General features: G+C 52.2%; 55 protein-coding genes and 2 pseudogenes (2 of these 57 running past the window's edge). 22 read left to right on the forward strand and 35 right to left on the reverse strand.

Annotated features, from left to right (window positions below):
- Positions 1–954, forward strand: partial view of a class I fumarate hydratase gene (gene fumB / locus J4728_RS03160; protein ID WP_208211132.1) — the 3' portion only. 693 nt of this gene lie to the left of the window's left edge; 954 of the gene's 1647 nt are visible here — the last part of the coding sequence; its start codon lies beyond the left edge, outside the window; the stop codon is at positions 952–954.
- A 167-nt stretch (positions 955–1121) separates the two neighbouring features.
- Entirely contained in the window at positions 1122–2525 is a 1404-nt protein-coding gene (gene fumC, locus J4728_RS03165) for a class II fumarate hydratase (RefSeq protein WP_000259117.1), read from the forward strand.
- Here the strand turns inward: fumC and tus are convergent.
- From tus to rstA, 5 genes are all read right to left on the reverse strand, one after another.
- Positions 2522–3451, reverse strand: a complete 930-nt coding sequence (gene tus / locus J4728_RS03170; protein ID WP_208211135.1) for a DNA replication terminus site-binding protein — start codon at positions 3449–3451, stop codon at positions 2522–2524. The two genes, fumC and tus, sit on opposite strands and share 4 nt — an antisense overlap.
- Positions 3452–3526: 75 nt before the next feature.
- The gene (gene rstB, locus J4728_RS03175) at positions 3527–4828 is read right to left on the reverse strand and encodes a two-component system sensor histidine kinase RstB (RefSeq protein WP_079977147.1); all 1302 of its coding nucleotides are present in this window, start codon (positions 4826–4828) and stop codon (positions 3527–3529) included.
- 111 nt (positions 4829–4939) lie between these two features.
- Positions 4940–6646: an amidohydrolase gene (locus tag J4728_RS03180; RefSeq protein WP_208211137.1), complete on the reverse strand. Its 1707-nt coding sequence runs from the start codon at positions 6644–6646 to the stop codon at positions 4940–4942.
- A gap of 152 nt (positions 6647–6798) precedes the next feature.
- Positions 6799–7929, reverse strand: coding sequence for a porin OmpC (ompC, locus tag J4728_RS03185; protein ID WP_208211140.1), 1131 nt, complete (start codon positions 7927–7929; stop codon positions 6799–6801).
- A gap of 479 nt (positions 7930–8408) precedes the next feature.
- The gene (rstA, locus tag J4728_RS03190; protein ID WP_001080048.1) at positions 8409–9140 is read right to left on the reverse strand and encodes a two-component system response regulator RstA; all 732 of its coding nucleotides are present in this window, start codon (positions 9138–9140) and stop codon (positions 8409–8411) included.
- Between the two features lie 126 nt (positions 9141–9266).
- Between rstA and J4728_RS03195 the strand changes: the two genes are divergently transcribed.
- Positions 9267–9602 carry a GlpM family protein gene (locus J4728_RS03195; protein WP_000524877.1) on the forward strand — a complete coding sequence of 112 codons (336 nt, stop codon included), beginning with the start codon at positions 9267–9269 and terminating at the stop codon, positions 9600–9602.
- Positions 9603–9663: 61 nt separating this feature from the next.
- On the opposite strand, the gene J4728_RS03200 is transcribed toward J4728_RS03195, so the two are convergent.
- The gene (locus tag J4728_RS03200; protein WP_208211144.1) at positions 9664–11046 is read right to left on the reverse strand and encodes an amino acid permease; all 1383 of its coding nucleotides are present in this window, start codon (positions 11044–11046) and stop codon (positions 9664–9666) included.
- A gap of 298 nt (positions 11047–11344) precedes the next feature.
- A complete protein-coding gene (ydgH, locus tag J4728_RS03205; RefSeq protein ID WP_000769294.1) occupies positions 11345–12289 on the reverse strand; it encodes a DUF1471 family protein YdgH in 945 nt (314 codons plus the stop codon).
- A 526-nt stretch (positions 12290–12815) separates the two neighbouring features.
- Between ydgH and pntA the strand changes: the two genes are divergently transcribed.
- On the forward strand, positions 12816–14345 hold the full coding sequence (gene pntA / locus J4728_RS03210) for a Re/Si-specific NAD(P)(+) transhydrogenase subunit alpha (RefSeq protein WP_001219360.1): 1530 nt from the start codon (positions 12816–12818) through the stop codon (positions 14343–14345).
- Between the two features lie 10 nt (positions 14346–14355).
- The gene (gene pntB / locus J4728_RS03215) at positions 14356–15744 is read left to right on the forward strand and encodes a Re/Si-specific NAD(P)(+) transhydrogenase subunit beta (protein WP_000014056.1); all 1389 of its coding nucleotides are present in this window, start codon (positions 14356–14358) and stop codon (positions 15742–15744) included.
- A gap of 174 nt (positions 15745–15918) precedes the next feature.
- Here pntB and J4728_RS03220 read toward each other — a convergent pair.
- Positions 15919–16953 (reverse strand): annotated as a pseudogene (locus J4728_RS03220) (AI-2E family transporter).
- A 417-nt stretch (positions 16954–17370) separates the two neighbouring features.
- Between J4728_RS03220 and mdtJ the strand changes: the two are divergent.
- Positions 17371–17733, forward strand: coding sequence for a multidrug/spermidine efflux SMR transporter subunit MdtJ (gene mdtJ, locus J4728_RS03225; protein ID WP_000500278.1), 363 nt, complete (start codon positions 17371–17373; stop codon positions 17731–17733).
- Positions 17720–18049, forward strand: coding sequence for a multidrug/spermidine efflux SMR transporter subunit MdtI (mdtI, locus tag J4728_RS03230; protein ID WP_208211147.1), 330 nt, complete (start codon positions 17720–17722; stop codon positions 18047–18049). Before mdtJ ends, mdtI begins: the two co-directional genes overlap by 14 nt.
- Before the next feature lie 39 nt (positions 18050–18088).
- On the opposite strand, the gene J4728_RS03235 is transcribed toward mdtI, so the two are convergent.
- Both J4728_RS03235 and asr read right to left on the reverse strand, forming a co-directional pair.
- The gene (locus J4728_RS03235; protein WP_000549649.1) at positions 18089–18910 is read right to left on the reverse strand and encodes a trypsin-like serine peptidase; all 822 of its coding nucleotides are present in this window, start codon (positions 18908–18910) and stop codon (positions 18089–18091) included.
- A gap of 268 nt (positions 18911–19178) precedes the next feature.
- The gene (gene asr, locus J4728_RS03240; RefSeq protein WP_000756314.1) at positions 19179–19427 is read right to left on the reverse strand and encodes an acid resistance repetitive basic protein Asr; all 249 of its coding nucleotides are present in this window, start codon (positions 19425–19427) and stop codon (positions 19179–19181) included.
- 235 nt (positions 19428–19662) lie between these two features.
- On the opposite strand from asr, the gene J4728_RS23800 reads away from it, so the two are divergent.
- On the forward strand, positions 19663–19755 hold the full coding sequence (locus J4728_RS23800) for a KPN_01571 family protein (RefSeq protein WP_001068154.1): 93 nt from the start codon (positions 19663–19665) through the stop codon (positions 19753–19755).
- 66 nt (positions 19756–19821) lie between these two features.
- Here J4728_RS23800 and J4728_RS03245 read toward each other — a convergent pair whose 3' ends face one another.
- Positions 19822–21075 carry an MFS transporter gene (locus J4728_RS03245; protein WP_000091796.1) on the reverse strand — a complete coding sequence of 418 codons (1254 nt, stop codon included), beginning with the start codon at positions 21073–21075 and terminating at the stop codon, positions 19822–19824.
- Between the two features lie 119 nt (positions 21076–21194).
- Between J4728_RS03245 and J4728_RS03250 the strand changes: the two genes are divergently transcribed.
- The 3 genes from J4728_RS03250 to bioD all read left to right on the forward strand — a co-directional run bounded on the left by J4728_RS03250 (position 21195) and on the right by bioD (position 24263).
- Positions 21195–22094, forward strand: a complete 900-nt coding sequence (locus J4728_RS03250; RefSeq protein ID WP_001624166.1) for a LysR family transcriptional regulator — start codon at positions 21195–21197, stop codon at positions 22092–22094.
- A gap of 127 nt (positions 22095–22221) precedes the next feature.
- Positions 22222–23442 carry a sugar metabolism global transcriptional regulator Mlc gene (gene mlc / locus J4728_RS03255; protein WP_000225087.1) on the forward strand — a complete coding sequence of 407 codons (1221 nt, stop codon included), beginning with the start codon at positions 22222–22224 and terminating at the stop codon, positions 23440–23442.
- A gap of 125 nt (positions 23443–23567) precedes the next feature.
- Positions 23568–24263, forward strand: coding sequence for a dethiobiotin synthase (gene bioD / locus J4728_RS03260; protein WP_000919233.1), 696 nt, complete (start codon positions 23568–23570; stop codon positions 24261–24263).
- Here the strand turns inward: bioD and clcB are convergent.
- The 11 genes from clcB to J4728_RS03315 form a co-directional block, all read right to left on the reverse strand.
- The gene (gene clcB, locus J4728_RS03265) at positions 24219–25508 is read right to left on the reverse strand and encodes a voltage-gated ClC-type chloride channel ClcB (RefSeq protein ID WP_208211150.1); all 1290 of its coding nucleotides are present in this window, start codon (positions 25506–25508) and stop codon (positions 24219–24221) included. The two genes, bioD and clcB, sit on opposite strands and share 45 nt — an antisense overlap.
- A 135-nt stretch (positions 25509–25643) precedes the next feature.
- Positions 25644–26792, reverse strand: coding sequence for an osmoprotectant ABC transporter ATP-binding protein OsmV (gene osmV / locus J4728_RS03270; protein WP_000593089.1), 1149 nt, complete (start codon positions 26790–26792; stop codon positions 25644–25646).
- Entirely contained in the window at positions 26792–27439 is a 648-nt protein-coding gene (gene osmW, locus J4728_RS03275; RefSeq protein ID WP_000379677.1) for an osmoprotectant ABC transporter permease OsmW, read from the reverse strand. Before osmW ends, osmV begins: the two co-directional genes overlap by 1 nt.
- Before the next feature lie 9 nt (positions 27440–27448).
- Complete coding sequence (osmX, locus tag J4728_RS03280; RefSeq protein WP_208211153.1) at positions 27449–28351, reverse strand: osmoprotectant ABC transporter substrate-binding protein OsmX; 903 nt, start codon at positions 28349–28351, stop codon at positions 27449–27451.
- 28 nt (positions 28352–28379) lie between these two features.
- Entirely contained in the window at positions 28380–29090 is a 711-nt protein-coding gene (osmY, locus tag J4728_RS03285; RefSeq protein WP_208211156.1) for an osmoprotectant ABC transporter permease OsmY, read from the reverse strand.
- Positions 29091–29394: 304 nt separating this feature from the next.
- Positions 29395–30009, reverse strand: a complete 615-nt coding sequence (dmsD, locus tag J4728_RS03290) for a Tat proofreading chaperone DmsD (protein WP_000206565.1) — start codon at positions 30007–30009, stop codon at positions 29395–29397.
- A gap of 42 nt (positions 30010–30051) precedes the next feature.
- Positions 30052–30909 carry a dimethyl sulfoxide reductase anchor subunit family protein gene (locus tag J4728_RS03295; RefSeq protein WP_048348847.1) on the reverse strand — a complete coding sequence of 286 codons (858 nt, stop codon included), beginning with the start codon at positions 30907–30909 and terminating at the stop codon, positions 30052–30054.
- 1 nt (position 30910) lies between these two features.
- Positions 30911–31528: a dimethylsulfoxide reductase iron-sulfur subunit DmsB gene (gene dmsB, locus J4728_RS03300; protein ID WP_000213064.1), complete on the reverse strand. Its 618-nt coding sequence runs from the start codon at positions 31526–31528 to the stop codon at positions 30911–30913.
- Positions 31529–31538: 10 nt separating this feature from the next.
- Positions 31539–33974, reverse strand: coding sequence for a selenate/tellurate reductase subunit YnfF (ynfF, locus tag J4728_RS03305; protein WP_000705276.1), 2436 nt, complete (start codon positions 33972–33974; stop codon positions 31539–31541).
- Between the two features lie 98 nt (positions 33975–34072).
- On the reverse strand, positions 34073–36511 hold the full coding sequence (ynfE, locus tag J4728_RS03310) for a selenate/tellurate reductase subunit YnfE (protein WP_001117604.1): 2439 nt from the start codon (positions 36509–36511) through the stop codon (positions 34073–34075).
- A 156-nt stretch (positions 36512–36667) separates the two neighbouring features.
- Positions 36668–36976 (reverse strand): DUF1161 domain-containing protein, encoded by a 309-nt coding sequence (locus tag J4728_RS03315; RefSeq protein ID WP_000975516.1) that lies wholly within the window; start codon positions 36974–36976, stop codon positions 36668–36670.
- A gap of 103 nt (positions 36977–37079) precedes the next feature.
- Here J4728_RS03315 and J4728_RS03320 point away from each other — a divergent pair, with 103 nt between their 5' ends.
- Complete coding sequence (locus tag J4728_RS03320) at positions 37080–37790, forward strand: YnfC family lipoprotein (RefSeq protein WP_011264284.1); 711 nt, start codon at positions 37080–37082, stop codon at positions 37788–37790.
- Between the two features lie 40 nt (positions 37791–37830).
- Here J4728_RS03320 and speG read toward each other — a convergent pair whose 3' ends face one another.
- On the reverse strand, positions 37831–38391 hold the full coding sequence (gene speG, locus J4728_RS03325) for a spermidine N1-acetyltransferase (RefSeq protein ID WP_000199997.1): 561 nt from the start codon (positions 38389–38391) through the stop codon (positions 37831–37833).
- A 35-nt stretch (positions 38392–38426) separates the two neighbouring features.
- On the reverse strand, positions 38427–38768 hold the full coding sequence (locus J4728_RS03330; protein WP_001066440.1) for a DUF1283 family protein: 342 nt from the start codon (positions 38766–38768) through the stop codon (positions 38427–38429).
- Between the two features lie 151 nt (positions 38769–38919).
- Between J4728_RS03330 and J4728_RS03335 the strand changes: the two genes are divergently transcribed.
- The 5 genes and pseudogenes from J4728_RS03335 to J4728_RS03355 all read left to right on the forward strand — a co-directional run bounded on the left by J4728_RS03335 (position 38920) and on the right by J4728_RS03355 (position 44642).
- Complete coding sequence (locus tag J4728_RS03335) at positions 38920–39246, forward strand: YnfA family protein (RefSeq protein ID WP_000921389.1); 327 nt, start codon at positions 38920–38922, stop codon at positions 39244–39246.
- 121 nt (positions 39247–39367) lie between these two features.
- Positions 39368–40582, forward strand: coding sequence for a starvation-sensing protein RspA (gene rspA, locus J4728_RS03340; protein WP_000706269.1), 1215 nt, complete (start codon positions 39368–39370; stop codon positions 40580–40582).
- Between the two features lie 10 nt (positions 40583–40592).
- Positions 40593–41612 (forward strand): Zn-dependent oxidoreductase, encoded by a 1020-nt coding sequence (locus J4728_RS03345; protein ID WP_208211159.1) that lies wholly within the window; start codon positions 40593–40595, stop codon positions 41610–41612.
- 53 nt (positions 41613–41665) lie between these two features.
- Positions 41666–43032, forward strand: a pseudogene (locus J4728_RS03350) (MFS transporter).
- A 143-nt stretch (positions 43033–43175) separates the two neighbouring features.
- Positions 43176–44642: a mannitol dehydrogenase family protein gene (locus tag J4728_RS03355; protein WP_080217746.1), complete on the forward strand. Its 1467-nt coding sequence runs from the start codon at positions 43176–43178 to the stop codon at positions 44640–44642.
- Positions 44643–44708: 66 nt separating this feature from the next.
- On the opposite strand, the gene ydfZ is transcribed toward J4728_RS03355, so the two are convergent.
- From ydfZ to ydfG, 3 genes are all read right to left on the reverse strand, one after another.
- The gene (gene ydfZ, locus J4728_RS03360) at positions 44709–44912 is read right to left on the reverse strand and encodes a putative selenium delivery protein YdfZ (protein WP_000989267.1); all 204 of its coding nucleotides are present in this window, start codon (positions 44910–44912) and stop codon (positions 44709–44711) included.
- Positions 44913–45092: 180 nt separating this feature from the next.
- A complete protein-coding gene (locus J4728_RS03365; RefSeq protein ID WP_000215563.1) occupies positions 45093–45779 on the reverse strand; it encodes a GntR family transcriptional regulator in 687 nt (228 codons plus the stop codon).
- Between the two features lie 129 nt (positions 45780–45908).
- On the reverse strand, positions 45909–46655 hold the full coding sequence (gene ydfG / locus J4728_RS03370; RefSeq protein WP_000636564.1) for a bifunctional NADP-dependent 3-hydroxy acid dehydrogenase/3-hydroxypropionate dehydrogenase YdfG: 747 nt from the start codon (positions 46653–46655) through the stop codon (positions 45909–45911).
- 138 nt (positions 46656–46793) lie between these two features.
- Here ydfG and dcp point away from each other — a divergent pair, with 138 nt between their 5' ends.
- Both dcp and J4728_RS03380 read left to right on the forward strand, forming a co-directional pair.
- Positions 46794–48836: a peptidyl-dipeptidase Dcp gene (gene dcp, locus J4728_RS03375; RefSeq protein WP_208211162.1), complete on the forward strand. Its 2043-nt coding sequence runs from the start codon at positions 46794–46796 to the stop codon at positions 48834–48836.
- A gap of 344 nt (positions 48837–49180) precedes the next feature.
- Positions 49181–49363, forward strand: coding sequence for a general stress protein (locus tag J4728_RS03380; RefSeq protein ID WP_000807642.1), 183 nt, complete (start codon positions 49181–49183; stop codon positions 49361–49363).
- Between the two features lie 149 nt (positions 49364–49512).
- Here the strand turns inward: J4728_RS03380 and J4728_RS03385 are convergent, their stop codons facing one another.
- Positions 49513–50010 carry a 2-oxo-tetronate isomerase gene (locus J4728_RS03385; protein ID WP_208211164.1) on the reverse strand — a complete coding sequence of 166 codons (498 nt, stop codon included), beginning with the start codon at positions 50008–50010 and terminating at the stop codon, positions 49513–49515.
- Positions 50011–50436: 426 nt separating this feature from the next.
- Here J4728_RS03385 and J4728_RS03390 point away from each other — a divergent pair, with 426 nt between their 5' ends.
- Complete coding sequence (locus J4728_RS03390) at positions 50437–50829, forward strand: YdeI family stress tolerance OB fold protein (RefSeq protein WP_000776348.1); 393 nt, start codon at positions 50437–50439, stop codon at positions 50827–50829.
- 346 nt (positions 50830–51175) lie between these two features.
- Here J4728_RS03390 and mgtS read toward each other — a convergent pair whose 3' ends face one another.
- Entirely contained in the window at positions 51176–51271 is a 96-nt protein-coding gene (gene mgtS / locus J4728_RS03395) for a protein MgtS (protein ID WP_000901531.1), read from the reverse strand.
- Positions 51272–51519: 248 nt separating this feature from the next.
- Positions 51520–52707, reverse strand: a complete 1188-nt coding sequence (gene ydeE, locus J4728_RS03400) for an efflux MFS transporter YdeE (RefSeq protein ID WP_001068056.1) — start codon at positions 52705–52707, stop codon at positions 51520–51522.
- 227 nt (positions 52708–52934) lie between these two features.
- Here ydeE and eamA point away from each other — a divergent pair, with 227 nt between their 5' ends.
- Positions 52935–53837: an O-acetylserine/cysteine exporter gene (eamA, locus tag J4728_RS03405; RefSeq protein ID WP_000987750.1), complete on the forward strand. Its 903-nt coding sequence runs from the start codon at positions 52935–52937 to the stop codon at positions 53835–53837.
- A 118-nt stretch (positions 53838–53955) separates the two neighbouring features.
- On the opposite strand, the gene marB is transcribed toward eamA, so the two are convergent.
- The 3 genes from marB to marR are packed head-to-tail and all read right to left on the reverse strand — an operon-like array spanning position 53956 to position 55037.
- A complete protein-coding gene (gene marB / locus J4728_RS03410) occupies positions 53956–54171 on the reverse strand; it encodes a multiple antibiotic resistance protein MarB (protein ID WP_000783049.1) in 216 nt (71 codons plus the stop codon).
- A gap of 28 nt (positions 54172–54199) precedes the next feature.
- On the reverse strand, positions 54200–54583 hold the full coding sequence (marA, locus tag J4728_RS03415; protein WP_000091194.1) for an MDR efflux pump AcrAB transcriptional activator MarA: 384 nt from the start codon (positions 54581–54583) through the stop codon (positions 54200–54202).
- 19 nt (positions 54584–54602) lie between these two features.
- Entirely contained in the window at positions 54603–55037 is a 435-nt protein-coding gene (marR, locus tag J4728_RS03420; RefSeq protein WP_000843434.1) for a multiple antibiotic resistance transcriptional regulator MarR, read from the reverse strand.
- Positions 55038–55295: 258 nt separating this feature from the next.
- Here marR and J4728_RS03425 point away from each other — a divergent pair, with 258 nt between their 5' ends.
- On the forward strand, positions 55296–55961 hold the full coding sequence (locus J4728_RS03425) for a MarC family NAAT transporter (RefSeq protein WP_000968968.1): 666 nt from the start codon (positions 55296–55298) through the stop codon (positions 55959–55961).
- Between the two features lie 46 nt (positions 55962–56007).
- On the opposite strand, the gene J4728_RS03430 is transcribed toward J4728_RS03425, so the two are convergent.
- Together J4728_RS03430 and ptrR are read right to left on the reverse strand one after the other, a co-directional pair.
- Positions 56008–57198 (reverse strand): sugar transporter, encoded by a 1191-nt coding sequence (locus J4728_RS03430; RefSeq protein WP_000154617.1) that lies wholly within the window; start codon positions 57196–57198, stop codon positions 56008–56010.
- 115 nt (positions 57199–57313) lie between these two features.
- Positions 57314–57671, reverse strand: partial view of a putrescine utilization regulator PtrR gene (ptrR, locus tag J4728_RS03435; RefSeq protein WP_048590662.1) — the 3' portion only. Its footprint extends 515 nt past the window's final position; the window shows 358 of its 873 coding nt (coding positions 516–873); its start codon lies off the right edge, out of view; the stop codon is at positions 57314–57316.

A 57671-nucleotide genomic window follows, 5' to 3' on the forward strand; every position in this document is an offset into this window, starting at 1 on the left:
GTCATTGGCGGCACCTCGGCGGAAGCGAACCTGAAGACCGTTAAGCTGGCCTCGGCAAAATACTATGATGCGCTACCAACCGAAGGCAATGAACACGGGCAGGCCTTCCGCGATATTGAGCTGGAAAAAGAATTGTTGCTTGAGGCGCAAAATCTTGGCTTAGGCGCGCAGTTCGGCGGCAAGTATTTCGCTCACGATATTCGTGTCATCCGATTGCCGCGCCACGGGGCATCATGTCCGGTAGGTATGGGCGTGTCCTGCTCCGCGGATCGAAACATTAAAGCGAAGATCAACCGGGAAGGGATCTGGATCGAGAAGCTGGAGCGCAATCCCGGTAAATATATTCCAGAGGCGCTGCGCCAGGCGGGAGAGGGCGAGGCGGTGCGCGTTGATCTTAACCGTCCCATGAGCGAGATACTGCAACAACTGTCGCAGTATCCGGTATCAACGCGCCTGTCGCTGAACGGCACGATTATTGTGGGCCGCGACATTGCGCACGCTAAACTGAAAGAACGGATGGACAGAGGAGAAGGTTTGCCGCAGTACATCAAAGATCATCCTATCTATTATGCGGGGCCGGCAAAAACGCCGGAAGGGTACGCCTCCGGGTCGCTTGGGCCGACTACCGCAGGACGAATGGACTCTTATGTTGATCAGCTCCAGTCGCAGGGCGGCAGTATGATCATGCTGGCGAAAGGCAACCGCAGCCAGCAGGTGACCGATGCCTGTAAGAAACATGGCGGCTTCTACCTGGGCAGTATCGGCGGCCCGGCAGCCGTTCTGGCGCAGGGTAGTATCAAGCGCCTGGAGTGCGTGGAATATCCTGAACTGGGTATGGAGGCTATCTGGAAAATTGAAGTGGAGGATTTTCCGGCCTTCATTCTGGTGGATGATAAAGGCAACGATTTCTTCCAGCAGATTCAGTCATCGCAGTGCGCGCGCTGCGTTAAGTAATGTCGCCGCCCTGCGGGGCGGTAACATGATTCGCTATTTTGCCGGAGAACGGCGCAAGCGCCTTATCCGGTCTACACCGTTGTGTTGTTATCGTTAATACTCATAAGACCGCAAACATGTGAGCAATGTCGACACATGATCTCATCAACTTGAGTAAGGAGCAGGTAATGGTAACGGTACGCCGCGAGAAAGATTCAATGGGCGCGATTGAAGTCCCGGCAGATAAACTGTGGGGGGCGCAGACTCAACGTTCGCTGGAGCATTTTCGGATTTCCACGGAGAAAATGCCCGTCTCGCTCATTCACGCTCTGGCGTTGACCAAGCGCGCTGCTGCGAAGGTCAACCAGGACTTAGGGTTGTTGGCGGCGGAAAAAGCCAGCGCGATTATCCAGGCGGCTGATGAAGTGCTGGCGGGAAAACATGCTGATGAGTTTCCGCTGGCGATTTGGCAGACCGGGTCCGGTACGCAAAGCAACATGAATATGAATGAAGTGTTAGCGAACCGCGCCAGTGAAATTTTGGGCGGCGTTCGCGGTATGGAACGCAAGGTGCATCCCAATGATGACGTCAATAAGAGTCAAAGCTCAAACGATGTGTTCCCAACCGCCATGCACGTGGCGGCGTTACTGGCGTTACGCGAACACCTCATCCCGCAATTATCTGCATTAACGGATACGCTTCGCGATAAATCCCACGCTTTCGCCGATATTGTCAAAATTGGCCGTACTCACCTGCAGGACGCGACGCCGCTCACCTTAGGCCAGGAGATTTCCGGTTGGGTAGCCATGCTGGAACATAACCTCAGACACATTGAGCACAGTTTACCGCACGTCGCGGAACTGGCGCTCGGCGGAACCGCAGTAGGGACAGGGCTTAATACCCACCCGGAATATGCCCGGCGCGTGGCCGAGGAACTGGCGACGATTACCGCGGCGCCGTTTGTTACCGCCCCGAATAAATTCGAAGCGCTGGCGACCTGTGACGCGTTGGTACAGGCGCATGGCGCATTAAAAGGACTGGCGGCCTCGCTGATGAAAATCGCCAACGATGTTCGCTGGCTGGCGTCCGGCCCGCGCTGCGGCATTGGCGAGATTGCTATCCCGGAGAATGAGCCAGGCAGTTCCATTATGCCTGGTAAAGTGAATCCGACCCAGTGTGAAGCGGTAACGATGCTATGTTGCCAGGTGATGGGTAACGATGTGGCCATCAATATGGGGGGCGCATCGGGCAACTTTGAGCTCAACGTCTATCGTCCGATGGTTATTCATAATTTTCTGCAAACGGTGCGCCTGCTGGCCGATGGCATGGCGAGCTTCAATCAACACTGTGCGTCAGGAATCGAGCCAAACCGCGAGCGTATTACGCAGTTGCTGAATGAGTCGCTGATGCTGGTCACTGCGCTCAATACGCACATCGGTTACGATAAAGCGGCGGAGATTGCGAAGAAGGCGCATAAAGAAGGGCTGACGCTCAAAGCTTCAGCCGTGGCATTAGGATACCTTAGCGACGAGGAGTTCGACGCCTGGGTACGTCCGGAGTTGATGGTTGGCAGTATGACGCCGGGACGTTAATCCGCCACATACAGGTGCAGTCGCGGAATAATCAGTCGCAGCGGCTGCGCCTGTGGTTTAAAACGGTGCTGAATATTATCGGCGTCATAGTTTTCCAGCCCGCCAATATCCGGCACACCAGCGCCGTTGTCCGTGTTGATTAACGCGATAATCGGCGTGGGACAGGCGTGTTGCACCTGTTTCTGCTGGCCCTTATACCAGATGTGGGCGATCGGCTGTACTTTAACCGGACGCTTAATCTTGAGTCGGGCCTGCTGCGGTAAGGCAGCGATATCCTGATATTCCCGTTCCAGCTTGAATTGCCATTGTTCGCGCGTCCACGGCGGGACGCTGCGCGGCGACGCGAGGCTTTTTTTCAACTGGCTCAGAACCTCATCCCGGCTTAAATTTTTAATAATATGTTTATTTGCCCAGCCGAAACGTATGGTGGCGGGGTTATTGATAAGCGTCAGCGTGCGGTAAGCGTTCAGCGTAATTAAGCCGGGTAGATGCCGATGCACCCACTCAAAACGTGCCGCTGAGGGAAGACCGGACTCTACCGTAACCATCTGCTCGAAGGTGGTTTTCAACTGGTTAATGCGCTGTACCTGATTTTCCAGATCTAGCTGTGTCGCATTATCCACTTGATAGCATAAGACGCCAGGCAGGCGGACGGCGGCTTTACTGCTGCGGTTTTCGGACTGCTGTTGAATAAACAAATGGCGATAGTGACGTAGCGCCAGCGCTTCGGCCTCTTTCCCCAGATGTTGCGTTACCTCGATAGTATCCAGCGGCGCATGTTCCGCCTCTTTGGTCACCTGCGGCAGTGAAAAGACACGGGCGATAAGTAGCGAATGCTGCTGTAGATTATCCGTCAGCGCCGCCAGGTGTTGTTCTATCTGGCGAAAAGTGCCATTCAGGCGTTCAACGAGATCGTAGCGTGACATGGTATCACTCACTTTAGTTACAACATACTATCTGTATAGCACAGTTCCCACCGCTCAACCAGCGTGCAAAATACGTCAGGCAGCGGTCACGTTGGGCATCGCGTGCCAGACCGGCCAGTGAAAGCTAAATTTTGCGCCGCCCAGTTCGCTCTCGTCACAGACGACGCTACCGCCCATCGCCAGGGCGATAGAGTGTACGATGGCGAGTCCAAGCCCGCAGCCGCCTGTCGCCCGGTCTCTACTGGGGTCGAGTCTGACAAAAGGTTCAAATACGCGCTCACGCGCATCCGCTTCAATGCCGGGGCCGTCATCTTCAACTATCAGCGTTGCCTGACTGCCGTCGCGTAACAGGCTGACTTGAACGGTGGTACGACTGTAGCGCAACGCATTATTCAGCAGGTTATCCAGCACTCGCGACATTAACCGCATATCAAGCGCGCCATAATCGCCGATTACACATGTGACAAGGTTTACGGCGCGTTCCGGGGTCACGCTTTGCACGTCCTGCAAATGCGCGAGCAACCAGGCGGGGAGGTCGGGTTCGGTCAACATCAGTTCATTTTGCGGTCGGTCAAGGCGCGCATAGGTGAGCAGTTCTTCAATCAGCGCTTCCAGTTGACCAATATCGCGATTGAGCGCCTGTGATTCCGGCGGAGTCAGATTTTCACTCATTTCAAGCCGATAGCGTAAACGTACCAGCGGCGTGCGAAGCTCATGAGCGATACCGTCAATCAGCTGTTTTTTACTGGCGATCAGGGCATTAATGTTATCCGCCATCTGGTTGAACGCGACGCCCAGACGTTCGAAACTGGAGCCATTATCGAAATGCAGGCGTTCAGTCAAATGACCCTCGCCAAAGCGCTGCGCGGCGGATTCGAGCCTGAGCATTTCTTGCCAGTGCGGGCGCATCCAGATAAACACAGGAAAGGCGAGAGAAAAAGCAATGAGCGCCATTAAAGCGATATCCAGCAGTCGCATTTGATGCAGGAAATAGAGATAGGGAACCGGGCCAACCGCCAGGACGTAATGGCTGCGCGGGATACGCTGAATAAAGGTGTATTGATCGTCAAGCGCGACAATATCGCCTTCACGCAGTCGCTGCGTGGTGGCGGCATCAAGCTTATAGTGATTTAACGGTTCAACGCGTAAATCGAAAGAGAGGTTCAGGTCCATCTCTTTTAACGTTTTCCCCCATTCACGCGGCGGAATTTCCCGCAGTTCGCTGCGCATCAGATAGAGCGAACTTTTCATCAGATCGTCGAGCGATTGCCTGCCCGCGCGTTCGGCAGTGAATTTGTACACCAGTCCGACCAATAAGGTCATGACCAGAAAACAGACGAACAGCAACAGGTAAAACTGCACAAACAGCTTTTTCATCAACGCCCACCGGATATCAATACATTAACTCTATCGCGGCGCTGGGGGAAAAGATTTCCCGTCAGCGCCGCTGGTGGGTTATAAAAGCAGGCTTTGCGTCAACTGACAACCTCATTGTCCGGCGTTAAGGTCCGGACTTTCGTGAACAATGCGTCCATCGACAAGTGTCAAAACAGCGCGAATGGTATCAATTCTGTCTTCCGGCATCGTCATAAATGGCTGATTGAGCACCGCCAGATCGGCCTGTTTTTCGACGCTAAGCTGGCCCCGGTGTTGTTCGGCAAAGGCGAGCCAGGCGGCATGACGTGTATATAACGCTAGCGCTTCCAGACGCGTGAGCCGCTCGCTGGCGGGTTTACGCACGGAACCGCCTGACGCTATACCGGTGATATGATATTCGATAGCGTGCCAGACACCGGCAATGCCAATACGCGTCGAATCGGTATCGCCAGCTACGACAAGCCCTTTATCCAGCGCCAGTCGAACCGGCGGCGAATTGTCCGTCGCACCGGGTGGGTTGGCGTCACGGATGGCAAGCCCCTCAAAGTAAGGCCCCATTTGCACAGTGTATGCCAGACCCAGCTTACGCATTCGCTCAAGCGTCTGTGGCGAACCGGTATTCAGATGCGCAATAGACCAGCGGAGAGGGCGCAGATCGTACTGCTGCGCTACCTGCTCAAAAATCGTCAATATCGCGTCGGCGCTGTCATCGGTATAGGCGTGGATCTCAAGCGGTATTCCCCGTTTTGCCGCAAACGTCGCGACCTGGCGAAGCGCGGTTTTATCCTGCTCTGAGGAAGAAAACCCTGGGGCCATCCGCACGCCGTCATTCATTCCGGCCACCAGGCTTTCCCCCAGGCCAAGAAAAGCCAGTTGCCCGTCATCGGCACGCGCCGGGCGAAAGGCCATCAGGTTGCTGAACCACTGCGCTTCATGACCTTTCGCTTCTGGCTGTACCGGAATGCGATACCCCACGCGCAGCGGTAAATCCCCCTGGTTTCGCATTGCAAATAAAGGCTCATAAGCGGCGGCAGGCCCGGCAGAGGGGTCAATGATGCCGGTCACGCCGCGAGCGTTCATATCAGCGAAAAATTGCCGCAGACCACCCTCACGATCGGCGTTACTACTTATGCTGGCAAAAAGCTGGTTAAACGCGGCGATGTCACCAAATAATTTCCCCGTGGCGCTACCTTTTGCGTCGCGCTCTACGCGGATTCCCGCTAAATCAGGAGGAGGGGTGTCGTTAAGGCCAAGTACGTCTATACCGCGCTGATTCACTAATGCATAGTCGTAAAGATACTGAATATAAGCCGGATGATCGGGAAGGGCGTGGCTCAATTCGGCTACCGTCGGCGCCCGGTTTTCTGCAAATTGCGCCGGTATCCACGATCCCACTACGGCTACCCATTGATCGTGGGGACGACGGTTAGCGTCGGCGCGTAATTTATCCAGCGCGTCTTTAAGCGAAGGGCTGTCGTACCAGTAGGTTTCGAATGTCCAGGTTTGTCCGCCGCGAATGGCGTGGATGTGGGTATCGGTCAGGCCGGGTATCACGGTTTTACCCTGTAAATCGATGGTACGGGTATGGTCGCCGCGCCATTCATCTGTCGCCGTATCATCGCCAATCGCCACAATCCGCGAGCCGGAAATCACCAGCGCGCTGGCCTGCGGCTGGGCATCATTCAGAGTGATGATATTACCGTTATGCAAAATAATATCCGCTGCCGGGCGGGCGGCGGTGGCTGCGCCTGTGGCCGTGAGCAGAAAGAGAAGCGCGGTTCTGGAAAGCAGAGGCGGGACGAGACTGATCATTAGCATGTTCCTTTTGTCGGGCGATAAGCAAACCATAGAGAGCGAACAAGAATTGTTCAATCTGTGCCCAGGGAACAGTGCGTTCTGTTTTTAGAACGGTGGTGATGAAAAAAGAAAAGCCCGCCGAAACGGCGGGCTTGAGAAGAATTAATGAATAATTAGAACTGGTAAACCATACCCAGCGCGACAACGTCATCGGTATTAATGCCGTTATCTGCATAGAAGTTATCGTCGTCATCCAGCAGGTTGATTTTATAATCAACATAGGTGGAGAAGTTTTTGTTGAAATAGTAGGTGGCGCCGACATCAGCATATTTGACCAAATCTTTGTCTTCATTTACGCCTTTATTGACAAGGTCTTTACCTTTAGACATCAGGAAGGAAACTGCCGGACGTAAACCGAAATCAAATTGATATTGGGCTGTAACTTCGAAGTTTTGCGTTTTGTTTGCTACGCATGAGCGGCAATCGTCATTGCCGTAAGGCGTCATATTACGGGTTTCTGAATACATTGTGGCCAGATAGATATTATTAGCATCATATTTAGCGCCAACAGTCCATGCATCCGCTTTATCACCGCCAGCGGTAGAGTAATTAACCTGACCATTAGTACGATCGGAAGTGGTATATGCCGCGCCGAAACTTACGCCCATACCCAGATCATAAGTTGATGAGATACCGAAGCCGTCACCGTTAGCGTTCTTCACGTTACGATCGCCGCCGTTATTAGTGCCTTCCTGCTCATGAGAAACCTGGTTTTCATTGGCACCCTGATATTGCAACGCGAAGTTCAGACCGTCTACCAGACCGAAGAAATCAGTGTTACGGTAGGTGGCCACGCCGTTAGCACGACCGGTCATGAAGTTGTCAGCGTAAGTGTAGGAGTCGCCGCCGAACTCAGGCAGCATATCGGTCCAGCCTTCTACGTCGTACAGGACGCCGTAGTTACGACCATAGTCGAATGAGCCGTAGTCGCCGAATTTCAGGCCGGCGAATGCCAGACGAGTCCAGGAATTAGCGCCTTCGCCTTCGGTAGTGTTAGCCTGAACGTTATATTCCCACTGGCCGTAACCGGTCAGTTGGTCGTTAATCTGCGTTTCGCCTTTAAAGCCGACACGCATATAGGTCTGATCGCCATCTTTAGAAGAGTCATCAGAGAAATAGTGCAGGCCGTCTACTTTCCCGTAAAGGTCCAGTTTGTTGCCGTCTTTGTTATAAATTTCAGCGGCGTGTGCTGCGCCAGCAGCCAGCAGAGCCGGGATGACAAGTGCCAATACTTTTCTTTTCATTTTTTTATCCTTAAAAACTTAACTTATTTGCAAAAGATTGAACTTCTACAGATTCGTTGAATCAAAGGCATCCTAATCTGAATAATATTATTTCAGCAAATGCTAACTTTTCTTATATGTTATTAATTAATACAAAAGTTACTATCGGAAACGCATATATTTATGGTGAATATATTTGTTATTATGTATTCATGGTTGTGATTTGTTTTATTTCACAATTTGCGAAAAAAGATGGCAATATAGCGGCGGGCAGACATTCTGTTATCAATTTTGTGAACTGGCTTCGAGTTTTTTTAATTTAACTTTCTTGAGCGAAAAAGACGTAATCATGAACCACAACGCAGAGAAAACGGTAATAAAGGGGCCGTTTCGACTAATAAAAATAGCATTCATGTATACAATGTCTGTTTTTTGAACAGTGGCGGTGATGAGCATCGCCACTATGACTTGATAAAGGCAGGTAAAATTTGTCGGCTAACTTATCCCGTCGTTTCGTCCCAGGCATGAGGGGCAAAAAGATAGCCTTTATTGCGAATGGTCTTTATACGATAGGGCTCAGCAGCGCTATCCAGCAGTTTCTTACGCAGGCGGGAAATCGCCACATCCACGCTGCGATCCAGACCATCATAATTGACGCCGCGCAGCGTTTTTAGCAACGCGTCGCGATCCATAATTTGTCCGGCGTGTGTCGCCAGTTCCCAGAGCAATTCAAAATCGGCGGTGGAGAGCGATATGAAATCGCCATTGAGCTGGACCGCCCGGTTAAGGGGATCGATGGTTAACGCGCCAAAACGCAGCGCTTTATGCGGCGTAAGCGCGCTCTCCTGAAGACTTTTTGCCTGTTGCGTTTGTTCGCTTTGCCGCAGGTGTAAGCGCAGACGCGCCAGCAAAACGGCCGGAGGCGTGGTTTTGAGGATGTAGTCGCAGGCGCCCATCTCCAGCGCCAGAATATGATTCATATCACTGTCCAGCGAGGTGAGCAGGACAATCGGGCCTTGCCAGCGGTGGCGTAAATCGCGACATATCGTCATGCCATCTTTACCTGGAAGCATAATATCCAGTAAAACCAGATCGGGCTGAGTGGTGAGGATAAGATCCTCCGCCCGGTCACCACGCGGCTCAACAATGACATCAATATCATGTTTCGCCAGATAAGCGGCAATGAGAGAACCCACTTCAGCGTCGTCTTCAACAAATACAATGCGGTTCATATTATAAATGGAGAATAGAAAACGCCAACATACACCGCCTCTGTTTTCCCTTCCATAAATCTTTTCTAAACGAGAGCGGTTCCGTTATGCTACACGCTGTTGTTATTAGCGTGTTAAGGCAAGGTAATGGGACTCGTGATTAAAGCTGCCCTGGGGGCGCTGGTCGTCGTATTGATTGGTCTGCTGTCAAAAACGAAAAATTATTATATCGCCGGATTAATTCCTCTGTTTCCAACGTTTGCGCTTATCGCGCACTATATCGTGGCCAGCGAGCGGGGCATCGACGCGATGCGTACCACCATCGTCTTTAGCATGTGGTCGATCATTCCTTATTTCATTTATCTTGCAACGCTATGGTATTTCAGCGGCGTGATGCGCCTGCCCGTCGCGCTTGGCGGTGCGGTGGTCTGCTGGGGGCTAAGCGCGTGGCTGCTGATTTTTTGCTGGATTAAATGGCATTAATATTGGCAAAGACCGTGGTTTCCCCATCGTAATACAGACGGATATTACGATGGGGAGGTTGTCAACCCACCAGCATCCACGTAGCCGGAACCGCCGCGACCAGCAATAAACCAATCAGCACGACTTCCTGACGATTTAACACGTTGTCATGCTTGTGCGTCCGACGCGCATACAGGAAAACCAGTAATCCAGGCGCGTACAGTACGACGGACAGCAGCAGGTGCATGGGACCCGACGCGTATAACAACCATAAGCCATAAATACAGGCTCCGATACCGACCGCCCGATGGAGGGGACGTGTTGCAATCTTCAGCAGAAATGCGCCGACCAGAAAGTAGGGCACCAGAATCATTTCTGACGCAATCGTCAATAGCCTGTTGTAGTCCGAACCGGTCAGCCAGATCAGCACCAGACAGATTTGCACACAGATATTGGTGAGCCATAACGATGCAGAAGGCGCGCCTTGCGCATTTTGTCGCGCGAAGATGCCCGGGAAGGATTTATAGGCTGCCGCCAGAAATGGCACCTCCGCCGCCATAATAGTCCAGCTTAGATAAGCCCCGCAGACAGACACAATCAGTCCCGCTGCAATAATAATTTCTCCCCACGGCCCCATCATTTTTACCATTAGTCCGGCCATCGACGGGTTACGCATCTCCGCCAGTTCCGGACGCGCCAGAACGCCAAGAGAAAGCAGCGTGACCAGGAGATATATTCCCAGCGCCGCGAGGACCGCCAGTAGCGTGGCGCGGCCTACATCGCGTTTATTTTTCGCTCGGGCCGAGACGACGACGGCGCCTTCAACGCCAATAAACACCCACAGCGTAATAAGCATGGTGTTCTTGACCTGTTCCCATACGGGAATACCGAGTTCAACACCAGTGAAGTCCAGTGTGAAGGTATCCAGTTTGAACATCATGATAGCCAGCACAATAAACGCGCCGAGCGGCAACAGTTTCGCCAGAGTCGCGACCAGATTGATGCTGGCTGCCGTTTGTACGCCGCGCAGGATGAGGAAATGGACAATCCAGAGCAAGACTGAAGCGCCGACAATAGCCTGCCAGGTATTACCGTCACCAAACAGACGCAGGGCAGGCGTATCGGTAAAGAAACTCAGCGCTGAAAAGACGATAACCAAATAGGATACGTTGGCGATGACCGCGCACAGCCAATAGCCCCAGGCAGAACAAAAGCCAATCAGTTCGCCGAAGCCTTCGCGGGCGTAAGTAAAGATACCGCCGTCAAGCTCGGAGCGAATGCGCGTAAGGATTAACATGGCGAATGCCAGTAAGAGTATCCCCACGCCGGTAATGGCCCAGCCAATTAACAACGCAGCCGGACTGGCAACGGCGGCCATATTCTGGGGCAGACTGAAAACACCTGCGCCAAGCATTGAGCTTAAAACCAGCGCGGTCAGCGCGCTCAGTTCCAGTTTTTTTTCCATTGGTATCCAGCTATAAAAATGAAATTGGAAGAATAATTATTATGGCAAAACGCATAAAAATGGTGAAAGCCACTAAGGCGCGGGATTTTACGGAGAGAAGGGACCGCATGCAACGGCCTGGATAAGATTTATCGCCAAAAAAGCGAAAAGTGAGATTCATCGCGATATTTGACGGAACTGGCATCCCGCGAGAAAGTGCCGGATGGTGGCTTATCAGGCCTGCCGTTGAACGATCGTGTAGGCCTGATAAGGCAGGTATGCCGCCATCCGGCGAGAAAGCCTGATGGCGACGCGCGCCTTATTTATAGAGGTCGGCGCTGATGGTGATGTTATTACCGCGCTCCTGCCACTGACGCGTAATATGATAATACTTAGCGCCTTTCTTCGCCGCGCGTTTGGCGACCTGGTAGGAGATTTCTGTCATATTGCCGTAGTTGCCGGTGAACTTAACGCTGTCGAAAGGCACCATCATCGCAGCCGTCGCTTTATTCAGCTCCTCAACTTTTGTGCCATCCGGTAGTGTGACAGTGTAACGCCCGCCTTTGGAGGATTGCGTTTCGAAGAAACGGCCTACTTCGGCGCTCGGCGAGGCTGACGTGGCGACGCCTGGAATTTCGACTTTCTTCGCAGCTTCGCCGCCCTGAGCCAGCGCAGCGCGGCCAGCTTCAGAGTCTGCCGGAATAGCGTCGGGGCTCTGGACGATGCGTTTTTTCGCATCTTGTTTATAGATAAATGCAGTGATGCGCTGGTTTCCGCCCTGATTCGCATCTATCTGACGAACAATATAGAAAGCGTATGCGCCTTTTTGTTTCGCCGCTTTCGTAATGGCATCGTTAACTTCCGGCTGGCTACGGTAGAAGCCCTGAACGGTGACGGTGTCATACGGTTCTAATTGTACGGCCTGGTCTTTCGGTAATTCCACGATGCCATTAATGACACGATTTTTGGGCGCGTCGGCTTTCGGCGCGTCGGCTTTATACACGTCCGCCACAACACGCCAGTTACCACTGTTGCCGAACTCCGAGGTGTCGACAACATAGAAGGAGGCTGCGCCTTCTTTATCTGCGCGGCGGGACACGGCGGAGACCGCATCGCCAATAGCATTAAAACGACCGGTAATAACGATGCGGTCATAAGGTTTTAGTGCAGCCGCTTGCTCCGGCGTCAGTTCTGTTGCTGCATGGACAGAAAAAGCAGCCGCAGAAAGCAGAGCCGACGCCAGGAGAGTGTTCTTAAGCTTCATAAAAATAATCCTTCGCCTTGCGCAAACCAGGTACTGGTATTGTTATTGACTAGAAACGTGGCTGATTATTGCATTTAAACCATATGGATGTCTGCGGGATTTTTCACGCATCGTGTCATGTATCCTATCTTTGATGATAACATTTACCGATATGTCGAAAAAAACGGCGTCCGGGCGGCTAAGCTAATGAAGCGTATAAATTTAATAAGTTAATTTAATGTTAATTTCTTGATCTCACCAGGGGTTTAATGATGTTTTGCTGTCAAATTTGAGCGAATTATCAGCCCTCGCAGGCCATTTTCAAGGCATTATGGCTGCTTAGCGGCTGAATCGTTCATGTTTTGCAAATTTGATAAAAAATTCTGTTTTTTGGCGCTAGATCACAGGCGTTATTTTCAGTAGGTTATAGAGAGTTTGTAACGGTTTTATTCTGCTGGGGTAACATTTACCTCAAACGCGGGCAGGCGTACGCTTCTCGCGCTTACTGACAAACCATCATCAAAAATACCGATGGAAGGGAACATTTATGCGAATTGGCATACCAAAAGAGCGGTTACCCAATGAAACCCGTGTCGCTGCGACGCCGAAAACGGTAGAGCAGCTACTGAAGCTGGGGTTTAGCGTCGCTATCGAAAGCGGGGCGGGTCAACTGGCAAGTTTTGACGACAAAGCGTTTGCGCAGGCTGGCGCGGATATTGTAGACGGCAATGCTATCTGGCAGTCGGAAATTATTCTCAAGGTTAATGCGCCTGAAGAAGAGGAAATCGCTTTACTGAACCCCGGGACTACGCTGGTCAGTTTTATCTGGCCTGCGCAAAATCCTGGGTTAATGGAGAAACTTGCCGAACGTAAGGTTACGGTGATGGCGATGGACTCCGTGCCGCGTATTTCCCGCGCGCAGTCGCTCGACGCGTTAAGCTCAATGGCGAATATCGCGGGTTATCGCGCCATTGTAGAGGCCGCGCATGAATTTGGGCGCTTCTTTACCGGCCAAATCACTGCCGCCGGGAAAGTGCCGCCGGCGAAGGTGATGGTGATTGGCGCGGGCGTTGCCGGTCTTGCGGCTATCGGCGCGGCAAACAGCCTGGGGGCGATTGTCCGCGCGTTTGACACTCGTCCTGAAGTCAAAGAGCAGGTCCAGAGTATGGGGGCTGAGTTCCTCGAACTGGATTTTAAAGAGGAAGCCGGTAGCGGCGATGGTTACGCCAAAGTGATGTCCGAGGCGTTTATCAAAGCGGAAATGGCGCTCTTTGCCGCCCAGGCCAAAGAGGTCGACATCATTGTTACCACTGCGTTGATTCCGGGCAAACCAGCGCCGAAGCTGATTACCCGCGATATGGTCGATTCTATGAAGGCCGGCAGCGTGATTGTCGACCTGGCCGCGCAGAATGGCGGTAACTGCGAATATACCGTCGCCAATCAGGTTGTGACGACGGACAATGGCGTAAAAGTGATTGGCTACACCGATCTACCGGGGCGTTTGCCGACGCAGTCATCCCAGCTTTATGGCACCAACCTGGTTAACCTGCTGAAGCTGCTGTGCAAAGAGAAAGACGGCAATATTGACGTGGATTTTGACGATGTCGTGATCCGTGGCGTGACGGTGATTCGCGACGGCGACATTACCTGGCCTGCGCCGCCAATCCAGGTTTCAGCGCAGCCACAGGCCGCGCCTAAAGCAGCACCTGCGCCAAAAGAGCCGGAAAAGCCCGCTTCACCCTGGCGGAAGTATGCGTTAATGGCGCTGGCGATCATTCTTTTTGGTTGGCTGGCCGATGTCGCGCCAAAAGAGTTCCTCGGCCATTTTACCGTGTTTGCGCTCGCCTGCGTGGTTGGTTATTACGTGGTGTGGAACGTGTCTCATGCGCTTCATACGCCATTAATGTCGGTGACCAACGCAATTTCAGGGATTATTGTTGTCGGGGCATTATTGCAAATTGGTCAGGGCGGCTGGGTCAGCTTCCTGAGCTTTATCGCGGTGCTTATCGCCAGCATTAATATTTTCGGTGGCTTCACCGTGACTCAGCGTATGCTGAAAATGTTCCGGAAAAACTAAGGGGTAACATATGTCTGGAGGATTAGTTACAGCTGCATACATTGTTGCCGCGATCCTGTTTATTTTCAGCCTTGCCGGGCTTTCAAAGCATGAAACGTCCCGCCAGGGGAATAACTTCGGTATTGCCGGGATGGCGATCGCGTTGCTGGCGACCATTTTCGGGCCGGATACCGGCAACGTGGCATGGATTCTGGTCGCCATGATTATTGGCGGCGCGATTGGCATCCGCATGGCGAAAAAAGTTGAGATGACCGAGATGCCGGAGCTGGTCGCGATTCTGCACAGTTTCGTGGGCCTGGCGGCGGTACTGGTTGGCTTTAACAGCTATCTGTACCATGACGCCAGTCTGGCGCCGGTGCTGGTGAATATCCATCTGACCGAAGTCTTCCTCGGTATCTTTATTGGCGCAGTCACTTTCACTGGATCGATCGTAGCGTTTGGTAAACTGCGCGGCAAAATCTCTTCTAAGCCGTTGATGTTGCCTAACCGTCACAAAATGAACCTGGCGGCACTGGTTGTTTCTTTCCTGTTGCTGCTGGTTTTTGTTCGTACCGAAAGCGTGGGTCTACAGGTTCTGGCGCTACTGCTGATGACCATTATCGCGCTGGCGTTTGGTTGGCATCTGGTCGCTTCTATCGGCGGGGCGGACATGCCGGTGGTTGTTTCAATGCTGAACTCCTATTCCGGTTGGGCTGCCGCGGCGGCTGGCTTCATGTTGAGCAACGATTTGCTGATTGTGACCGGCGCGCTGGTCGGTTCGTCAGGCGCGATCCTGTCTTACATTATGTGTAAAGCGATGAACCGCTCTTTCATCAGCGTTATTGCTGGTGGGTTCGGTACTGACGGCTCCTCAACGGGCGACGATCAGGAAGCTGGCGAACATCGCGAAATTACGGCGGAAGAGACCGCTGAGATGCTGAAAAACTCCCACTCCGTCATTATTACGCCGGGGTACGGGATGGCGGTGGCGCAGGCGCAGTATCCGGTGGCGGAAATCACCGAAAAACTGCGTGCGCGCGGTATCAACGTGCGTTTCGGCATTCATCCGGTGGCGGGTCGCCTGCCGGGGCATATGAACGTGCTGTTGGCGGAGGCGAAAGTGCCTTATGACATCGTGCTGGAGATGGACGAGATCAATGATGATTTCGCCGATACCGATACCGTGCTGGTGATTGGCGCGAACGATACGGTGAACCCGGCGGCGCAAGACGATCCCCGCAGCCCGATCGCCGGTATGCCGGTTCTCGAAGTGTGGAAAGCACAGAATGTCGTGGTCTTTAAGCGTTCAATGAATACCGGTTATGCTGGTGTGCAGAACCCGCTGTTCTTTAAAGAGAATACGCAAATGCTGTTTGGCGATGCCAAAGCCAGCGTGGATGCGATTCTGAAAGCGCTTTAATCTTTTAAACGTGCGGCGGCCTCTTCGGAGGCCGTTTTTATACACTTCATCCTTTACGCTGCCTCTTTGTTGGCTGCACTCAGAAACCCCGGTCACATCGTTATCTATGCTCCCGGGGATTTCTTCCCTTGCCGCCGCGATGCATCTTGAATGATTTTGTGTATGTATTGCATTTTATCTTTTGTTTAAATCGCTAAGCAGAACGGCGATACTCTGCCCGCCGGTGGTCTGTTCGAGGGCGATTTTGACAATGATGGTTAACGGAACGGAGAGCTACATGCCCACCGGACCTAATAGCCAGCCCCAGAAAATTAACGACAAAAATACCACTAAGGTTGAAAGGCCTAAACCACGTCCCATAATTCGTGGCTCAAGGATATTGCCGAAGACCAGATTAATCAGCAGATAGCCTGCCAGCACCAGCAGCGCATCATAAAACCCGTTAAATACCAGCACCTGAATAATGGGTGGCAGGGCAGCGAGCACCGATCCAATATTAGGAATATAGTTCAGCGCGAAGGCCAGTAGACCCCAGACAAAGGCGAAGCGGACATCCAGCGCGGCCAGCATGCCCCATGCGACCAGCCCCGTCACGATACTGATCGCTGTTTTTAACACCAGATAATGGGAAACGCTATCAAGCGCGCGTTGAATTGCCGCCATGCCCTCCACCGGACGGCTCATCATCTGCTGCAGTTTTTCAGGCAGCTGTGGAACCTCCAGCAGCATAAATACCACGGTCAATAGCAATAAAAAGATGGATGACATGGCATTGGACAGTTGGGTGAGCAGGTTCGTTACCAGAGTCATGGCGGCGTTTGGATCGATATATTTCGCCAGCTCATCAACCGACACGCCAATGCCAGCTCGCTGCAACCACGGTTCGATACGTTGCAACGGTATCACCAATGAGGAGCGATATTGCGGTAGGGTACGAGCCAGTTCATTTAATGATGTCCCCAAATAGGCCAGTAGCAGTACCATTAACATAACAATAATCACAATGAGCAATGATACGGCGATAACGCGCGGAATTCGGCACCGGGTCATCCGTTGCACAACGGGATTGAGAACGACTGCAATAAATAACGCCAAAATAAAGGGAACAATGATATCTGCGGCGAAGCGGATACCGCTCAGAATAACCACCAGCATTCCCAGCATAATGACGATTTTTAGACCATTGAGCGTGATGATCGGTTTTGCCATATCAGTCCCTGTTTTCTGATGCCGACACGAATAATAATGTGATGTCGGTCGACCTGTTCTGGTTAAAATCAAACACTTCAGGTAAAGAAGTGAAAATATTTTGAGTTAATTCCTGGCTTATGATACAAATCAGGCGTGTTCAACTACCGAGGACAATTATCATCCGCGATGACGAGAAGCAACACTGCGGATAATTGTAATATTATGGACAATATGTTCAGCGCTTTTTTCTCCACGCAAACGCATCTTCACTCTACCTCCTTTTTCCTGCTTATCGGCGAGCAGCACTGGCGTAACGCACTTTAGTCTCTCACTTCTGCCTGAGCTGGCGCAATGCGCTGTGCTAACTGATTTTATTTTTTAGTTTGCTGCGTGCAGCAGACTTGAAAGAGTATATTCTCATGCAGGAGAAGTGTCATGTTTTACTGGATTTTATTAGCTCTGGCTATCGCGACTGAAATTACCGGCACGCTCTCAATGAAATGGGCTAGTGTGGGTAATGGCAATGCGGGTTTTATTTTAATGCTGGTGATGATCACGCTGTCATATATATTTCTTTCTTTTGCGGTAAAAAAGATTGCCCTAGGTGTAGCGTATGCCTTATGGGAAGGGATCGGCATTTTATTTATTACCATTTTTAGCGTGCTGCTATTTGATGAAGCATTATCAACCATGAAGATTGCCGGCTTGCTGACGCTGGTCGCCGGCATCGTATTGATCAAATCAGGGACGCGTAAACCCGGCAAACCGGTGAAGGAGGCGACTCGTGCAACAATTTGAATGGATACACGGCGCCTGGCTTGGGCTGGCAATAATGCTGGAAATCGCGGCTAACGTTCTGTTGAAATTTTCGGACGGCTTTCGCCGTAAATGCTATGGCATCTTATCGCTTGCCGCTGTTCTGGCCGCCTTCAGCGCGCTTTCCCAGGCGGTAAAAGGGATAGACCTGTCGGTGGCGTATGCGTTATGGGGCGGTTTTGGTATTGCCGCCACGCTGGCGGCGGGCTGGGTGCTCTTCGGCCAGCGCTTAAACCCCAAAGGCTGGGGTGGCGTGATATTGCTGCTCGCCGGAATGGTCATGATCAAATTTGCCTGAGACGATCGCTGCCTGTCGGTTCAGGCAGCGATTCCCGCATTAATCCTGCGCCAGAGCTTTCAGCTTATCGCGAAAGCCGGTGACGGATATAGCGCGGTTATCGGCGCGCCAGCGATCTTTAGCCGCAGGGGCGGAGCTTTGTACGCCAATGAGCTGCCATCCGCTATCCGTGTGCAATAAGAGCGGCGAGCCGCTGTCGCCAGGTAACGTGTCGCACTGGTGTGAGAGTACGGCATTCTGCGCCCAGCCGGTCACGACGCAATCCTGATGGGAATAGAGCGCATTCAGATGATCTTCCGGATAACCGGACTGCGTGACTTTTCGGTCTGCGGCTTTCAACGCCGCAGTGAGCGCCGCTTTATCGCCGGTAAATAAAGGCACTGGCGTGATACCGGAAGGTGGGTAGCGCAATATTACCAGACCAAAATCCCAGCTTGCCGCGGCAGGCGGCACAATCCAGCCATCGCCATCCGCTTTCAGGCGTCGGCCCAGCGACGGTTCAACGCGGCCTTCAATGCCGTGGATTTCATAGCGCCATACTCCTTTTCGCGCCACAAAACGCAGCGCAACCGCCTTGTCTGGTTTTCCTTTCGGTGGCGTTAGCAGGCAGTGACCTGCTGTCAGGGCGATATGCGGGGAGATAAGCGTTGCCGTACACAAATTACCGCTGGCGGTCTCTAGTTGCCCGATGGCATCCCACGGCGATTGGGTAGGATCGGCGACGGGCACCCGATCATCATGGTTAAAAAAAAGCGTTTTGACGTCGCTGGCATCCGTGGCGTCTGTTTCAGCCCCCCTGGCTTTCGCCATAACCGGTAAAAAACACACTATGCCCAGTAATACAGCAATGGTTTTATGCATATCACACTCTGGTGGGTAATTATGATTATTAACAACAAACCCTCAGTACTACTATAGACGTGACGGTAAGAAAGTGGGAGTAAAATCAGATAACTACACTCAGGAAAGATAGAAATGCGTGGCAATAACGGCGCATAAAATAAGCACGATAAGAATGAGCTCAAAGCGGTAGCGAGACACTTTTTTGCCCTCCCGGAAGGCGGCGCTAAACCAGAACAATTTAGCGCCGTAAAAACGGGCGCGGGGGCGCGCCGCAGCATGTTACGACTTACGCAGCCGGTTGAGTAGTTGGTTTTGACGTGGTTTTGGCTGGCGCTTTACCACCTTTTTTCTGGTGCTTTTTAGCCGCCTGCGCTTTTTGCTCAACGGTTTTTTTATGCTGTTTTTTGTGGTGCTGGGTGGTCTGGGTTGTTTTGGCAGGCGCTGCGGTTTTCGCAGGCGTTGCAGTCTCAGCCGCGAATGCTGCGGAAGAGAGACCCATTGCAGCGGCAACAACCAGAGCTAATACTTTTTTCATTTTGATACCCTCGATTTGGTTTTCATTCAACCCCACTGCGGGGCCGGTGAAATGACTATATCGCTGTTATCAAAAGGCTTCCGTGAGTGATTGGTTTCGGCATGTAACGTTATGTACAATCCCCCGGTAACGCGATGTAAGCTCCCACCATAATAGGTAGCTTTACGTTACCGGCCGTTATTTTTGGCCGCAGAGTCGGTAATATCCGCCCTCCAGAATAACAAGCACACCGTATATGAATCCGATAATCTGGGTGGTATTTACGCTTCTGGCGCTGGATGCAATTAGAGAAGTTATGGGCGTATCAAGCCTGACAGGTCTATGGTGAACAGTGAGTCGTGGCGTGAAACCAGCCCGGCGATAGCGCACGTTGCTATCGCCGGATTATTTCTTTTCAGGCGTGAAGACGATGATGTAACCGCGTCCCGACCAGGATGGCCAGCACCAGCATTAGCGCGATAAAACCACCTACGCCGTTCCAGCCGTAACTATGCCAGAATACGCCGCCTAGCGTCCCGGCGATACTGGACCCCAGATAATAGCTGAAAAGATAAAGTGACGAGGCCTGTCCCTTCGCCCGGCGCGCACGCGGGCCAATCCAACTACTGGCCACGGAGTGCGCGGCGAAAAAGCCGGCGGAAAAAAGCAGCATCCCGGCAAAAATCAGCCAAAGCGAGGTAAAAAGCGTCAGTAAAAGCCCACCCAGCATTACTGCGGTAGAGAACAGCATCACTGGCCCCCGGCCATAGCGTGAGGTCATTGCGCCAGCTTTCGGCGAACTCCATGTGCCGGTGAGATAGGCTACGGATAACAGTCCGACCACGGCCTGGCTTAATTCCCAGGGGGAGAGCATCAGGCGATAGCCAATGTAGTTAAACAGGGTGACGAACGCGCCCATCAGTAAAAAGCCTTCCGCAAACAGCAGAGGTAACCCTCGATCGCGCCAGTGGAGACGAAAATTAATAAATAGCGTTTTAGGCCGTAGCGACGTGGGACGGAAATGTTGCGAGGCGGGTAAAATCTTCCAGAACATCAGCGCGGACGCCAGCGCAAAGCATCCGATGGCCGCCAGCGCGATGCGCCAGTTAAAAAAGTCGGTCATGACGCCGCTTAATAAACGCCCGCTCATCCCGCCGATGGAATTACCGCTAATATAAAGCCCCATAGAGAAAGCGACAAAGCTGGGATGGATTTCTTCGCTCAGGTAGGTCATTCCCACCGCGGCGACGCCGCTTAACGACAGACCGATCAGCGCGCGCATAATCAGAATACCATGCCAGCTGGTCATCATGGTTGATAACAATGTGCAGCAGGAGGCTAATAACAAGGCGGTGACCATCACCGGTTTACGGCCTATCGCATCAGAAAGCGGGCCGGTAAAAAGTAAGCCGATAGCCAGCATGGCGGTAGAAATAGAAAGTGAAACGCTGCTGCTGGCGGGGGAGACGCCAAACTCCTGGGAAAGTACCGGTAGTATAGGCTGAACGCAATAAAGGAGCGCGAAAGTCGCCAGGCCCGCGGAAAAAAGGGCCAGCGTGACGCGCATGAAAGGCGCTGTACCGCGTTTAATAAATTGAACCGGCTGAGAATGGCGTTGTTCATCGATATCGCTCGCCGTGGCGTCATCGAGAATAGTTGTACGACTCACGTTAAATCCTTGCTTTACATCTCCGTCAACAGGAGACGGGTATAACCGACATGTAAAGCATAGAAAAAGCAAAATATTCTGTCTAATATATTAATTGTCTCAAATAAGACGTTAAAAATATGAATATCGAATTACGTCATTTACGTTACTTTGTGGCGGTAGCAGAAGAGCTGCATTTTGGTCGCGCCGCCGCGCGCCTCAATATCTCGCAGCCGCCGCTGAGTCAGCAGATACAAATTCTGGAGCAGCAGGTCGGCGCGCGATTACTGGCGCGGACTAACCGCAGCGTAGCGTTAACCGCCGCCGGGCGACAGTTCCTGGTGGATAGCCGACACATCCTGAGTCTGGTAAACGACGCCGCCGCTCGCGCCGAGCGGTTGCATCAGGGCGAAGCGGGTGAAATCCGTATTGGCTTTACGTCTTCAGCGCCTTTTATTCGGGCGGTATCGCATACCTTTTCGCTGTTCCGCCAGTCCTATCCGGGGGTGCATATGCAAACGCGTGAAATGAATACGCGTGAGCAAATCGCGCCGCTCAACGAAGGCGTACTGGATATTGGCTTACTGCGGAATACGCCGTTGCCCGACACACTTAATCGCGAGGTGATTTTGCATGAGCCGCTTATGGCCATGATCCCGCGCGAACATCGGCTGGCGCAAAAGCCGGTCGTCAGTCTGACAGAACTGGCGGAAGAACCTTTCGTCTTTTTCGATCCGCATGTCGGGACGGGCCTCTACGACGATATCCTCGGCCTGATGCGGCGCTATAACCTGTCGCCGACCATCACGCAGGAGGTTGGCGAGGCAATGACCATTATCGGTCTGGTAGCGGCGGGACTGGGTGTCTCGATTCTGCCGGCATCCTTTAAGCGTGTACAGATGAGCGAGATGCGCTGGGTTCCCCTGGCAGAAGAGGACGCCGTATCTGAAATGTGGCTGGTATGGCCGAAGCATCATGAACAGAGTCATGCCGTACAGCGGTTTTGCCAACTGCTATTACTGGCTGCCCGACAGGATTAATTACGCTTAAAAAGGGTGAAAATGTGCAGTTAATCACACGGCTAAGCAAAAAGTTGACGGCGAGTATTGAAGTGTTTCACCATAGCACACAGATTATTTCGGAGCGCGAAAATAAAGGGAGTGAGCGGTGGTTGCTGATAGTCAGCCTGGGCATATCGATCAAATTAAGCAGACCAATGCTGGCGCAGTGTATCGCCTGATTGATCAGCTCGGACCGGTATCGCGAATTGACCTGTCTCGTCTGGCGCAGTTAGCGCCTGCCAGTATTACGAAAATTGTTCGCGAAATGCTGGAAGCGCATTTGGTTCAGGAACTTGAAATTAAAGAAGCGGGCAGTCGTGGACGCCCCGCCGTCGGGCTGATGGTGGAAACGGAAGCCTGGCACTATTTATCTATTCGTATTAGCCGTGGCGAAATTTTCCTTGCACTGCGCGATCTTAGCAGCAAACTGGTGGTAGAAGAGTGTCTGGCGCTGCCGTTAAACGAAGCTACGCCGTTGCTTGAGCGAATTATTACGCACGTTGATCGATTTTTTACCCGCCATCAGCAGAAACTGGAGCGTCTGACCTCCATTGCCATTACGTTACCGGGCATTATCGATACCGAAAACGGCGTTGTGCACCGGATGCCGTATTACGAAGATGTCAAAGAGATGCCTTTGGGAGATGCGCTGGAGCGGCACACCGGCGTACCGGTTTACATTCAGCATGATATTAGCGCCTGGACGATGGCAGAGGCGCTTTTTGGCGCCTCACGCGGCGCGCGCGACGTTATCCAGGTGGTGATTGATCATAATGTGGGGGCGGGCGTTATCACCGACGGTCATTTGCTTCATGCGGGCAGTAGCAGTCTGGTAGAGATTGGGCATACCCAGGTCGATCCTTATGGTAAGCGCTGTTATTGCGGTAATCATGGCTGTCTGGAGACCATCGCCAGCGTCGATAGCGTGCTGGAACTTACGCAGCTTCGGCTCAATCAGTCGATGAGTTCAATGTTGCACGGCCAGCCGTTAACGGTAGATTCACTGTGTCAGGCGGCGATGCAGGGAGATCTATTAGCAAAAGATATTATTAGCGGCGTTGGCGCGCATGTCGGACGCATTCTGGCTATCATGGTGAATTTATTTAATCCGCAAAAAATTCTTATTGGTTCGCCGCTAAGTAAAGCGGCTGATATCCTTTTTCCAGCCATTGCTGACAGTATCCGTCAACAGGCGCTGCCCGCCTACAGCAGGAATACGGTTGTGGAAAGCACGCAGTTTACCAACCAGGGCACGATGGCCGGGGCGGCGTTGGTAAAAGACGCGATGTATAACGGCTCTTTGTTGATTCGTCTATTACAGGGTTAACATTTTTTAACTGTTGTACAAAAATTTGCGCTAACTCAAGCTGATTGCCCTTGCCATATCTTAGACTTTCTCCACTGTATTATTTTCTTGGCTTATATTTTCGAAGCATAACGGTGGAGTTAGTGATGCTGAAGCGTTTCTTTATTACAGGTACAGACACTTCTGTTGGGAAGACGGTGGTTTCCCGCGCATTACTACAAGCGTTAGCGTCGAGTGGTAAGAGCGTTGCAGGGTATAAACCTGTCGCTAAAGGGAGCAAAGAGACTGCAGAAGGGATGCGCAACAAAGATGCGCTGGTATTGCAAAGCGTCTCTTCGCTGGAGTTGCCGTATGAGGCGATTAATCCGATCGCGTTAAGCGAAGAAGAAAGCAGCGTCGCGCATAGCTGTCCTATAAATTACACCTTGCTGTCCAACGGTCTGGCGAGCCTGAGCGATAAAGTGGACCACGTGGTTGTGGAGGGTACTGGCGGCTGGCGTAGTTTGATGAATGATTTACGTCCATTGTCTGAATGGGTGGTACAGGAACAGTTACCGGTATTGATGGTGGTAGGGATTCAGGAGGGGTGCATTAATCATGCGCTACTGACTGCGCAAGCTGTCGCTAACGATGGACTGCCATTAATTGGCTGGGTGGCGAATCGTATCAATCCTGGCCTGGCGCATTATGCTGAAATTATTGATGTGCTTGGGAAAAAACTGCCAGCGCCGCTGATTGGCGAGTTACCGTACCTGCCGCGCGCCGAGCAGCGTGAGCTGGGGCAGTATATTCGTTTGTCAATGCTCGGCAGCGTGCTGGCGGTAGATAGAATCATGGCGTAACGTTCGCGAGAGCACTGACGCGACTACACAGGCAATCAGCAGACCGGGGAGTAACTGATACTCGCCGGTCATTTCACAAATCATCAGGGTGGACATTATCGGCGCATGGGTTGTCGCCGCCAGTAGCGTCGCCATACCCACCAGCCCCAATAAAATCGCTATTTCATCCGAGCCTGGCAGCCAGAATCCCCATATCCGACCCAGAAACATTCCAATGGATAATCCGACAAATAATGTTGGCGTAAAGACGCCGCCCGGCGCGCCAGACCCGCTGCTGGCGAGCACCGCCAGGATTTTGCACGCAAAAATTCCGCCAATCAGCGAGAATAGCGGCGGAGAGAGCAAAAATGATTGTACGACGCTATAGCCGTTTCCCCATACCGTGGGCGTGAGTAACGACAGTAATCCGACAATAAGCCCGCCCAACGCCAGTTGCCAGGGCGGGGACAGTTTTAAGCGTAAGAAACTATTATGGCTGGCCGTCATCAGCCACATCAGCAATGGGCCGCACAGACCGGCGACCAGGCCGGTACTGACTATCATGACGTACTCCCGCGCGTGGAGATCAACGGTCAGATGTACGGTATAGAGTAGTGAATCGCTACCGTTTAATACATGGGTGGTTAGCAGGGCGACGACGGCGGAAACGACAACCGGGCCGAGGGAAGCCAGCATTAAGGTACCGAACAGGATCTCCGCGATAAACAGGCTGCCCGCCAGCGGCGAATGGTAAGCGCCCGCCATGCCCGCAGCGGCGCCGCTGGCGATCCATAATTTCCATTCCTCACGCGGCGTGAAGCGTCGGGCAAAGCTGGATGCCGCCAGCGCGGCGAGGAGGATCATTGCGCCTTCGCGACCAATTGCGCTGCCGCTGACCACGACCAGCAGCGAGGCCAGCGATTTCACCAGACTGGCGCCAACGTCAAATTGCCCGTCGGTTTGCAATGCTTCCATATAGTCAGTGGGCGCATGGGGGCGCTGTTGGTTCATTTTTTGCCACCCCCACAGCAACAGACCAGCGGCCAGGCCGCCAAGCGCCGGCGTAATCAGCCGTCGCCAGGGCGAAAGCCCCTCAGCCGCATTCACCAGACTGCCGGTGTCATTACTCAGGAAAATCCACTCCAGCAATTGCATCGCATGACGGAAGGCGGCGACAGCCAGCGCCGCGAGAATACCGATGAGCGTAGCGATCAGCAGGCGACGAAACATCGCGCGCAGATCCGGGTAAGCGTGTAAACGATGCATGAGCGGGTAAACAGGGAGTTTCAGGATAGCCTATTCTGCGGGGAAATGGCGTCAGACGCAAAAGCACTATGTGCGATATAATATTGCGTACAATAATGATACTGCCGGATAGCGAGAGGCCATCCGGCGGCAACGTTAGCTGCTTTCGTGAATATTTAGCGCCCGACGCGTGCGGCCTGAGCTGAGATAATCGGCGATGTAATCCTGAGAGATTTCACCGTTATAGCGTCCGTCTTCATCAACGATCGGCATCCAGCTAGTATTACTTTCGTACAATCTGGACAGCACAATACGCAGATTATCTTCCGCTTTGCCCGTAATACGGAAAGGATGGGTGATATCGGCGCAGATTCCGCTGGCGTTCCGCGCCTCCCGGCGCTTCACAAATCCCAGTGGCTTACCGTCGTTGTCAATGACGGTAATGGCGCGAATATCGTGATCATCCATAATGCCGAATGCCTCGCTTAACGGCATGGAAGGCCGCGCGGTAATGGTTGGCTGTTGGTCGGTAACATCGCCCGCGGAGACCAGTAGCAAACGCTTTAACGTTCTGTCCTGACCGACAAACGACCCGACAAACTCGTTAGCCGGTTTGGCCAGCAATTCATCAGGACTGGCGCACTGTACAATTCGCCCCTGACGGAACACGGCGATACGGTCGCCGAGCTTTAGCGCTTCGTCGATATCATGGCTGACCAGCATCACGGTCTTTTTTAGCTTACGCTGCATATCCAGAAACTGGTTCTGGATCACTTCGCGGTTAATGGGGTCCACCGCGCCGAAGGGCTCATCCATCAGCAGTACCGGCGGATCGGCGGCCAGAGCGCGGATCACGCCAATACGCTGTTGCTGTCCCCCGGACATCTCCTTTGGATAGCGATGCAGAAATTTTCTGGCATCCAGCGCCACCATGTCCATCAACTCTTCGGCGCGTTGCTTGCAGCGCGCTTTGTCCCAACCCAACATGCGCGGCACAACGGTAATATTTTCTTCAATCGTCATATTAGGAAACAGGCCGATCTGCTGGATAACATACCCAATATTGCGGCGTAGCGTTACCGTATCCATATCGTTGGTATTCTCGCCGTTGATAAGAATATTACCGCTGCTGGGCGCGATCAGCCGGTTGATCATCTTTAACGTGGTGGTTTTGCCGCAGCCGGAGGGGCCAAGTAGTACGCACATTTCGCCTTCCGGCACGTTCAGGTTGACGTTGTCGACGGCTTTTAGCGGCTGACCCTTTTTCTGTACAAATTGTTTGGTGAGATTTTCCAGTTTTATCATTATCGTATCCCCTTAGGTGTCAGTACGACTTGCAGACGATGCAACAGCCAGTCAAGTACAATTGCCAGTAGACAGATCATCAGCGCGCCGGCAATTAACATGCGAATATCGCTGCCGCTAATGCCGTTTAACAGTAGCAGTCCCAGACCGCCGGCGCCGATCACCGCGGCAATCGCCATTACGCCGATATTCATCACTACCGCGGTGCGGATACCCCCGAAAATAACCGGTAGGGCCATTGGGATTTCGACCCAGCGCAGCCGTTGCCAGAAAGTCATACCGATGCCGCGTCCCGCTTCACGCAGACCGGGCGGCAAACTATCAAGCGCAGTATGGGTATTACGCACAATCGGCAGTAAAGAGTAGAGAAAAACGGCCGTCACGGCGGGCAGAACGCCAATACCATGTCCGATCAGCGAAAAGAGCGGGATCATTAATCCAAACAGCGCGATAGACGGAATGGTAAGAAGTAGCGTGGCGGCGCCCAGTACCGGCGTTGCCAGCCATTTGTGGCGTACAATCAAAACGCCTAACGGTACGCCGATGATAATCGCCAGACCGACGGCCAGCGCGACCAGCCAGAGATGCTGAAAGGTAAGGCTGGCGAGATAGCCTGCGTTATCCAGCATATAATGTATCGTATCCATAGGCGCTCCTTACAGCAGACCTTTGTCCTGCAAAAATTGATGGGCTACCTGTTGCGGCGTGCGATGCTCGATATCGACCTGGGCGTTTAGGGTCGATATCACATCGTTATTGAGCAGGCCGGAAAGGGTGTTTAAGGCGTCATCAAGGCCAGGATTGGCCTCCAGCACCTCTTTACGCACCACGGGCGTGACAGCGTAACTTGGAAAGAAGCCTTTATCATCTTCCAGCACTTTCAGATCAAACCCTTTCACCCGTCCGTCGGTGGTATAGACCAGCCCGGCGTCAACCAGCCCATCCCGAACGGCGTTATAGACCAGCCCTGGGTCCATCTGTCGTATTTGCGGGCGATCAAGCTGCATTTGGTAGGCTTGCTGAAGGGGCTTCATCCCATCGCTGCGCCCGGCAAATTCCAGATCGAGACCGAGCATCCAGTTGTGGTCAGGATCGTTCTGCCGGACTTGTTCGATTTTTGCCACCATCTGCGAGATGGTGGTGATATTTTCCGACTCGGCGCGTTTGCGCTGCATCGCGAACGCGTAAGTATTGTTCATGTCAGCCGGTTTGAGCCATACCAGGCCCAGCTTCGCATCCAGGCGTTTTACCGTGTCGTAGGTTTCCTGTGGACTCATGCGCTTATCGATACGGTTGAAAATAATCAGCGATGTACCGGTGTATTCCCAGGTAATATCAATTTGTTTATTCACCATCGCATTACGTGAAATCACCGCGGCGATATTGGTTTGCGGCTGAACCTGAAAGCCTTTCTTCTGCAAATACTGAACGGTCATAGCGGAAAGAATATGCTGCTCGGTAAAGCTTTTGGTGGCGAGAACCAGCGGCGCGGCCTGCGTCTGGCTACTGAACAACAGCGTTGCGGCAAGCCATCCCAACAGGTGTTTTTTGAGTCTCATTTAACGCTCCTTATTGTTATTTATGCGTTCAGACGGTATGAGGGCTAAGGCGTCGCCCAAACCAGGCAAGCAGAGTGTCAAGAATCAGCGCGAATAACGCCGTGGCCGTTGCGCCGAGAATCAACGTCGGAAAATCGTTGAGATAAATCCCCGGGAAAATCAGCTCGCCGTAGCTGCTGGCGCCAATCAGAAAGGCCAGGGGCGCGGTGCCGACATTGATGGCGGTCGCGATGCGAATACCGGACAGCATCACTGGCCACGCATTAGGTAGCTCTACCTGACGAAGCCGCTGCCATTTTGTCATCCCAATCCCGTTCGCCGCTTCAATCAGTGAGGCGGGAACGGAACAGAGGCCTGTATAGGTATTGCGGACGATAGGCAGAAGAGAAGCCAGAAATAGCGCGACAATGGCGGGCGTATCGCCGATCCCGATAATCACCATCGCTAAGGCCAGGACGGCCAGCGGCGGCAAGGTATTACCAACATTAAAGATTTGCATGACATATTCAGCAAATCCTTTTGCCGCAGGTCGGCTGAGTAAAATCCCACTCGGGATACCGACCAGTAAAGCAAAAAACATGGACGTAAATACCAGCATCAAATGCCGTTGTCCGAGATACAGCAGATCGACCTGACGCGCTTTCAGCGTCTCCAGACCGATTCCCCAGATAAACAGCGCCAGTAACAGCAGAATGACGATAGTGAACCCAAGTACGCGTTTTAGGGTGTGGGTGTGCATTGCGGTGTGTCTCCCTGTTTGCATGTGTTATGGCGACGTTAAGAGTCGCGTGTTGTTATGCCATGTTCCGGCAGGGTACTTTGAGCTATAGCAACAGGTTGGGAAGGATTCCAGCGGAGCGTGATGTTTAACACTGTTAAACATCTATTAACAATTATGTTTTGCCCTTATGCGGCTTAGCGTGAACATTCACGATAAAGAATTATCTTAAAAATAGAAGCGTGGTGTGACGTTGTCACTTTTTGTAGATAAAAATAGGCCGCAATGAGAGAAAAGGCAGGTAAAATCCTGCCTTTTGTGGGGATTAACGGAATAACGGTTTTACAGCGACGGGAATAATGAGTTGAGCTTGCCATTGCGCCAGCGTCAGACGCGCCAGTTGCCCCAACGCCTGATAAAACGGATGCCCGGCATGATCGATAAATACGTCCAGAAAGCGGGACGACCACGGAAACAGATGCCAGGCCAGGAGTTGTTCGCATTCATGATGACGATCATTCTCGGCAAGCCAGGCCGCCAGCAGCAACAGCGACCCAAAATGATCTTCTGGCTCGTTTTGTTGCATTTCAAACTGAATTCCGTTTTCGCGCATCCACTGACGTAGCGCCAGCGTAGAATCGCCAAATAATACGCTCTCACGATCCAGCCAGACGGAACCCCACGGCGGAGACGGCAGAGCGTAAGGGCCGATAAACAGACGCTGCCAGGCCTGTGGCAACGACTCTTCGCTGTGGGTCTTAAACATAGCCGCCACAGGCGCAAGCGCCTCGGCATCAAGCGGCCACTGCGCCTGCCAGTCGTCGGTTAATAGCGCCTGAACCAGAGGAGCGGTTTCGTGGCTTTCCGGCGAATAATAAAACAACGCGCCAAGAACACGCGCCGTTACTGCAAAATCATCACGTTGTAAAAAAGTGGTCATTCAAACAATCCCGAAAGGTGCGGGTCGCCCCGCACGCATAAATTAACCTGCGACGGCCATACCTACGGTCATATGCAGGCCATAAAAAAGTCCGCGGCCAATAATTTCGCCTGCCAGCACCAGCACGACACCGAGCAGCAAACCAACGGTATGCGGTTCGCGGCGACGGATTAGCGGACATAGCCAGCAGCCTAATCCGGCAGCAAGCAAGACAATGCGCCAGACCTGTAGCATACCGTAATCCGGTACGAGATGGCTGGCCTGTTGCACGGAACTGTGAATGGTTGAGAGAGACAGTCCCTGTAGTACGATGACCGCCACGCACACCACCAATGCCAGGCCGCTAATACTGGCAAACGTCACGCTGCAAAATGGGACGCGCGCGATGCGTAGCAGTAGCGCCGCAAACACCGGGCCGCACAGGAATGCCGTGAGGAAAAAGGCCAGCGTGGTGTAGCCATTATACCAGGTTGGCACGGTATCTATCTGATAAACGAGCGTCATTGCCCAGATGAATGCAACGCCGAGCGCCATACTGACCAGCAGCCACACTTTACCCAGCGCCGGGGGCATTTTACCGAGTACCGCCACCAGCCACCAGATGCCGCCTACGGCAAAGAACACCGATCCTGCGGCGATTTCATTACTCAGTGCGGAAGCGCCTACGCGGTTAAGCGAGTTAAACGCGCGCATCGGCGAGCCGAGATGCATAATCGACGCGAGGAATCCCAGTCCCATCACCAGCCACAGAAAAAACATGCTGCGCACGATGCGCTGACGGGCGATGGTATCGTCTTTTGCCGTCAGCCAGCCCAGTCCGCTAACGATTAACGCGCCGACCACGCACTGACCAAAGACCGTGAAGATCATCAACGGCCATTCATGCCATCCACTTCCCATCTTATACCTCCTTCGGATTGGCCAGATAACCGGTAGTGTCCCCGGTCGGGCGGCTGTTGGCGTTGGGTTTAATCACAATATTCGGCTTCGTGAAATGCGCGCGCGGCAGCGGCGCGACGGCAGCCAGCTCACCGTGTTTTTTACGCAGCTCGTCTATCGGGCCGAAATCCAGCGCCCGCAGCGGGCAGGATTCCACGCAGATAGGCTTTTTGCCGTCGGCGACGCGATCATAACAGCCATCGCACTTGGTCATATGACCTTTGGCGGCGTTGTACTGCGGCGCGCCGTACGGGCAGGCCATGTGGCAGTAGCGGCAGCCGATACAGACCTCTTCGTTCACCACCACAAAACCGTCATCGCGCTTGTGCATCGCGCCGCTCGGGCAGACTTTGGTACAGGCCGGGTCTTCGCAGTGGTTACAGGAGATGGAGAGATAGTAGGCAAAGACGTTCTGGTGCCAGACGCCGTTATCTTCCTGCCAGTCGCCGCCTGCATACTCATAAATGCGGCGGAAGCTGACATCCGGGGTCAAATCTTTGTAGTCCTTGCAGGCCAGTTCGCAGGTTTTGCAACCGGTGCAACGGCTGGAATCAATAAAAAATCCATACTGGGTTGTCATCGGTTACTCCTTACGCCTTTTCAACCTGAACAAGATTACTGTGTGACGGATTACCTTTCGCCAGTGGGGAAGGCCGGTGCGACGTCAGAATGTTAATGGAGCCGCCGCGATCGACTTTGTCGCCAAACATGTCGGCATTTAACCAGGCGCCCTGGCCGATAGCGGTGACGCCAGGCAATATGCGCGGCGTGACTTTTGCCGGAATGAGCATCTCTCCGTTCTGGTTAAAGACCCGCACGGTGTCGCCGTGCTGAATGCCGCGCGCTTGCGCATCAATCGGGTTGATCCAGATCTCCTGCGGACATGCCTGTTGCAGGACGTCGATATTGCCGTAGCTGGAGTGGGTACGCGCTTTATAGTGGAAGCCGGTTAGCTGTAGCGGGTAGCGCTGACGAAGCGGATCGTCCCAACCGTCAAAGCCTGGCGTATAGGCGGGTAAAGGATGGATAATCTCATCTTTCTTCAGCTCCCACGTGTTGGCGAGGGTTGCCAGACGCTCGGAATAGATTTCGATTTTACCGGACGGCGTTTTCAGTGGGTTGGCGGCAGGGTCTTCGCGGAAGGCGCGGAAAGCGACGTAGTGCTCCTCCGGGCATTTTTTCTTGAAAATTCCTGTCTGTTTCATCTCTTCGTAATCCGGCATTTCCGGGTTACGTGCTTTGGTTTTTGCGTGCAGGTATTTGACCCACTCATGCTGCGTGCGGCCTTCTGTGAAGGTCTGGTATACGTCCGGACCAAGCCGTTTAGCCACTTCACTGAGCGTCCAGTAAATGGGCTTTCTTTCAAATTTCGGCGAGGTGGCGGGCTGACCAAGAATGACATAGCCCATATTGCCTGCGGATTCGTGGGAAATCAGATCTTCCTGCTCGGTCGGCATTAAATCAGGCAGCAGAATGTCGCAATATTTTGCCGACGCGGTCATAAAGTGCTCGATACCGACGATCATTTCACATTTACTGTCGTCCTGAAGCACCTCGTGGGTGTGGGCGATATCGCCATGCTGATTGATCAGCGTATTACTGGCGTAGCACCACAAAAATTTGATCGGCACGTCGAGCTTGTCTTTTCCCCGCACGCCGTCGCGTGTGGCGGTCATTTCCGCGCCATGATCGATAGCGTCGGTCCAGGTAAAGACCGAAATCTGGGTTTTTACCGGGTTCTCCAGCATAGAAAACCATTCGACGCCCAGATCCCAGGTGCCTTCGCGCACGCCGGAATTACCGCCATTTATGCCGACGTTACCGGTGAGTACAGACAGCATGGCGATTGCGCGTGCGGTCTGCTCCCCGTTAGAGTGGCGTTGCGGTCCCCAGCCCTGGCAAATGTAAGCCGGTTTCGCCGAGCCGATTTCCCGCGCCAGTTGAATGATTTTTTCCGCCGGAATACTGGTAATCTGCGCGGCCCATTGCGGCGTTTTAGCAATACCGTCGTCGCCCTGACCCAAAATATAGGCTTTATAGTGCGCGTTACGCGGGGCCGAGGCGGGCAGAGTGGTTTCGTCGTAGCCGATGCAGTATTTATCCAGAAACGGTTTATCAATAAGATCTTCGGTAATCAGCACCCAGGCGATTGCCGCCGCCAGCGCGCCATCGGTACCCGGGCGAATCGGCAGCCACTCGTCTTCGCGGCCGGCAGCAGTGTCGTTATAACGCGGGTCAATGACGATCATCCGGGCGTTGGAGCGTTCGCGCGCCTGTTCGACATAGTATGTCACGCCGCCGCCGCTCATACGTGTTTCCGCGGGGTTATTGCCAAACATCACCACCAGTTTTGTATTGGCGATATCATCCGGACTATTGCCGTCGTTGCCGCCGAACATATAGCTCATGGCCGCGCTGATTTGGGCGGTGCTGTAGCTACCGTAACGGCTGAGATAGCCGCCGCAGGCGTTCATCAGGCGATACGGTACGTTAGAATTGGTAATATTGCCGCCGTCCACGCCGGTACCGTAAAGGACATGTACCGCTTCGTTGCCGTAATCCTTGAGGATACGTTTCAGGTTATCGCCGATGGTATCCAACGCTTCATCCCAACTGATACGTTCGAATTTGCCTTCTCCTCGTTTACCAACGCGTTTCATCGGATATTTCAGGCGATCGGGATGATTCATCCGGCGACGAATAGAACGACCGCGCAGGCAGGCGCGTACCTGATGGTTGCCATATTCATCGTTGCCCGTGGTATCTGATTCAACCCAATATACGGTGTCATCTTTTACGTGCAGGCGCAGCAGGCAGCGGCTGCCGCAGTTAACGGTACATGAACTCCAGACCGCTTTTTCTGCCACATTGCCGGATGCGAGGTCTGCTGCGGCGTGGGCGATGCGGGAGAACGGAAGGGTGAAAGCGCTACTGGCAAGCGCAAGGCTACCGATAGCGGAGGTTTTCACCAGGCTTCGTCGGCTGATACTGGCCGCCATTAATGCCTCAGGGTTGGTGATTTTCATAACAGCTCACTATGCTCATCCAAAAAAGAGTTTTAAATGTCGTTGTGTTCGCAAAACGGGGAGCTCCGGGCGCGTAAAAACGTCCCGGAGCAGGCGGCTTAGATTTTTTCGATTTCCACCAGATTTGTATGTTGAGGATTCCCTTTTGCCAGGGGGGAAGGACGCAGCGTCGTGAGCGTATTGATGCAGGCGCCGTGGTCAATTTTATCGCCAGCCATATCCGCATTATGCCATGCGCCCTGACCCATCGCGCTGACACCCGGCAGAATACGCGGCGTGACTTTGGCGGGTAGACGCACCTCTCCACGATCGTTAAAGACGCGAACCTTATCGCCATTCGCGATACCGCGTTTTTGCGCATCGAGCGGATTTATCCACACCTCCTGGCGACAGGCGGCCTGCAGAACATCAATATTGCCGTAGCTTGAATGGGTACGGGATTTATAGTGAAAGCCAAACAGCTGTAGCGGGAAGGTGCTCCGCTTCGGATCGTCCCATCCTTCAAAAGTAGGGGTATAAATCGGCAGTGGGCTTATCACGTCGCCTTCCGCCAGCTCCCAGGTACTGGCGATGTGAGCGAGTTTGCTTGAGTAGATTTCGATTTTACCGGACGGCGTTTTTAACGGATTGGCCTGCGGATCTTCACGAAATTTTTTATAGGCGACAAAGTGGCCGTTGGGATCTTTGCGTTTATAGATGCCCATTTTTTTCAGATCGTCATACGCGGGCAATGCCGGATCTCTTGCCTGCATTTTGGCGTACAGATATTGCAGCCATTGCGCCTGTGTACGGCCTTCGGTAAACCGCTGATACACATCGTCGCCGAGGCGTCTGGCGATTTCGCTGAGTACCCAGTAGATGGGCTTGCGCTCGAACTTAGGCGTCGTCGCCGGTTGGATAAAAATCAGATATCCCATATTGCCGGCGTAATCATTGGGGATGATATCCTCCTGTTCGACGGTCATGAGATCCGGCAGTAAAATATCAGCGTACTTCGCGGAAGAGGTCATAAAGTTGTCGATGACCACAATCATTTCGCATTTCGCTTCATCCTGAAGAATTTCATGGGTTTTATTAATATCCGAATGCTGATTAATCAGGGTGTTGCCAGCGTAGTTCCATAGAAATTTGATCGGGACATCCAGCTTATCTTTGCCGCGTACGCCGTCGCGCAGGGCGGTCATTTCCGGGCCGCGCGCAATGGCGTCCGTCCAGCTAAAGCAGGAGATGGCGGTTTTAACGGGATTCTCCAGGACCGGCAGACGTTCAATGGTAATGGTGTAAGTGGATTCGCGTGCGCCGCTATTACCGCCATGAATGCCGACGTTGCCGGTCAGAATCGGTAACATGGCGATGGCGCGAGCGGTTTGTTCGCCGTTCGCCTGACGCTGCGGGCCCCAACCCTGACAGATGTAGGCCGGCTTGACGCTGCCTATCTCGCGCGCCAGTTTGATAATCCGATCGGCGGGGATGCCGGTAATATGCGATGCCCACTGCGGCGTTTTGGCGATACCGTCCTCGCCCTGGCCCAAAATATAAGCCTTATAATGGCCATTGGGGGGCGCGTCAGCCGGAAGGGTCTTTTCATCGTAGCCGATGCAATAGTTATCGAGAAAAGGCTGGTCAACGAGATTTTCGTTAATCAATACCCAGGCAATTCCCGCCACCAGCGCGGCATCGGTGCCGGGGCGAATCGGTATCCACTCGTCTTCACGTCCGGCAGCGGTATCGGTATAGCGCGGATCTATTACGATCATGCGCGCATTTGAGCGTTCACGCGCTTGCTCCAGAAACCAGGTAATGCCGCCGCCGCTCATGCGTGTTTCAGCCGGATTATTGCCGAACATGACCACCAGTTTACTGTTTTCGATATCAGATGTGCTGTTGCCGTCGTTGGAACCATAGGTGTAGGGCATGGCGCAAGAAATTTGCGCGGTACTGTATGAGCCGTATTGATTCAACGAACCGCCGTAGCAGTTCATCAAACGCTTCACCGGCGAGGCGGCAGGCGACGAGCGGGTTATGTTGCCGCCTACGATGCCGGATGAGTAGTGGATATAAACGGCTTCATTGCCGTAGGTCTCTACGGTCTTTTTCAGGCTGGCGCTAATGGTGTCCAGTGCTTCCTGCCAGCTAATGCGTTCAAATTTGCCTTCGCCGCGGCGGCCAACGCGTTTCATGGGATAGTTAAGGCGATCCGGATGGTTAATACGCCGACGGATTGAACGGCCCCGCAGGCAGGCGCGAACCTGATGATTGCCATAGACATCGTCGCCAGTGTTATCAGTTTCAACCCACCAGACTTCATTATCTTTTACATGCAGACGCAGGGCGCAGCGACTGCCGCAGTTGACCGAACAGGCGCCCCAGACGATTTTATCTTCTTCGTTGCGCATAGCCTGCTGCACCGCCGCGGCCGCGGTACGCATCCCAAACGGTAAAGATACGCCTCCGGCAGCCAGCGCCAGTGAGCCAAGCGCCGCTGATTTCACTAACGTCCTGCGGCTAACGCCTGTTTGTTGCTTTTCTCCGGGCATCACTCACTCCATTGTCGTTATTATTTCGCTATATATTGATAACTATAACGAAATTATTAACATGCTAATGATGTAATGAGTTTACCCCTTTGGGAGTAAGGATTATTAATCCATGTCAAAGAGCGTTACCCTCCGGACCCGGAGGGCAGGAGGAGGTTATTGCGGTTCGGCGGATGAACCGTCCTGAGCGGGAGAGGTATTGGCTGGCGCATTGCCGCTGCTGGTGCGGGTATAAAGAATTTTATGCGTGTCGTTCGCGCAATGGCCCACCACCTGTGAGTCCGGCTGATCGGCCTGGTCGTTAGGAACGATAGTGAGCGTAAAATTATCCGCCGGCACGCCGTTATTGATGATACGTTGTTCAATATCGCTTTTTACTCTCTCGCACGATCCCGGTGCCGCCATCACCAGCGAGGGGGCGCTAACTAACGCCAGAGCGGCTATTGCAGTTGCGATTTTCATCATGAACTCCTGTGATTAATGACGATGTTCTAAGCTTAGCATTTTTCGTGTAAATAACTGTATTTGCTAATATGATGATAAATATCTTTTCATCCTGGTGACACGTGTGAAGAAACCTCTTTTACTGACGTTATTGTGCATGATACTGGCAGGTTGTGATAACCCGAAATCCCTTGAGTCTTTTACGCCGGAAATGGCCAGTTTTTCGAACGAATTTGATTTTGATCCATTACGTGGTCCGGTAAAGGATTTCAGCCAGACATTGATGAGTGAGAATGGCGAAGTGGCGAAGCAGGTCACCGGTACGCTTTCACAAGAAGGCTGTTTTGATACGCTTGAGTTACACGATCTGGAGAATAATACGGAGCTGGCGCTCGTGCTGGATGCCAATTATTACCGGGATGCTCAGACGCTGGAAAAAAAGGTGCAGTTACAGGGGAAGTGCCAGCTGGCGGCGTTGCCTTCGGCGGGCGTGACCTGGGAAACGGACGACAACGGTTTTGTGGTATCGGCGACGGGCAAAGAGATGAAAGTCGAGTATCGCTATGATAGCGAAGGCTATCCGCTAGGTAAGACAACCATAAACTCGCAGAATACGCTCTCTGTGACGGCAAAACCCTCCGCAGACCCGCGTAAAAAGCTGGATTACACGGCAGTCAGCCGGGTGGATGATCGACAGGTCGGCAACGTCACACAGAGCTGCGAATATGATGCGTACGCGAACCCTGTTGACTGCCGGCTTGTTATCGTCGATGAGAGCGTTAAGCCGGCAGTGTCCCACCATTACACCATTAAAAATCGTATCGATTACTACTAAACCGGGCGCGGTGCGACTCTCCGTGACTGCCGCGCCACGTTTACTGCGCGGTGGGTTTCAGGAGCGTAGAACCGGACGTTTTATGTTCATCCAGATACTGCTGCTGGAAGATACACATGCGGATGGTGTTACGGTATTCGCCGTTAATGAAGAACTCATGAATCAGCTCGCCTTCTACTCTAAACCCGAGTTTACGGTAGATGTGAATCGCTTTTTCATTCTCTTTATCGACGATCAAATACAATTTATAGAGATTGAGTACGGTAAATCCGTAATCCATCGCCAGTTTGGCCGCGCGTGACGCCAGGCCTTTTCCCTGGTACTCCGGCGAGATAATAATCTGAAATTCCGCCCGCCGATGCACATGGTTAATTTCCACCAGTTCTACCAGCCCGGCGTTTTCACCATCGCATTCGACGACAAAGCGCCGTTCGCTTTGGTCGTGGATGTGTTTGTCGTAGAGATCCGACAGTTCGACAAAAGCCTCATACGGCTCTTCAAACCAGTAACGCATAACGCTGGCATTATTATCAAGCTGGTGGACAAATCGTAAATCTTCACGCTCAAGCGGGCGCAGTCTGACCTTGTAGTCACTTGTCATACTGTATCCTTACACTTCCTTTTAGTTATCCTGCATTAGGGCGTAATAACGCGACCTGTACGACGATCCAGACACCGCAGCGTATTGGGCTCCCAATAGGCGTTGATGTTGGCGCTTTGCTCGCATTTATCGCGGTTATCAAAGGCGGCATCGGCTTTGTCCCACTCTTTTTCTGCGCGGGTATTCACTTTCTGGCGCAGACTGCGAGTGTCGTTCCATTGTTCCTTTTCCATCGCCGCTTCCTGACGACTTTGTGCGCTATCTCCCGATTCAATCACCAGTTTACTGGTTTCAGCGAATGCGGAAGTAGTATATACAACGGCCGCCAACGTAAGCATTGCCGTCAGGCACAGGCGTTTGCTCAGCGTATTGTTCATCACAACATCCTTTCATTAGAGGGGAAAAGCGGTAAACCACCTGTAAATTCTACACCAATCCTTATGCCTGGCATATACACAAGAATGGCCGGATAACCGTAACGATATTCTGTTGTATTATCACTTATCATTTCGTAACCAAATGAATCTCATGCTAAAGACGACTCTGCTTTTCTTTGTCACCGCCCTCTGTGAAATCATTGGATGTTTTCTTCCCTGGCTATGGCTTAAGCGCGGCGCCAGCGTGTGGTGGCTTCTGCCCGCCGCCGCGTCACTCGCGTTATTCGTCTGGCTTTTGACCTTGCATCCGGCGGCGAGTGGGCGGGTTTATGCGGCTTACGGTGGGGTATATGTCTGTACTGCGCTCCTGTGGTTACGTGTTGTCGATGGCGTCCGGCTCACGGTTTATGACTGGTGCGGCGCGCTGATCGCGCTGTGTGGAATGCTGATTATCGTCGTCGGATGGGGACGTACGTAACATTGCCGCGCGACCAGAACATTTTGTGATCTGGCAGCGCTTTTTACATCAATATACTTGTATGGTAGTAGCTCAGTTGGGTAAATTTCCTGCATCCCATAATGCGATGTAAGGAATAAAAATGAAGATTGTAGGGGCTGAAGTTTTTGTTACGTGTCCAGGGCGTAACTTCGTCACCTTAAAGATAACCACGGAAGACGGGATCACCGGTCTGGGGGATGCCACCCTGAACGGACGCGAGCTCCCGGTGGCCTCGTACCTTACCGATCACCTGTGCCCACAGCTCATCGGGCGGGATGCTCGCCGCATCGAAGATATTTGGCAGTTCTTCTACAAAGGCGCGTACTGGCGCCGTGGCCCTGTCACCATGTCCGCCATTTCCGCGGTTGATATGGCGCTATGGGATATTAAAGCCAAAGCCGCCAATATGCCGTTGTATCAGTTACTCGGCGGCGCTTCGCGTGAAGGCGTCATGGTGTATTGCCATACCACAGGCCACACCATCGACGATGTGCTGGAAGACTACGCGCGTCATAAAGAGCAAGGGTTCAAAGCAATCCGCGTGCAGTGCGGCGTTCCGGGGATGAAAACCACCTACGGCATGGCGAAAGGCAAGGGGCTGGCCTATGAGCCCGCGACAAAAGGCCAGTGGCCGGAAGAACAATTGTGGTCAACGGAAAAGTATCTCGATTTTACGCCAAAGCTGTTTGACGCCGTGCGTAATACGTTCGGGTTTAATGAACATCTTCTGCACGATATGCATCACCGACTGACGCCTATTGAGGCTGCCCGCTTTGGCAAAAGTATTGAAGACTATCGTTTGTTCTGGATGGAAGACCCGACGCCGGCTGAAAATCAGGCGTGCTTCCGCCTCATCCGCCAGCATACGGTCACGCCGATTGCCGTAGGCGAAGTCTTTAACAGTATCTGGGATTGCAAACAGCTCATTGAAGAGCAATTGATTGACTATATCCGCACCACGCTTACCCATGCCGGTGGTATTACCGGGATGCGCCGCATTGCTGATTTTGCCTCGCTCTACCAGGTGCGTACCGGTTCGCATGGGCCGTCCGATCTGTCGCCGGTTTGTATGGCCGCTGCATTACATTTCGACCTGTGGGTGCCTAACTTTGGTGTGCAGGAGTTTATGGGCTACTCCGAACAGATGCTGGAGGTTTTCCCGCATAACTGGACGTTCGAGGGCGGCTATATGCATCCGGGCGACAAGCCAGGACTGGGCATTGAGTTCGATGAAAAACTGGCGGCGAAATATCCGTACGATCCAGCCTATTTGCCGGTGGCCCGCCTGGAAGACGGCACACTGTGGAACTGGTAAGGAGCGAAAAATGAAAAGCATCGTAATCGAAAAACCGAATACATTAACTATCGAAACGCGCGCGCTTCCGCAGCCTGCGCCGGGCGAAGTTCGCATTAAAGTGAAACTGGCGGGTATCTGCGGTTCCGACAGTCATATTTATCGGGGACATAATCCCTTTGCAAAATATCCCCGTGTCATAGGCCATGAATTTTTCGGTGTCATCGACGCGGTAGGCGACAACGTCAATCACGACCGGATAGGAGAACGGGTATCCGTCGATCCGGTGAGCAGTTGCGGGCATTGTTACCCTTGTTCAGTCGGTAAACCCAATGTGTGTACCTCGCTGGTGGTGCTGGGCGTGCATCGTGACGGCGGTTTCAGCGAGTATGCGGTGGCGCCGGCCCGTAATGCTCATCGCATACCGGACAACATCGCAGATCATCATGCCGTCATGGTTGAGCCGTTTACCATTGCGGCAAATGTGACGGGACAAGTGAATCCGACCGAGCAGGACGTGGCGCTTATCTATGGCGCAGGCCCGATGGGACTGACGACCGTACAGGCGCTGAAGGGGGTTTATCAGGTTAAAACGGTCATAGTCGTTGATCGCATTGAAGAGCGTTTAGCGATGGCGAAGCAGAGCGGCGCTGACTGGACCCTCAATAATGGTCAACATTCACTGGCGGAATTTCTACAGCAGAAGGCGCTAAAGCCGACCTTGATTGTCGATGCCGCCTGTCACCCCGCTATCCTGCAAGAGGCGATTACACTTGCATCGTCTGCGGCACGCATTGTCCTGATGGGATTTTCCAGCGACCCGTGTGAGATTGTACAGCAGGGTATTACCGGAAAAGAGCTGGCTATTTATTCATCGCGTCTTAATGCCAATAAATTCCCGGTCGTGATTGACTGGCTGAATAAAGGGCTTATTGATCCGGATAAGCTGATAACGCATACATTTGATTATCAACATGTCACCGACGCGATTGAGCTTTTCGAGAAAGACCAGCGTCAATGCTGCAAAGTCTTACTCACGTTTGCGAAATAATATAAATAATTGCGAGTAAGTGGTACGCATCTTACCTCTTAGAGATTGCCTATATGACACAAATAAAGCATGAACGATCGACTCAGGATTTAGTGCGCGCTGCCGTATCTGGCTGGTTAGGCACCGCGCTTGAATTTATGGATTTTCAGGCGCGGCTCTGGTCTTCCATGAGATATTTTTCCCGGAACAGTCTGCCGCGATGGCGCTTATTCTGGCAATGGGCACCTATGGTGCAGGTTATATAGCCAGAATTATCGGCGCCTTTGTTTTTGGTAAAATGGGCGACCGCATCGGACGAAAAAAAGTATTGTTTATTACTATCACCATGATGGGGATCTGCACCACGCTGATTGGCGTACTGCCGACGTATGCGCAAATCGGCATTTTTGCGCCAGTATTACTGGTGACATTGCGAATTATACAGGGGCTGGGCGCCGGGGCGGAAATTTCCGGCGCGGGTACTATGCTGGCCGAGTATGCGCCGAAAGGAAAGCGTGGTATCATTTCCTCGCTGGTCGCGATGGGCACCAACTGCGGTACGTTGAGCGCGACGGCGATCTGGGCGGTGATGTTCTTTGCGCTTGAACGCGAACAACTGATCGCCTGGGGATGGCGTATTCCTTTCCTGGCGAGCGTCGTTGTTATGATATTCGCGATCTGGCTGCGAATGAATCTGAAAGAAAGTCCGGTATTCGAAAAAGTAAGCGAAGGCGAAAAATCGCCAGCGTTAACGCCTGCGTCAGAAAATACATTGGGCGCGATGTTTACCAGCAAATCTTTCTGGCTGGCTACCGGTTTACGTTTTGGGCAGGCGGGCAATTCCGGGCTTATTCAAACCTTCCTTGCCGGATATTTAGTTCAGGCGTTATTATTTAACAAATCTATCCCAACCGATGCGTTAATGATAAGTTCCGTAATTGGTTTTATCACTATCCCACTCTTGGGGTGGTTGTCCGATAAATACGGTCGTCGGCTGCCGTATATAATATTGAATATCTCCGCGATTATTCTCGCCTGGCCGATGCTGTCTATTGTGGTAGATAAAACGTATAGCCCTGGCGTAATTATGGCTGCGCTCATTGTTATTCATAACTTTGCCGTGCTGGGATTATTTGCGCTGGAAAACATCACCATGGCGGAAATTTTCGGATCGCGTAATCGCTTCACCCGGATGGCGATTTCAAAAGAGGCAGGGGGGCTGGTGGCGGTCGGTTTTGGCCCCGTCCTCGCAGGGATCTTTTGTAACATGACCGATTCCTGGCTGCCCATCTTAATTATGCTGGTGCTCTACTCGTGTATTGGTCTGATTTCTGCGCTGTTGATGCCGGAGGTCAGAGATCGCGATCTGAGTTTGCCTGAGGATGCGGCGGAAGCGACAGCGGCAGAGAAGTTACGCCACTCCGCAACCCAGACGAGTTAAATCGTGTCGGCGGTATGGCCGGAACGCTAATGCGGTTTCGGCCATGCTGCCCGGTCACTTTTGTTTAATTAGCGTAAATCCAAATGTACCAGGGCAGGCGTTACTCTGCGACTGTTCCGCTTTCAGAATATAGAGGTTATAAAATGCAAAACAGGCTTTTATCGGCAAAGGCGACGCTTCCTGATTACGATCGCGCGGCGCTGGTGGCGCGGATGGTCCATCTCGGTTTTGGCGCGTTTCATCGCGCGCATCAGGGGGTTTATACAGATATTCTGGCTGCGGAGCAGCATAGCGACTGGGGCTATTATGAGGTTAATCTTATTGGCGGCGAACAGCAGATTGCCGATCTAAAGCAGCAGGATAACCTCTATACCGTGGCGGAGATGTCGGCGGAAGCCTGGACGGCGCGTGTGGTGGGCGTCGTCAAAGCGGCGTTGCATGTTCAGGTTGATGGTCTGGAACGTGTGCTGGCGGCGATGTGCGAACCGCAAATAGCGATTGTGTCTCTGACCATTACCGAGAAAGGGTATTGTCATTCGCCAGCCACGGGCCAACTTCTGCTGGAACATCCCATGATTGCCGCCGACCTGCAAAATCCGCATCAACCGCTAACGGCACCGGGTATTATTGTCGAAGCGTTAGCGCGTCGTAAAGCCGCAGGCTTACCGGCATTTACCGTGATGTCCTGCGACAACATGCCGGAAAATGGGCATGTGACGCGTCAGGTTGTGACGGCTTACGCCCGGGAGGTGGATGCGGAACTGGCGATATGGATCGAGCAAAACGTGACATTTCCGTCAACGATGGTTGATCGGATTGTCCCTGCGGTCACGCCGGAGACGCTGGATAAAATCGAACAACTGACCGGCGTGCGCGATCCGGCGGGCGTCGCCTGCGAACCGTTTCGTCAGTGGGTGATAGAAGATACGTTTGTGGCGGGTCGTCCGCTGTGGGAAAACGCGGGCGCGACGTTGGTCGCCGACGTGGTTCCGTTTGAAGAGATGAAACTGCGAATGCTTAACGGCAGTCATTCATTCCTGGCTTATCTGGGGTATCTTGCCGGCTATCAGCATATTAATGACTGCATGGCTGACGACAACTATCGTCTGACCGCGCAGGCGTTAATGTTACGCGAGCAGGCGCCCACGCTGAAAGTCCAGGGGGTAGATTTACAGCGTTATGCCGATCAGTTGATTGCGCGTTACCGTAATCCGGCGCTGCGTCATCGTACCTGGCAGATTGCGATGGATGGCAGCCAGAAACTTCCGCAGCGTATGCTGGACTCCGTTCGCTGGCATCTTGCTAATCATAGCGATTTTGATTTGCTGGCGCTGGGCGTGGCGGGGTGGATGCGTTACGTTGGCGGCGTGGATGAGCAGGGTAAGGCGATCGACGTCAGCGATCCGCTATTGCCGGTTATTCAGCGCGCCGTGGCAAACAGTGAAGAAGGCGCCAGTCGTGTTAAGGCGCTGCTGGGAATGGCTGAAATTTTCGGCAACGATTTGCCACAGGCGGCGCGGTTTACGCAAAAAGTGCAAGAAGCCTATGACAGTTTACTGACATATGGCGCGAAAGCGAGCGTGGCGAAATATGCCGAGCGCTTGAAATAGCGTAACAGAGACCCGGTAGCATTATGCTACCGGGAAGGCCGGAACGGTTCCTGGCGGCCTGTGGTATCAGTTCATGCCAAGACGAATCAATTCGACCGGCGCGAATTTACCTTCACAACCTTCGACAATCACCGTTTTGCCGCGGCGAATTTGACCTGCATCCAGACCTTCGCTCTCAATGGCTTTGATAATCCCGGTATGGCCCGTGCCGCTTATCATGACCCGGCTACCGGTAGTGATTGCGTTACGGTTACGATCGTATGTCATCATGGTGTTTTCTCCTTTCAAACTTACTGCCAAAGCCCGCAGGTTTCCCCGCATGACGGGCGACATATAAATACGCTTATCGTTGCGAATTTTTTTTGTTTTTGATCAAGCTCACGGCTTTTTAGGCGGGAATGTGCAGGGTGAGAAAGCGGAGAAGGCGTCTCACCCCGACGTTAAAGGGGGTTACTCTTCGCTAAACCAGCCGCTGTTTTCCTGACGGATAAGCTGAACGGATTCGCTAATTTCCTGCAAATGCTGGGTCATTGCGCTCTCAACCGCATTGCCGTCACGATTTTCCAGCGCGGAGAAAATATCATGGTGCTGGCGCAACAACATCTCCGGCGGAGAAACATGATCCAGACTCATATAGCGAACCCGGTCGATTGTCGCTTTGATATTTTCAATGGTATCCCACGCTAACTGGCAATCGGCGATCTGCGCCAGTTTTTGGTGGAAATCGTCATCAAGCTGGAAAAAATCATCAATCTGTTTGCGCTCGATGGCAATATGTTGCAGGTGCAGGTTTTGCGCCAGTTGATAGCACTGGTTGTCGGTGATCATCGCCGCCGCACGGCGGACCACCGCGCATTCGATCGCCTGCCGTACAAAACAGCCATTCTGTACCTGAGAAAGCGAAATCTTATTCACATAACTACCGCGCTGAGGGCGGATCTGAATCAACCCATTTTCCGCCAGCTTTATAAAAGCCTCGCGCACCGGTTGACGCGAAACGTTAAAACGGGTTGAGACCTCTTTTTCTGATAGCGGCGTGCCAGGCGGGATAAGACAATGCACGATATCACGCCGAAGAATACGGTAAATTTGCTGGTTGACAGGCTGTGTAGGGTTAAGCTGCGTTTCGACGGTCATTCATTCTTACTTTTTAGGCGGTTGACCCGGATACTCTACCACTTTTCCGTGGTGGTCTATACCGATCATGTTTCTGGTTGCAGATACGTTTGCCAGGGATTACCCGGCCCGCAGACCGGGTATAACCCCTTAGCTACGGTGGACGCTGAGCCCTGCGAAAGATTGGGTAACAGGCATCATTTCAACGGTATTAATATTCACATGCGCGGGGAGTGTGGCCACCCACCATACCGCTTCGGTAATGTCTTCTGGCGTGAGCGCGGTGGTATTTTCGTAAGTTTTACCCGCTTTCTCATCGTCGCCTTTGAAACGGACGCTGGAAAACTCGGTACCGCCAACCAGACCCGGTTCAATGTCGGTCACGCGAACCGCCGTGCCGTGTAAATCCGTGCGCAAATTCAGGCTAAACTGGCGCACAAAGGCTTTCGTCGCGCCATAGACGTTGCCACCAGCATAAGGCCAACTGCCGGCGGTTGAACCGATGTTAATGATATGACCGCGATTACGTTCGACCATTCCTGGCAGCACGGCGCGGGTCATATAAATTAAGCCTTTATTATTAGTATCGATCATAGTTTCCCAGTCTTCTACGCTGGCTTTATGCGCCGGTTCAAGACCCAGCGCCAGACCGGCGTTATTGACCAGCACATCAATATCGCGCCACTGCGCAGGCAGAGAGGCCATCATCTCTTCGATGGCCGCGCGGTTGCGCACGTCCAGTTGGGCGGTTAATACGTTCTCGCCAAGCTCATCTTTTAACGCTTGCAGGCGTTCATGACGACGTCCCGTGGCAATGACTTTATGTCCATTCTCAACAAAACGGCGTGCAATGCACTCGCCAAACCCTGCGGTTGCTCCAGTTACTAAAACGATCATCACACAGTTCCTCAACGCTTTTTGTGTTGTATTACCATAGCACGCGGCGTTTATGAAAGGGTAATCCTGGTTAACACGGTTGCGGTCAGCATAGGGGGAAGCTTACTCTTATGATCAACCTATTTTCAGGAGTGAAAAATGTCGACGAATCCTTTGTTAGACCAGAGTATGTTGCCTTATCAGGCACCGCGTTTTGATCGGATCAAAGATTGCCATTATCGTCCTGCTTTTGATGAGGGCGTGCGGCAAAAACGCGTGGAAATCGAGGCCATCGTCAATCATCCGGCGGCCCCTGACTTTACGAATACGCTTCTGGCGCTGGAGCAAAGCGGGGCGCTTCTGTCACGCGTCACCAGCGTTTTTTTCGCGATAACGGCTGCGCACACTAACGATGAGCTCCAGCGGTTGGATGAGGCCTTTTCTGCCGAGCTGGCGGCGCTCTCCAACGATATTTATCTGAATAGCGCGTTATTCGCTCGCGTGGATGCCGTCTGGCAACAGCGTCACTCACTGGGGCTGGATGATGAGTCGCTACGGTTGGTCGATGTTATCCATCAGCGTTTTGTGTTGGCAGGCGCGCAGCTTGCCGAAGAGGATAAAGCGCGACTGAAAGTATTGAATACTGAATCCGCGACCTTAATGAGTCAGTTTAATCAGCGTCTGCTGGCGGCAAGTAAAGCGGGCGGGCTGGCGGTAGATGACGCGCATTGCCTGGCAGGATTAAGCCCGGAAGAAATGACCGTCGCTGCTGAAGCGGCGCGTGAAAAAGGCCTGGAGGAGCGCTGGTTCATTCCGCTCCTTAATACGACGCAACAGCCTGCGCTTGCTACACTGCGCGATCGCCAGACCCGCGAAAATTTATTCGCAGCGTCATGGACTCGGGCGGAAAAAGGAGATGCCCACGATACCCGCGCTATCGTTCAGCGTCTGGTAGAGATTCGTCGCTGTCAGGCAAAACTGCTGGGTTTCCCCAATTATGCCGCATGGAAAATGGCCGATCAGATGGCGAAAACGCCGCAAGCCGCACTGAGCTTTATGCGTGGCATTGTGCCGCCAGCGCGTCAGCGTGTACTCAATGAACAGGCGGAAATTCAGAACGTCATTGATGGTGAGCAGGGCGGCTACACCGTTCAGGCCTGGGACTGGATGTTCTATGCCGAACAGGTACGGCGGGAAAAATATGCGTTAGATGAAGCGCAACTGAAGCCCTATTTTGCCTTAAATACGGTGTTGCAAGAGGGGGTTTTCTGGACCGCCAACCAGCTATTCGGCATCACCTTCGTCGAGCGTTTTGACATTCCGGTGTATCACCCTGATGTTTGGGTGTGGGAGATTTTCGACTCCGATGGTGTCGGCATGGCGTTATTTTATGGCGACTTCTTCGCGCGGGACTCGAAAAGCGGCGGCGCGTGGATGGGGAATTTTGTCGAGCAATCCACACTCAATGAAACCCGGCCCGTTATATACAATGTTTGTAACTATCAGAAACCTGTTGATGGGCAGCCTGCATTACTGCTTTGGGACGACGTTATTACGCTCTTCCATGAGTTTGGTCATACGTTACATGGTTTGTTTGCCGTCCAGCGCTATGCCACGCTTTCAGGTACCAATACGCCCCGCGACTTTGTCGAGTTTCCCTCCCAGATTAATGAGCATTGGGCGAGCCATCCACGTGTGTTCGAACGCTACGCGCGTCATGTCGACAGCGGTGAAAAAATGCCTGCTGATTTACAGGAAAAAATGCGCAAGGCGAGTTTATTTAATAAAGGTTACGATATGACTGAATTGCTCGGCGCCGCATTGCTGGATATGCGCTGGCATATGCTGGAGGAGAGCGTAGCAGAGCAGTCTGTCGCTGAGTTCGAGCAGCAGGCGCTGGCCGCCGAGCATCTTGATTTACCGGCGGTGCCGCCCCGCTATCGCAGCAGTTATTTTGCCCATATCTTCGGCGGCGGCTACGCAGCGGGATACTACGCCTATCTTTGGACGCAAATGTTAGCGGATGACGGTTATCAATGGTTTGTAGAGCAGGGCGGCCTGACGCGTGAAAACGGGCAGCGTTTTCGTGATGCTATCCTTTCCCGGGGGAATAGTACTGATTTAGAAACGCTTTATTCAGACTGGCGTGGACATGAACCGCATATTGACCCCATGTTGCAATATCGTGGGCTCGATCGCTAAGCTGATACGGTTGTTCGGCACTGTCGAACAACCGCCTGAAAATGAATCCTGCACTTCTGATGACAGCCAGTTAAATTTATGGGGTTAAATTGTCTGAATATAACAAGGGTGTGCATTCGGATTTTTCTACTTATTTTCTCGTGGTGGCTTGATTGCCAAAGATTTATTACCGCTTCGCTGTTGATGTTTTCAAAAAATATATTTTCCGCCATGTGGTGGTATTATGTAAATAATGCAGAAATGAATTTGACACTGCGCACAGGGCGACTAGATTTAGAACTGTATCACATGATATGAGAAGACATATCATATTTAAAACGCAACATCATCATGAGGATTATATTATGGCAGAACATCGCGGCGGTTCCGGTAATTTTGCAGAAGATAAAGAGAAAGCCTCAGAAGCAGGTCGTAAAGGCGGCCAGCATAGCGGTGGGAACTTTAAAAACGACCCACAGCGTGCATCTGAAGCGGGTAAAAAAGGTGGCCAGAATAGCCACAGTGGCGGACGGAAATCCGGCAATTAATTTTACTCCTGATATTTCGTAAATATATTCTGAAATATTGCGCATACGATGCGGGCCATAGGCTCGCATTTTTTTATTCTGACCGGGAGTTATTCTGGCCGGTCAGATAAAATTATTGTTTATGCTTTCTTCGTTAACAGAAAAAGCAATTAAGCGAGGGCGAAGCGTACGCATTTTTCTAATACTTCCTGACAATCTCCGTTAAAATGTTGTCGGCTTGTAAAAGTCGTATTGTTAATATTCCAGGCAAACCAAACGGTGCCCGCAGGTGTGCCATCTTCGCCGCCTTCCGGCCCGCCATAGCCGCTGATCGCTATGCTGATATTGACCTCAGCCTGATCCTTAGCGCCCTGTGCCATTTCAGTAACGACCGCTTCGCTGACGGCGGTATGTTCGGCAAGGCTGTGGCGTTGTACGCGTAAGATTTTTGCTTTGGCTTCATCAGTAAAGGTGACATACCCCACACCGTAAAATGAGGGCGTATCTTCTGCTGCGCACAATGCTGAAGCCAGTTTCCCGCCAGTGCAGGATTCTGCAGTGGTCAGACGGAGTTTCTGGTTAACCAGTAAATCACCAAGTTTTTTTGTCAGGCTATCGACGGATTCGGCTTCATCAAGGGTGACAATATCGTGCTGTTCTAATCTCATCGTTTATTTTTCCGTTACAGAGACAAATGAAATATGTTCGTTCTTCTCAAGTATGGCATATTTATTTTATGACATTGGCAGTGAATGATTATTTTATCCAGTTACCAACAAACCCGCTGTTCCATAACTTGCTTACTTTCTTACGGCGATGACTGTCATTGATTATGCGTAAGGCCATTATCCTCAAAAAATAAAGCCGATTATTCTGAATTGCTATCCAGACGTTGATGCATATGACTTCAGCTATGTGGCAAGTTAACTATTACGCCGTTACGCTTTCGCGCTCACCGGCGCTGATATCGGTTGCATATTAATCCGGATGGGTTGATTTTATTGCTTAATATTCTGCGGGTAAATTCATGTTTGTAAAAACTAAAAATAGCGGCCAGACTTAATACGTCAAATAGACGTTATTAAGGAGAGAGCATGAAACTACAGGTGGCTGCATTTTTAAGTTTTCTGATAATGCCTTACGCGCTAGCGGATGATCAAGGGGGATTAAAAAAAGACGTGGCACCGCCGCCGCCTCATGCTATTGAGGATGGTTATCGCGGTACGGATGATGCAGAAAAAATGACCATCGAACAGGCAAAAACCCTGCATGATGGCGCGACCGTTTCGCTGCGCGGCAACCTTATTGATCATAAAGGCGACGATCGCTATGTATTTCGTGATAAATCCGGCGAGATTAACGTGATAATTCCTTCCGCCGTATTTGATGGGCGGGAAGTTCAGCCGGATCAAATGATCAACATTAACGGTAGTCTGGACAAGAAAGCGAAGGAACCGCTTGTTCGCGTGAACCGACTGCAAAAATAACGCGCGCTAACCGGCAATCTCCAGGTCAGCCATACGGGGCATGCAGCTGGCCTGATACCATGGGTCTTGTAAAAGCGCCTGGGGGACAAAAGGTCCCATAATGTCTTATTCAGGTCTGGTTGCGTATCGTTTAAGCTTCATTGATATTGACGGTGCTACAGTCGTTAGCGATCCGTTATCCTCGCAAGAATTTGCCCGGTAGCGTATAAGCAAAACACAAATCTATCCATGCAAGCATTTACCGCTGGTGAACCGGCGGTTTTTTTTGCCTGCCATCCAGACAAAAGCGGCCCCTTGCGCAACGATGCAGCAAGGGGCCGGCTCTGCGAGGGATTATCTCCGTTCATTAATCATCCCATTTGTGACTGAACCAGGCGGCCAGAAATCCGGAAAATAAAATAATTCCTAATACAACGATAAAAAGGTTAATACTGCCTAACATCTCGTTTCTCCTTATTTTAGCGTGCATCCTCTTTTTTAAAAAACCTCGTACAGACTATAGTACTAATTTATACTTAAGCAAAGTCTGAATTGCGTATTTATTTTACTGGAAGGGTAAAGCATATAGAATATTTTCGTCAGCGCCCAGGAATATTCCTGAATTACCGCAGTGACAGCAGATAATTAGCCTGCAATATATAGGGTTAACCCGGTGCGCCAGAAACGGCGCACATCACTGGCTGCAGATAATTAACAGGTGATAGCCTGTTGCGTAGGGGTAATCCGCATTCCTTTTAACATCAGTGCCCAGGCGAACACAATGGCGATTATCAGGACAACGAAAAGCGACCAGGCGGGAAGCGTCGTCAGGATGACGCCGCTGGCCAGCGGGTTTACCGCCGCACCCAGCCAGCCCAGCGATTGCGCTGAAAAATAGCTGGCTTTCATCCCGGCAGGCGCAATGTTGTCAATTAACATATATTCGCCGGGGGCATAAATAATTTCGCCAATCGTGAATACTGCCGCCGAAAGCCCCCAAAAAAACAGATTGTCGCCTGAAAAAATAAATCCGATGAGCCCGGCGATAAAAAAGACGGTGCCGGTCGTCATCATTGGTCGAATATTGACGGCGGTAAGTCGGCGGCCCACGGCGTATTGCAAACTGACCACAATAACCGCATTAACCGGCAGAACGACGGCTACCACTTTTTCCGCGAAGCCGCTATCGGCAACGACCATAACGTACTGTGAAATACAGGACGCAAAGGCGCCCCCCACAAAGGAGGCCAGAAATGCCGAAAGCGTAAACCACAATAATGCTTTGTCGCGCAGCAGAACGGAGGGAGACCAGATAGCGGCATTTTTCCCCTCGCTGGCGGCAACCGATCGTGTCACCCATACCTGAATAAAGACCAGCGGAAATGCGGAACAGATAGCGGCAAGCCAGAAGGGTAAATTGATGCTTTGCATCACCAGCAGCGTGCCGAGCGGCGGGCCAACCGTCCAGCCGATATTGAGTACGGTATAGTTGAGCGAAAAAATCCGTGTTTTTGTTGTCGCGGTGAGATTATCGGCGAACCAGGCCTTCAGGACGGTAGAAAAAACCGAATAGGCGCAGTTAATAAGCGCAAAAAGCAGGACAACCAGTACGACATTATGCACCATTGGGATGGCGATAAATCCGCAGGCGAAGGCGATAATCGCGAGTAACATGTAGCGCTTTTTATCAAACTTGTCCGCCAGAATCCCAAAGCCAAGACTAAAGACGACGCCAATCGTTAACGCGCTGGTCAGCGCGTAGCCAATCAGATCCACGCCTAAACCGTACTGACGGTTAAGATAGATGGTCATAAAGGGGAGCGTGGCGCCGCGTCCAATTGTCAATAACAGCGATGAGGCGAGTAGAGCCAACGTCGAACGTCTCAATCCTGGATTCATTTTTCCTGCCTGAAATGGAGGTTACGTATCGGGACGTTTTAATCTACCGTGCCCGCAAAAGCATGATGTCTATACGCTATAGCGTAGTCTTAACATACCATAACGCAGGATTTTGCCCATCGTGTGTTGTTCAATGCCATGCTCACGGTAAAAAGAAAAGTCCTGTTATGGCGCACTGATTTCCGATAACTTACCTTTTTACAAAATTTTAATAATGACAGGGGCCGATGATGTCGCGTAAAGACGGTTTTTTGGCGTTACTGGTGGTTGTCGTATGGGGGCTCAATTTTGTTGTCATCAAAGTCGGCCTGCACCATATGCCGCCATTATTGCTGGCAGGATTACGGTTTTTACTGGTGGCGTTTCCGGCAATTTTCTTTGTCGCCCGGCCTAAAGTCCCGCTTACGCTGTTGCTGGGCTATGGCCTGACGATAAGCTTTGGGCAGTTCGCCTTTCTCTTTTGCGCGATAAAGTTTGGTATGCCCGCAGGACTGGCGTCGTTGGTATTACAGGCGCAGGCCTTTTTTACCATGGCGTTAGGGGCGTTTGTTTTTAGCGAGCGGTTACAACGTAAGCAGTTGGCGGGGATCGCCCTGGCGATTATAGGTGTACTGGTATTGATTGAAGCCAGTCTCAACGGACAGCATATAGCGATGTCGGGATTTATGCTGACTCTGGCGGCGGCATTTAGCTGGGCCTGCGGCAATATCTTTAATAAAAAAATTATGCAACATAGTCCGCGCCCGGCGGTGATGTCGCTGGTGGTCTGGAGCGCGCTGATCCCGATCCTGCCGTTCCTGCTGTCATCGCTGCTACTGGAGGGGGCGGATCACATTACGCAAAGCCTTATTACCATCGATATGACGACGATATTGTCGCTGCTTTATCTGGCTTTTGTCGCCACTATACTTGGCTACGGCATCTGGGGCGCGTTACTGGGGCGTTATGAGACCTGGCGCGTGGCGCCGTTATCATTGCTGGTGCCGGTAGTCGGGCTGGCGAGCGCCGCGGTGTTACTCGGGGAAACGTTGACCGGGATGCAGCTTGCGGGCGCAGTACTGATTATGGCTGGACTCTATATCAATGTATTTGGATTTCGTGTGCGCCGTACTGCGCGCGTCAGGGGATGAGGCATTATGTTACTAAGAAGACAAACGCTAATTTCAGACCATGCCGCGGGGTAATAGCGGCGGACTTGTCATCGCCAGACGGTACTAAAAAAATGCCCCGCAAAACGGGGCAAAGAGGTTAAAGGTGTTGGTCGTTATAATAGGGCACGCCTAATTCATCTGACTTATCGCTGTTCACGCTCACGGGGTGAAGGTCATTTGGCGGATCGCCTACACAGGGCAGCAGCATCACATCGCGGCTATTTTGCGCCACAGGTAACAAAGTTTGTTCTGCAATGCCATATCCGGAGGCGATAAGTAACAGACCCGGCAGGGCGGGAAACAGCATTTTCATAGTGCTCTTCGCGTGGCGCATAAACAAACTAGTAGTTGCCATGGTTCAGCGGCAGCATATACCGTGATTCGCCATGCATATTGGTGATCCGGTATTTGTGTGGCGGCACATCAAAATAGTTTTTGAACGTCCGGGTCAATGTTTGCTGTGACTCAAAGCCATAGCGTTCCGCCAGATAGAGAATGGGCTCGTTGCTCTCTTTTAATTTTTGCGCGATTTCCGTCATTTTACGGCTGCGGATGTATTGGCCTAATGAATGACCGGTCTCTTTTTTAAACATCCGTTGCAGGTGCCATTTGGAATATCCTGAACGCTCAGACACTTTTTCCAGTGAGAGCGGCGACTCCAGGTTATCCTCGATCCAGTCCAAAATGCTATGAATAGTAATAGCGTCAGTGTTGCGTCTGGACATCGTCATACCTCTTTTTTGTCTACGGCAGAATTTTCTTGAGCAAATACTCAAGCGTTGCCACTTCGTCCGCCGTTAAGTTTTTTGTTAATTCCTGATGCAGGTCTTGCCCTGGTCGTTGATGACATTGCTCACAAATTGCCGCGCCGTCCGGCGTTAGCTTCACCAGTACGCCGCGTTTGTCATTAGGATTCGGCAGTCTTTCGATCCAGCCTTTGCACAGCAGGCGGTCGAGCATCCGCGTCAATGCGCCGAGATCGACAGACAGCACTTTTTTAAGTTCAACCGGGGTAATACATCCCGCGCAGCGTATCGAGCAAAGCACTTTAAACTGTGTTGCGGTGATATCCAGCGGGGATAAATAGTTATTTAACAGGCGATCTTTTTTTTGATTTACCATGTAGATCAAGCGACCCAGCGGAATGATTTCATTGAACAGATCACTGGTGCTTTTCAAAATGGTTGCCCCGGCAAGTAATTAATTTCGTCAGATACTATTGCCTAGGCAAGTATAAGTCAACTAAATGAATTGGCCGATGCCACGATTTGCTAAAAGGCGTCCGGGGTATTGTGCTGTGATAACTTGTAACTAATTGATAATTACAGGTTATAGGTTGTAGAGGATATTAACTTGCACACTGGCGAAATGGCGCGCCTGGGTAATTTCACTTTATACTTCCGGTTCATGAAACGCTGATGGGTAAGAGATAGTATTATGATGGATTTGTTTAAAGCGATTGGATTGGGGCTGGTCGTACTGCTCCCGTTAGCCAATCCGCTAACCACCGTGGCGCTGTTTCTTGGCCTTGCGGGCAATATGAATAGTGCGGAACGCAACCGGCAGTCCTATATGGCTTCGGTTTATGTCTTCGCTATTATGATGGTGGCGTACTACGCCGGGCAGTTAGTCATGAACACCTTCGGTATTTCGATTCCAGGGCTACGGATCGCCGGGGGGTTAATCGTGGCGTTTATCGGCTTCAGAATGCTTTTTCCGCAGCAGAAGGCGCATGAGTCGCCGGAAGCGAAAAGCAAATCGGAGGAGCTGGCAGACGAACCGACGGCTAATATTGCATTTGTTCCACTGGCTATGCCAAGCACCGCAGGACCGGGGACCATCGCAATGATCATCAGTTCCGCTTCCACGGTGCGTCATGGCGGCGAGTTTCCCGACTGGGTCATTATGGTTGCGCCGCCGATTATTTTTCTTGCCGTGGCAGTGATCCTGTGGGGATGCTTACGCAGTTCTGGCGCTATTATGCGGCTGGTGGGTAAAGGGGGGATTGAAGCGATCTCCCGCTTAATGGGATTCCTGCTGGTGTGTATGGGCGTGCAATTTATTATCAACGGCGTGTTGGAAATTATTAAAACGTACCACTAAGGCGCATTGTCGTCTGCCGGAAACCTGTTCCCGGCAGACGAATGTCTTAATGCGGTTGTTCTTCCAGCGTCACTGGCCATTTGCGGAATATGAGCACAGCCCATACCAGCGCGGCACAGGCGGGTATGGCGCCAATATAGCCGATGGCCGACATTGACCAGTGCAAACTCACCTGATTGCCTACCAGCGCGCCAGCGCCAATACCAATATTAAAGATGCCTGAAAATAGCGCCATTGCGACATCGGTCGCGTCCGGGGCCAGCGCCAGTACTTTCACCTGCATACCAAGCCCTATCACCATAATCGCGATGCCCCAGAAAATGCTCAGTATGGCCAGATGCGCTTCGCTATCCGCCGCAGGCAGCAGCAGAAGCAGACAGACAACCAGCAGGGCAATAGCGATACTGACGAGCGACGAGGCATGGCGATTACCCAGTTTACCAAACACGAGGCTGCCGATGATCCCGGCGCCGCCGAGGATCAGTAACAGAACGGTAGCAAAATTCGCACTGAGCCCGGCGACATTCTGAACGAACGGTTCAATATAGCTATAAGCTGTGTAATGCGCAGTCACCACAACGACGGTCAGCACATAGAGGCTCATCAGCGCCGGGCGCCGGAATAGCAAAGGTAAACTTTTTAGTGAGCCGGAATGCTCGCTCGGCAATTTCGGTAGAAGCTTAATCAGACATAGCAGCGTAATTAATGCGCCCATGCCGATGGCAAAAAAGGTGGTGCGCCAGCCAAAATACTGACCAACAACGCGACCTATCGGCAGCCCAAGCACCATGGCCAACGCGGTGCCGGTCGCTATCAGACTTAATGCCTGCGCGCGTTTCCCGGCAGGGGCCAGGCGGATCGCCAGCGAGGCGGTTATCGACCAGAAAATAGCGTGGGCGAAAGCGATACCAATACGGCTAATGACCAGCACGGTAAAGTTCCATGCCAGAAAGGAGAGCACATGGCTGGCAATAAACAAAACAAACAGACAAATGAGTAGCTTACGGCGCTCCATTTGACTGGTAAGAAGCATAAAAGGCAGCGACATGACGGCAACTACCCAGGCGTAAATGGTTAGCATGATGCCGACCTGCGCGGTTTGCATATGAAAGCTTTCAGCAATGTCTGATAGCAAACCAACCGGCACAAATTCTGTGGTATTGAAAATAAAAGCGGCAATAGCAAGCGTAACTACCCGTAGCCACGCGACTTTGCGGGAAACTGGATTGATTGTCATAAAAATATTTCGGGTTAGTTGCGAGAAGGTGAGGCCGCGATCTTAAAACGTTTACTGGCGAAAAGACAATCATTTTGTGACCTGCTTCTCATTTACTTCGCAGGCCGTTTCGTCTTCAGTCGACGCTCGCCAGTTGGGCGTTAAGTAACTCGATAAAGGCCTCAAGCTGGCGCGTCATCGCCCCACGCCGCCACATTAGCCATGTGCTAAGCCAGCGCCACTTCTCCGCCAACGGCCAGGCCTCCACCTGATGATGTCCTGGCATACTGTAGAGCATACTTGCTGGCATCAGCGCAATACCTGCGCCGGCAATTACGCACGCCAACATTCCATGATATGACTCCATTTCGTGAATCGTACCGGGGGTCGCGCCATCGGCATGAAACCAGCTTTCGAAATGCCGTCGGTAAGAACAGTTGGCGCGAAAAGCATAGATGTTACAACCATTCACCTCGCTGGCCCGCGAAATGACG

It is taken from the genome of Salmonella sp. 32070601201500089SM, from assembly GCF_017573605.1.
Taxonomy (GTDB): Bacteria; Pseudomonadota; Gammaproteobacteria; order Enterobacterales; family Enterobacteriaceae; genus Salmonella; species Salmonella enterica.

Bases quoted from the DNA above. Each gene is read 5' to 3' on its own strand.
- fumC (WP_000259117.1), top strand. From the start codon at position 1,122: ATGGTAACGGTACGCCGCGAGAAAGATTCAATGGGCGCGATTGAAGTC.
- tus (WP_208211135.1), bottom strand. From the start codon at position 3,451: ATGTCACGCTACGATCTCGTTGAACGCCTGAATGGCACTTTTCGCCAG.
- rstB (WP_079977147.1), bottom strand. From the start codon at position 4,828: ATGAAAAAGCTGTTTGTGCAGTTTTACCTGTTGCTGTTCGTCTGTTTT.
- J4728_RS03180 (WP_208211137.1), bottom strand. From the start codon at position 6,646: ATGCTAATGATCAGTCTCGTCCCGCCTCTGCTTTCCAGAACCGCGCTT.
- ompC (WP_208211140.1), bottom strand. From the start codon at position 7,929: ATGAAAAGAAAAGTATTGGCACTTGTCATCCCGGCTCTGCTGGCTGCT.
- rstA (WP_001080048.1), bottom strand. From the start codon at position 9,140: ATGAACCGCATTGTATTTGTTGAAGACGACGCTGAAGTGGGTTCTCTC.
- J4728_RS03195 (WP_000524877.1), top strand. From the start codon at position 9,267: ATGGGACTCGTGATTAAAGCTGCCCTGGGGGCGCTGGTCGTCGTATTG.
- J4728_RS03200 (WP_208211144.1), bottom strand. From the start codon at position 11,046: ATGGAAAAAAAACTGGAACTGAGCGCGCTGACCGCGCTGGTTTTAAGC.
- ydgH (WP_000769294.1), bottom strand. From the start codon at position 12,289: ATGAAGCTTAAGAACACTCTCCTGGCGTCGGCTCTGCTTTCTGCGGCT.
- pntA (WP_001219360.1), top strand. From the start codon at position 12,816: ATGCGAATTGGCATACCAAAAGAGCGGTTACCCAATGAAACCCGTGTC.
- pntB (WP_000014056.1), top strand. From the start codon at position 14,356: ATGTCTGGAGGATTAGTTACAGCTGCATACATTGTTGCCGCGATCCTG.
- mdtJ (WP_000500278.1), top strand. From the start codon at position 17,371: ATGTTTTACTGGATTTTATTAGCTCTGGCTATCGCGACTGAAATTACC.
- J4728_RS03235 (WP_000549649.1), bottom strand. From the start codon at position 18,910: ATGCATAAAACCATTGCTGTATTACTGGGCATAGTGTGTTTTTTACCG.
- asr (WP_000756314.1), bottom strand. From the start codon at position 19,427: ATGAAAAAAGTATTAGCTCTGGTTGTTGCCGCTGCAATGGGTCTCTCT.
- J4728_RS23800 (WP_001068154.1), top strand. From the start codon at position 19,663: ATGAATCCGATAATCTGGGTGGTATTTACGCTTCTGGCGCTGGATGCA.
- J4728_RS03250 (WP_001624166.1), top strand. From the start codon at position 21,195: ATGAATATCGAATTACGTCATTTACGTTACTTTGTGGCGGTAGCAGAA.
- bioD (WP_000919233.1), top strand. From the start codon at position 23,568: ATGCTGAAGCGTTTCTTTATTACAGGTACAGACACTTCTGTTGGGAAG.
- clcB (WP_208211150.1), bottom strand. From the start codon at position 25,508: ATGCATCGTTTACACGCTTACCCGGATCTGCGCGCGATGTTTCGTCGC.
- osmV (WP_000593089.1), bottom strand. From the start codon at position 26,792: ATGATAAAACTGGAAAATCTCACCAAACAATTTGTACAGAAAAAGGGT.
- osmW (WP_000379677.1), bottom strand. From the start codon at position 27,439: ATGGATACGATACATTATATGCTGGATAACGCAGGCTATCTCGCCAGC.
- osmX (WP_208211153.1), bottom strand. From the start codon at position 28,351: ATGAGACTCAAAAAACACCTGTTGGGATGGCTTGCCGCAACGCTGTTG.
- osmY (WP_208211156.1), bottom strand. From the start codon at position 29,090: ATGCACACCCACACCCTAAAACGCGTACTTGGGTTCACTATCGTCATT.
- dmsD (WP_000206565.1), bottom strand. From the start codon at position 30,009: ATGACCACTTTTTTACAACGTGATGATTTTGCAGTAACGGCGCGTGTT.
- J4728_RS03295 (WP_048348847.1), bottom strand. From the start codon at position 30,909: ATGGGAAGTGGATGGCATGAATGGCCGTTGATGATCTTCACGGTCTTT.
- dmsB (WP_000213064.1), bottom strand. From the start codon at position 31,528: ATGACAACCCAGTATGGATTTTTTATTGATTCCAGCCGTTGCACCGGT.
- ynfF (WP_000705276.1), bottom strand. From the start codon at position 33,974: ATGAAAATCACCAACCCTGAGGCATTAATGGCGGCCAGTATCAGCCGA.
- ynfE (WP_001117604.1), bottom strand. From the start codon at position 36,511: ATGCCCGGAGAAAAGCAACAAACAGGCGTTAGCCGCAGGACGTTAGTG.
- J4728_RS03315 (WP_000975516.1), bottom strand. From the start codon at position 36,976: ATGATGAAAATCGCAACTGCAATAGCCGCTCTGGCGTTAGTTAGCGCC.
- speG (WP_000199997.1), bottom strand. From the start codon at position 38,391: ATGACAAGTGACTACAAGGTCAGACTGCGCCCGCTTGAGCGTGAAGAT.
- J4728_RS03330 (WP_001066440.1), bottom strand. From the start codon at position 38,768: ATGAACAATACGCTGAGCAAACGCCTGTGCCTGACGGCAATGCTTACG.
- J4728_RS03335 (WP_000921389.1), top strand. From the start codon at position 38,920: ATGCTAAAGACGACTCTGCTTTTCTTTGTCACCGCCCTCTGTGAAATC.
- rspA (WP_000706269.1), top strand. From the start codon at position 39,368: ATGAAGATTGTAGGGGCTGAAGTTTTTGTTACGTGTCCAGGGCGTAAC.
- J4728_RS03345 (WP_208211159.1), top strand. From the start codon at position 40,593: ATGAAAAGCATCGTAATCGAAAAACCGAATACATTAACTATCGAAACG.
- J4728_RS03355 (WP_080217746.1), top strand. From the start codon at position 43,176: ATGCAAAACAGGCTTTTATCGGCAAAGGCGACGCTTCCTGATTACGAT.
- ydfZ (WP_000989267.1), bottom strand. From the start codon at position 44,912: ATGATGACATACGATCGTAACCGTAACGCAATCACTACCGGTAGCCGG.
- J4728_RS03365 (WP_000215563.1), bottom strand. From the start codon at position 45,779: ATGACCGTCGAAACGCAGCTTAACCCTACACAGCCTGTCAACCAGCAA.
- ydfG (WP_000636564.1), bottom strand. From the start codon at position 46,655: ATGATCGTTTTAGTAACTGGAGCAACCGCAGGGTTTGGCGAGTGCATT.
- dcp (WP_208211162.1), top strand. From the start codon at position 46,794: ATGTCGACGAATCCTTTGTTAGACCAGAGTATGTTGCCTTATCAGGCA.
- J4728_RS03380 (WP_000807642.1), top strand. From the start codon at position 49,181: ATGGCAGAACATCGCGGCGGTTCCGGTAATTTTGCAGAAGATAAAGAG.
- J4728_RS03385 (WP_208211164.1), bottom strand. From the start codon at position 50,010: ATGAGATTAGAACAGCACGATATTGTCACCCTTGATGAAGCCGAATCC.
- J4728_RS03390 (WP_000776348.1), top strand. From the start codon at position 50,437: ATGAAACTACAGGTGGCTGCATTTTTAAGTTTTCTGATAATGCCTTAC.
- mgtS (WP_000901531.1), bottom strand. From the start codon at position 51,271: ATGTTAGGCAGTATTAACCTTTTTATCGTTGTATTAGGAATTATTTTA.
- ydeE (WP_001068056.1), bottom strand. From the start codon at position 52,707: ATGAATCCAGGATTGAGACGTTCGACGTTGGCTCTACTCGCCTCATCG.
- eamA (WP_000987750.1), top strand. From the start codon at position 52,935: ATGATGTCGCGTAAAGACGGTTTTTTGGCGTTACTGGTGGTTGTCGTA.
- marB (WP_000783049.1), bottom strand. From the start codon at position 54,171: ATGAAAATGCTGTTTCCCGCCCTGCCGGGTCTGTTACTTATCGCCTCC.
- marA (WP_000091194.1), bottom strand. From the start codon at position 54,583: ATGTCCAGACGCAACACTGACGCTATTACTATTCATAGCATTTTGGAC.
- J4728_RS03425 (WP_000968968.1), top strand. From the start codon at position 55,296: ATGATGGATTTGTTTAAAGCGATTGGATTGGGGCTGGTCGTACTGCTC.
- J4728_RS03430 (WP_000154617.1), bottom strand. From the start codon at position 57,198: ATGACAATCAATCCAGTTTCCCGCAAAGTCGCGTGGCTACGGGTAGTT.